Below are 56,379 nucleotides of genomic sequence, written 5' to 3' on the forward strand. Positions count from 1 at the left end.
ACGGGTTGGAGTTCTTCGCCGGGTGGCTGACCGAATACAGCCTGTCGGTGGACAACCTGTTCATCTTCTTGATCATCATGGCCAGCTTCAAGGTGCCTCGGATCTACCAGCAGCAGGCGCTGCTCGTCGGCATCATCCTGGCGTTGATCTTCCGTGGCATCTTCATCGCGCTCGGTGCCGTCGCGATCAACCAGTTCTCTTGGGTCTTCTACATTTTCGGTGCCTTCCTGCTCTACACCGCGGTGGGACTGGTGCGCGACACCGATCATGACGACGACGCCGAGAACCGGGTGGTGCGCTTCGCCCGCAAGCACATGAAGTTCACCGACACGTGGGATGGCCTGCGGTTGTGGGTGCGGGAGAACGGCAAGCGCGTGATGACGCCGATGTTCCTCGTCATCGTCGCGCTGGGCACCACCGACCTCATCTTCGCGCTGGACTCGATCCCGGCCATCTACGGTCTGACCCAGGAGCCCTACCTGGTGTTCACCGCGAATGTGTTCGCGCTGATGGGCTTGCGCCAGCTGTACTTCCTGCTCGGTGATCTGCTCAGACGGCTGGTCTACCTGTCGAAGGGGCTGGCGTTCATCCTCGCCTTCATCGGCGTGAAGCTGGTGCTGCACGCGCTGCACGAAAACGAGGTGCCGTTCATCAACGGCGGTGAGCATGTCCCGGTGCCCGAGATCCCCACCCTGGTCAGCCTGGGCGTGATCGTGGTGACGTTGGTCATCACCACGGTGGCCAGCCTGTACAAGACGCGGGTGCGCGACGTGAAGAAGAACGGCGCCGAGGTCCCGGAGAATTCTGAGGAATCGGAGCCGCACTCGCACAAGGGTTAGCTATATCTAGCTAGGGCAACTAAAAACCCTGTTCGTAGCTCTAATTAATGGGCTGGAGATATAACTGGGAATTTGCTCAGCAAATGGCACTTCCCTGGTGCTGCGGTGCGGATTCTTCGGCGGGGTTGATCGGCGAAATTCCGGCTCGCGAAATTTGCGGGGTTGGTCCTACGATGGCGACGGCTTAGCTGTCTCGGATCACCTTGAAGAAAGCGGGGACCCTTTCGTGTGTGACGCCACTTCTGGCACCGGCCGTCGACCGCGGTGACGGCCGAGACGACGAAAGGCGCCGCACAATCCGGGGTACCCGCACGCGCCGACGTCGGCCGAAACCACAAGCGGGCGCGGATAATCGGCCTAGACGGCATCCGTGGTCTACTGTGCCTGAGCATCGCCATCACCCATGTGACCGGCTACTACACGAAAAACACGGCCGACACGTGGAAAACCAACCTGTTCGGCTTCTCGTTGGTGTATTTCTTCGTGCTCAGCGGGTTTCTGCTGTTTTTGCCATATGTGCGAAACCTCGTTGCCCGGTCGGACATGCCGGATGTGCGTAATTACGCGATACACCGCCTGGCCCGAATTATGCCGGCATACCTCGTCATTTTCTTGATCGTCAATTTTGTGTTGCAGCTTTCCTACGTCGGCAATGCGGCGATGATGCCCGACGACGCCCGCACCGGAATCGGCATGATCACCGATCCGGCGGAGTTGCTGGCCAACCTGGCGTTGGTGCAGACCTACATCCCGGCCTTCATCCAGACCGGTATCGGCCCGTCGTGGTCGCTGACCCTGGAGTACGCGTTCTACCTCACGCTTCCGCTGCTGGGCTGGGTGATTTTTCGGACGGGCACCCGCAGCAGACGCAATCCGTTCCTGGTCGCGCTGCTCGCACCCGCCATCCTGCTGGGCATCGGGTTGCTGGGCCGTGCGCTGACCCCGTTGGTCAATCGGTACGCGGGCACCTCCGACTTCATCCTGCTCAACTGGGGCCCGAACATCGCCGCGGTGTTCACCAGGAGCATCCTGACCAACGCCGACAACTTCGCGATGGGCATGCTCGCCGCGGTCGTGTTCGTCGCGATCGAGCACGGCGTGCTGTCCGAGCGCGCGAGCCGACGCGTCCGGACGCTCAGCGCCGCGGCGATCTTGCCCGTGCTGGTGGTGGGCGCGGCGATGTTCGCCTTCGCGGTGTCGTTCGTCACCGCCGTGGTCGGCGTGGTCGCCGCGCTGATGATCCTGGTCGTCGTGGTTCCGCTGGCCCGGGGCGAGAAGTCCAAACTGGCGCGCACGCTCGATGTCCGGCCGATCCGCTATGTCGGCGAAATCTCGCTGTCGGCCTACCTGTGGCATTTCCCGCTGCTGCTGCTGCTCGGCCAACTCGGCTGGATGGCCGGCGACACGCTACCGGGAATGCTCTACAACATCGTGGTGCTGCTCGCCGTAACGGTTCTCGCCGCGACCGTGACCTACTACCTGGTCGAGAAGCCGGCGATGAACTACGCCAGAAGGCGCCGCACAAGCGTGCGCCGCCAGGCCGAGGCGGCGTAGCTCGGCCTCACACTGCTCACACTTCAATGGGTGGGTACAGCCGCTCGATTGTGTACTGCCGGTTGCGTCGCGCCGACCACGCGGTGGCGGCCAGCGACGCCGCGGTGATGGCGGCCAGCACCGCGATCGCCACCCACAGCCGCGAGTCGATACCACCCACAGTCAGCTGGCGTAACCCGTTGACGGCGTAGGTCATCGGGTCGACGTGGTGAATGATCTGGAACGGCTTCGGCGTGGTCTCCACCGGATAGATACCGCCGGCCGAGACCAGCTGGAACATCAGGAACGCCAGCGTGACCACCCGGCCGACCGCAACGCCGAACAGCGCGTTGAACGCCTGGATGAGCGCCAGGAACGCGCCCGCGACCAGGATCAGGAACGCGACGGTGGCCGCCGGGTAGACCGCCTTCAAGCCCACGCCGAAATGCACCACCGCGTACATCACCAACACCTGGCACACCACGATCAGCAAACCCGGCCAGTAGGACGCCAGCGCGACGCGCAGGGCGCCGAGGCCGTTGACGATCGGGCGAGGTTGCAAGGGCGTCAACAACATCCAGATGATCAGCGCCCCGATGAACAAAGCCAACGACAGGAAGAACGGCGCGAACCCGGTGCCGAACGTCGGCGCGGCGTTGTGGGTCACCTCATCGAGAGCCACCGGCTGGGACAGGGTTTCGGCGACCTGGTTGCGCTGCTGATCGGTCCAGTGCGGAACGCGTTCGGCCCCTTCGCGTAGGCCGTGCGCGAGTTCCACGCTGCCGCTTCGTAGTTGGCTGGTTCCGGCGGCCAGCTTCGCCGCGCCCGCCGACAGCCGCTCACCCCCGTCGGACAGCGCCACCAGCCCGGCGCGAAGTTGGTTCGCCCCGGTGCTCAACTGGTTTGCGCCGTCGCGCAGAGCCACCACGTCGTCGAGAAGACCGCCGTCGAGCGCCTTGGTCAAAAACGTCCGCAGCTCACTGCTCGGGTCGGCAAGCTCGGTTTCCAGTGCAGCGGCCTTGTCCCGCAACGCGATCAGACCTTCGTCGGTGGTCGGATCGATGTCGTTGGCGCGCAGTAGCCGCTGGGTGCCTGCCAACGTGTCACCCAACGCCCGCACCGCCGGGTCGGGATTCGCCCGCAGCGCGCCGACCACCGTGTCGACGACGGCCGCGGCCTGCGCCTGATCGACGTTGAGCGCGGCCACCCGGTCACTGGTCGACTTCACCAGCCGGGACAGCCCGACCGCCAGGTCGCCGACCTCCGCCGGGTCCAGACCAAGCCCGCTCACCCGGTCGAGTACAGACAGCAGCGGATCCGTTGCGGTGCCGATGCCTTCGGACAACTGCGCGGCACCGGCGGCCAGCGCGGCCGAGCCGTCGCGTGCGGTCACCAACCCGTCCGACAGCGCACGCGACCCGCTCGCCAGCTCGTGTGCACCGTCGTCGGCCTGCGCCAGGCCCGCCGACAACCGGTCGGCGCCGTCGGCGGCCGTCACCAGCCCGGCGCCCGCCTCGGTCACACCGGTGAGCACCTGACCGACCGTCTGCTGCCCGACGCGCGCGTTGACCTCGTTGAGCACCTCACGCGCGGCGTTCTGCCCGATGATCGACGCCAGATAGTTGTTGGAGTTGTCGAAGGTGAACCGGATCTTGGCCGGGTGCGGATCAGAACCCGCCGGCGATGCCACCGCGGCGCTGAAGTCCTCCGGGATCGTGATCGCGAAGTAGTAGTGCCCGTGGCGCACCCCGTCGGCCGCCTCTGCGGCCGACATCTCGTGCAGGTCGAGCTGCCCGGAGTCCAGCAGCGAACGGGCCACCTGGTTCCCGGCGTTGACCTGCTGGCCCTGGCTCTGCGCCCCGCGGTCCTCGTTGACCAAGGCCACCGGCAGCTTGTTGACCTCACCGAACGGATTCCAGAACGCCCACAGGTACATCGCGCCGTACAGCAGCGGCATCAGGATGATCGTGGTCAGCGCCAGTCGGGGCAGCACACCGCGGGAATAGCGTTTGAGGTCGGTACCCAGAGACATCCCCGCAAGCATCGTCATCGACCTTTCTGCCGGGCCTTCTGGTCGGCTACCAGCTCTTCGCGCGAGGTGTTGGCCACCTCGATCTGCGCATGAACACCGTCGTGGCTGACCCCGTTGACGGTCGTCGTCACGACCGTCTGCGTCTCACCCAACGAGATCAGCCGGTTCAGCACGGTCTCGCGGTGACGATCGCTGGTGACGTGGTCGAGGTCGCCCACCACCAGCAGCGGCGGCCGTCTGGTGTTGGCCAGCGCGATCCGCAACAACAACCGGTCGCCCTCGCCCAGCTCCTCGACGAACTCGTCCAGCGGCGGTAACGGCAGCTCCCCGAACACCGGGCCGCAAACCGCGTCGACGTCGGCCTGGCCGGCGCGGCGCACCAGGCGGTACCACGCGGCGTCCCAGCGCAGCTGTTCGGTGATCAGGTCGGCCACGGTGACCGATTCGGCGACAGCGTCGAGCTCATCGAACCCGGCCAGCGCCGCGCACCGGAAGATGTCGTCGACGGCGGTGCGGCCGAACACCGAAAGCGAGCCGCTCTGCGGTTTCATCCGGCCGGCCAACGTCATCAGCAGCGCGGTGCGCCCCGAACCGCTCGGGCACACCAGGACGGTCACCCCGCCTGCTTCGATCTCCAGATCGACGGGGCCGTACACCGGCCCCCACGGCCCCGACACGGTGATGCCGCGAGCAATTACCTTGTCCGACACCGCGACCTCCCGCGCCCTGGGCGCGCTTTAGTGACCCTGCGTTTTGAACCGGTCGATCGACGCCTTGACCTCGGCCTCGGCCTTGTCGCGGCCCACCCAGTCGGCGGCCTTGACGTACTTGTTCGGCTCGAGGTCCTTGTAGTGCACGAAAAAGTGCTTGATCTCCTCGAGCAACTGCCCGGGCACGTCGGCCAGATCCTGGATGTGATCCCAGCGCTTGTCGCCCGCGGGCACACACAGCACCTTGTCGTCGCCGCCGGCCTCGTCGGTCATCTGGAACATGGCCACCGGGCGGACGTCGACGAGGCAGCCGGGGAACAGCGGTTCGGGCAGCAGCACGAGGGCGTCGAGCGGGTCACCGTCCTCGCCGAGCGTGTCTTCGATGAATCCGTAGTCGGTCGGATAGCCCATCGAGGTGTAGAGGTAGCGGTCCAACTTCACCCGCCCGCTCTCGTGGTCCACCTCGTACTTGTTGCGCGAACCCTTCGGGATCTCGATGACTACCTCGAACTCCACCGGCGGCTCCTTGCCCTGTGCAAACGGTCTGGGGGACGGGCATCACCCTAATAGAGCGATACGCTGCACTACGGGGCGGTCGACAGATCAGGAGAGTTATGCGGCCCACGAAGTGGGGGCCATCCACACATGTGCTGGTCGGGGTGGCCGTACTGGTGCTGGTCGCCGTCGTGGTGGCGACGGCGGCCGTGCTGACGACGGGACACACCGACGCCGCGGCGGTCAAGCCGACCCCGCCGGCCGTCACCGCCGACCCGGCCGTCGTGCCGGTGTCGGACTCCGCGCCCAAGCCCACACCTGAGCTGCTGGCGGCGCGGCTGGCCCCGGCGCTGGCCGACCCCAACCTCGGGCACTTCACCGGGCGCATCGCCGACGCGATCACCGGCACCCAGCTGTGGGAGCAGGGCGCCGACGTGCCGATGCAGCCCGCATCGACCAACAAGACGTTGACGACGGCCGCCGCGCTACTGGCCCTCGACCGCGACGCGCGGTTGACCACCCGGGTGCTGACCGGCGACCAACCCGGCGTGGTGGTACTCCAGGGCGGCGGCGACCCGACACTGTCGGCGGCGCCGAAAGGCAAGGACACCTGGTACCGCGACGCCGCGCGCATCAGCGACCTGGCCGAGCAGGTCCGTCGCAGCGGCATCGACGCCACCGCCGTGCAGGTCGACGTCAGCACGTACAGCGGCCCGACCATGGCGCACGGCTGGGACCCCGCCGACATCGACGGCGGCGACATCGCGCCGATGCAGCCGGTGATGCTCGACGCCGGGCGCACCCAACCCGTCAGCGTCGACTCGGCCCGGTCGCACACGCCCGCACTGGACGCCGGGCGCGCGCTGGCGGTCGCGCTGGAGGTCGACCCGGCCAAGGTCACCGTGTTACCCGGCCCCGCACGCGGCGGTAAGGAGATCGCGGCGGTGCAGTCGCCGCCGCTGATCAACCGGCTGCGCGAGATGATGAACGCCTCCGACAACGTGATGGCCGAGGCGATCGGGCGTGAGGTCGCCGCCGCGGTCGGCAAACCGCAGAGCTTCGACGGCGCCGCCAGCGCGGTGCTGGGCGAGCTGAAGGCCGCCGGCGTCGACACCACCGGGGCCAGGCTGTTCGACTCCAGCGGGTTGTCGGTCGACGACCGGCTCACCGCGAAGACGCTCGACGAGGTGGTCAGCGTCGCGGTTGGCGACGAGCACCCCCGGCTGCGGCCGCTGGTGGACCTGATGCCGATCGCGGGCGGCAGCGGCACGCTGTCCAACCGCTTCCTCGGCACCGAACCGGGCCGGGAAGCCGCCGGATTCCTGCGGGCCAAGACCGGATCGCTGACCGGAACCAACACGCTGGCCGGCTTTCTCACCGACGCCAGCGGACGGGTGTTGACGTTCGCGTTCATCTCCAACGACGCGGGGCCCATGGGCCTCGTCGCGTTGGACACCCTGGCCGCCACCCTGCGCTCGTGCGGATGCAGCCCATGAGCCCGGCCACCACCAACGAGGTGACGGTCGGACGCGCTGTCGACTGGGAGTTCGCCGCGACCGTCGGCGCCAAACTGGCCAGGCCCGGCCCAGCCACCACCGACTACACCCGCCGCCAGGTCATCGACCAACTCAGCGAAGCGTCGCGGTCGGCCGAACTGCCGGTGCGTGAGGTCACCGGGCTCACCGAGGGCGGCGAGGTTCCCGACGCGCGCATCGTCGACCGCGCCCAGTGGGTGCGCGCGGCCACCCACTCGATGCGCGTGATGACCGGCGGGCAGGACAGCGACGGACAGCGGCCGAACATCCTCACCGGCCGGATCACCGGCGCGCAGACCGGTGCCGTGCTGGCGTTCGTGTCCTCGGGCATCCTCGGCCAGTACGACCCGTTTGGCCGCGACGGCGGTGAGCTGCTGCTGGTGTACCCCAACGTCATTGCGGTGGAACGCCAATTGCAGGTGCAGCCTTTTGATTTCCGGCTCTGGGTATGTCTGCACGAGGTCACCCACCGGGTGCAGTTCCGGGCCAACCCGTGGTTGGCCGATCACATGTCGCGCGCTCTTGGGGTGCTCACCGACGAGACCGAGAACGACGTCACCGAGGTGGTCGGCAGGCTCGCCGAGTTCGTCCGCGGCCGTCGCGGTGACACCGGAAATGGTGCGGTCGAACCGAATTCGGAGGGTGTGCTCGGGCTGCTGCGTGCCGTGCAGTCTGAGCCGCAGCGCAAGGCGCTGGACCAGCTGCTGGTGTTGGGCACGCTGCTGGAGGGCCACGCCGACCATGTGATGGACGCGGTCGGTCCGACGGTGGTGCCGTCGGTGGCCACCATCCGACGCCGGTTCGACGAGCGGCGCCAGCGCAAACAACCGCCGCTACAGCGGCTGCTGCGGGCGCTGCTCGGGTTCGACGCGAAGCTCAGCCAGTACACCCGCGGTAAGGCGTTCGTCGACCACGTCGTATCCAAGGTGGGCATGGAGCGGTTCAACGCGGTGTGGTCCGGACCCGAAACCCTGCCGCTGCCAAGCGATATCGACGAGCCGCAGCGATGGATCGACCGGGTGCTCTAGCCGCGCTGCACGAAGCGGTCAGCGGTTTTGCCCGCGACTTCTGCGCAGCCGACGAGCGTTGGTGTGTGGCACTCTCCGGCGGGCCCGACTCGCTGGCGCTGACGGCAGCGGCGGCGAAGGTCAAGCCGACCACCGCGCTCGTCGTCGATCACCAACTGCAGCCGGGCTCCGCGGCGGTCGCCGCCACCGCCCGCGACCAGGCGATGACGTTGGGATGCGTTGACGCCCAGGTGCTGCGCGTCGACGTCGGCGCTCGGGGCGGGCCGGAAGGCGCGGCCCGCACGGCGCGCTACCGGGCCTTGGACGGGGCCCGCGGCAACGCGCTGGTGCTGCTGGGTCACACCCTCGACGATCAGGCCGAGACCGTGCTGCTGGGGCTCGGCCGCGGCTCGGGGCCGCGGTCTATCGCCGGGATGCGATCCAGCGACCCGCCGTGGGGTCGTCCGCTGCTGGGCGTGCGGCGCAGCGTGACGCACGCGGCGTGCACCGAACTGGGCGTGACACCGTGGCACGACCCACACAACAGCGACCGGCGTTTCACCCGGGTGCGGTTGCGCGCCGAGGTGCTGCCGCTGCTCGAGGAGGTCCTCGGCGGCGGGGTGGCCGAGGCGTTGGCGCGCACCGCGGGTGCGCTGCGCGCTGACACCGACGCGCTCGACGCGTTGGCACGGCAGGCGTTGACGGACGCTCGCGATGGGGTAGGGCTGGACACGTCGCGGCTGGCGGTGCTGCCGGAGGCGATCCGGCGGCGGGTCATCCGCGGCTGGCTGCTGGCGGGCGGGGCGAGCGGGCTGACCGACAAGCACATTCGGGGGGTCGACACCCTGGTGGTGGCATGGCGGGGCCAAGGCGGGGTGGCCGTGGGATCGCCGCTGCGCAATCAGCGGCTGATCGCGTCGCGGCGTGACGGCGTGCTGGGACTGCACACTGAACCGGTCTAGACACCGCGCCTTGGTCGGCGGATCGGCCGCATGGCACGCTGTGGGCGTGGCTGAGCGATCCACCGAGCTGTACAACGGCGACATCAAATCGGTTCTTCTTCCGTCCGACGAGATCCAGGCGAAGGTCGCCGAGCTCGGCTCCCGCATCGCTGACGACTACTGCGAAACCATCGGTCCCGGCGGGCAGGATCTGCTGCTGGTCACCGTGCTCAAGGGCGCGGTGTTCTTCGTGACCGATCTGGCGCGCGCGATCCCGCTGCCCACGCAGCTGGAGTTCATGGCGGTCAGCTCCTACGGCTCGTCGACGTCGTCGTCGGGGGTGGTGCGCATCCTCAAGGACCTCGACCGCGACATCCACGACCGCGACGTGCTGATCGTCGAGGACGTCGTCGACTCCGGGCTGACCCTGTCCTGGCTGCTGCGCAACCTGGCGTCGCGGCGGCCGCGTTCCCTGCGGGTGTGCGCGCTGCTGCGCAAACCCGATGCGGTGCGCGCCGACGTGGAGATCGCCTACGTCGGCTTCGACATTCCCAAGGAGTTCGTCGTCGGTTACGGGCTGGACTATGCCGAGCGCTACCGCGACCTCAACTACATCGGCACGCTCGACCCCAAAATCTACGAACAAGGCTGACCCGCTTTGGTGCCCAACCGGCGCCCGGGGAGCCAACGGGACAAACGGGCGGGAAAGTGCGAGAAGAATCGTGCAAAACGTCGATTTCGGCGGAGGATGGGGTGATGACCCAGACAGCTCTGCGGATCTGCCCGCTGTGTGAGGCCACCTGCGGCCTGACGCTGACGATCGCCGATGGCCGGGTCACCGGCGCCCGCGGTGACCGCGACGACGTGTTCAGCCACGGGTTCATCTGCCCGAAGGGTGCCAGCTTCGCCGAACTCGACAACGACCCCGACCGGCTCGTCCGCCCGCTGGTTCGGCGCGACGGGAAGCTGACCGAAACCAGCTGGCAAGAGGCGTTCGAGGCGGTCGCCGAGCGCCTCGGTGCCGTCGTCGCCGAGCACGGCGGCCCGTCGGTCGGCGTGTACCTGGGTAACCCGAACGCCCACACCGTCGCCGGCGCACTGTACCCGCCGGTGCTCGTACGGGCGCTGGGCACCCGCCAGGTCTACTCCGCCAGCACCCTGGACCAGATGCCCAAACACGTCGCATTGGGCCACATGTTCGGCAGCCCGGTCGCGTTCACCGTCCCCGACCTCGACCGCACCGACTACCTGGTCGTCATCGGTGCGAATCCCCTTGTCTCCAACGGCAGTCTGGCCACCGCCCCCGACTTCCCCGGCAAGCTGCGCGCGCTGCGCAGGCGCGGCGGCCGGCTCGTCGTCATCGACCCGGCCCGCACGCGCACCGCAGAGCTCGCCGACCGCCACCTGGCCCCGCGGCCGGGCACCGACGCCGCGCTGCTGTTCGCCGTCGTGCACACCCTGTTCGACGAGGATCTCGTCGCCCTCGGCGCGTTGGGCTCCGTCAACGGCGTCGACGACGTGCGTGCGCTGGCGGCCGACTTCGCCCCGGACGCCGTCGCCGCCTACTGCGGGGTGGCCGCCGACGACATCCGCGTGCTGGCCCGCGAGATCGCGGCGGCGCCGTCGGCGGCGGTCTACGGCCGAATCGGTACGTCCACAGTGGAATTCGGCACGATCGGCAGCTGGCTCGTCGACGTCGTCAACGTGCTGACCGGCAATCTCGACCGGCCCGGCGGCGCGATGTTCCCGCTGTCGGCGGTCGCGCCAGCGCCCCGACCGCCGAAGGCAGGCCGCGGATTTCGCACCGGACGCTGGCACAGCCGCGTCTCCGGACACCCCGAGGTGCTCGCCGAGATCCCGGCCGCGGCCCTCGCCGAGGAGATCGACACCCCCGGCCACGGGCAGATCAAGGCGCTGATCACCATCGCAGGCAACCCGGTGCTGTCCACCCCCGACGGCGACCGCCTCGACCATGCGCTCGCCGGGCTCGACTTCATGCTTTCCATCGACCCGTACCTCAACGAGACCACCCGCCACGCCGACGTCATCCTGCCGCCACCGCCGCCGTCGCAAAGCGCGCACTTCGACGTCGCGCTCAACAACCTCGCCGTACGCAACAACGTCCGGTACTCGCCGCCGGCACTGCCGCTGGCCGAGCGCCCCGACGAACCCGAGATCCTGTCCCGCATCGCGCTGATCCTGTACGGTGTTGGGCCAGAAGGTGATCCGGCGCTCGTAGACCAGCAGGTGATCGCGACGACGCTGGCCAAGGAGGCCGCCGATCCGCACTCGCCCGTCGCCGGGCGCCCCGTCGAGGAACTCACCGCGATGCTCGACGAGGCCCCGGGTTACGAGCGGCGCCTCGACATGATGCTGCGACTCGGACCGTACGGCGACGCGTTCGGCGCCAACCCCGACGGCCTTACGCTGGCCCGGGTCAAGGCCGCCCCGCACGGCATCGATTTCGGCCCGCTGCAACCGCGACTGCCCCAGGTATTGCGAACCCCAACGGGCCGAATCGAACTCGCCCCCGAGCCGTTGGTCGCCGACGTGCCCCGGCTGCGCGAGGCCCTCGGCGTCCGCCCCGACGGGTTCATGCTCATCGGCCGCCGACATCTGCGCTCGAACAACAGCTGGATGCACAACCTGCCCGCGCTGGCCGGAGGGACGAACCGGTGCACGCTGCGGATCCACCCAGCCGACGCCGCCGAGTTGGGCCTCACCGACACCGGCACCGCGGTCGTCAAGGGACCCGGCGGTGAGCTACTGGCGCCCATCGAGTTGGCGCCCGGCATGCGCCGCGGCGTGGTGTCGCTGCCGCACGGGTGGGGCCATGACCGCGACGGCACCGGGCAGACGGTCGCCTCGAACCGCCCGGGCGTCAACGTCAACCAGATCAACGACGGCAACCGGCTCGATCCGTTGTCGGGTACCGCTGTGCTCAACGGCATTCCGGTGGACATCGCCCCTGCGGGCTAGGTGAGCTCCCACACCACCGTCACCGTAAAGCCGACCGTCTCCTCGCCGGGTTCCAGTGGGACGGTGGCCATTTCCGCGCCGCGCGGAGCTTGCAGCGGCGTCGGTGGCGGCGGCTGCTGACCGGTCGCCTCCGAGATCGATATGACCTGGCCCAGCGCCGAACCCGACAACTCGGCGTACTGTTCGGCGCGGTCTCTGGCGTCGTCGAATGCCCGGCTCCGGGCATCGCGGACCAACTGTGAATCGTCCTCGAGCGAATAGTTCACCGAGTTGATCCGGGTCGCGTCGCCGCCGCTGCTGACGATCAACGCCAACGCCTGCGACGCGGCGTCGAGTTGGCGGATCTTGATGTCGATCGAATTGGTCGCACGGTAGCCGACGATGGCCTGCGGATCGTCGCCGCCGCCGGCGAACTGCGGCTGCAGGCTGACCTCCGCGGTGCTGATGTCCCTGTGCTCCACACCGGCGTCCACCAGCGCGTCGATCACCGCCTGCTGACGTTCGCTGGTCTGGTTCATCGCACCGGTCACATCGGGAGCGACGGATGCGATGGACGCGTTGATGTTGAGGGTGTCCGGCTCGCCCTGCACCTCACCGGAACCCTGCACGGTCACGTGTCGCGCATCGCCTTGCGCGCTGGTCGTCGGCCCCGATGTCGCGTCGCAGCCCGCTACGACGAGGATGAGCCCCGCGGCGAGGGCGAGCAGTCTGGTCGGCGTCTTCGCCCGTACAGCGGTCGGCATGCCTGGCACGATACCGGCACGGTGTCCCCAGTACCTTGGGCCAGGTCGTCGCGCAGTACGGCGGCGCGCATCAGCCCTCCCGGTCCTTGAGTTCGTCGGTGTGCTCGGTGATCGCGTTGACGATCGCTTCGCCCGCCCGGCCCAGCAGTTGGTCGCGCATGTCCTTGGCCCAGTCGTGCGACGCCCGCGGTGCGGTCAGCTGACCCTTGAAGTGCGGAATCACTTGCCGAGCGAACAGTTCGTAGGAGTGATACGTCGCCTGCGGCGATGCCCAGTCGTGGCCCAGCAGCAGCAGCGTGCCGAAACCGCCGGACTGTTCGAGCAGATCGTGGATGTGGGTGATCGCGTCACCCGGTGTGCCGATACAGCAGTTGCCCTTGCTCGCATACTCTTCGACGAACTCGCGCGGGGATTGTTCACCTTCGACGTTGTTGGACAGCGGCACGAACCCGGCCGCACCGAAGTAGTTCGCGAAATCCGGTAACCCGTAGGTGCAGTCGTCGATCGCCTGCTCGCGGGTATCGGCCAGGTGCATGATCGACAGCACCCGCCAGTTGTTGCGGTCCGGTGCCGCGCGTCCCGACTTCTCGGCCTGATCGACGACCACCTGCCAGGTGTTCTCCAGCGCGGCGTATCCGCCCGGCACCGACATCGACAGCGAAAGCAGCGACGTGCCCAGCGCCCCGGCCAGTCGCGGTCCTGACGGCGAAATCATTGCTGCGGTGGATATTTCGGGATACGGCCAGGTGTAGGGCCGGATGTGTAGGGCGGCGTCGCGCAGGGTGAACCAGTCCGACGTCCTGGTGATTCGTTCGTCGGGTGCCGCGCGGAACAGTGCCAGGATCGCGTCCAGCGACTCCTGCATCATGCGGCGCTGGTCGACCGGATCGATGCCCATCATGTAGGCGTCCGACGGCAGCGCGCCCGGCCCGGTGCCGAACATCACCCGGCCGCGGGTGATGTGGTCCAGCAGCACCCAGCGGTCGGCGACCATCAGCGGATGGTGGTAGGGCAGCGACACCACACCGGTGCCGAGCCGGATGTGTTTGGTGCGTTCGGCGGCCGCGGCGATGAACACCTCGGGGCAGGCGATCAGCTCGTAACCACCGGAGTGATGTTCACCGAACCAGACCTCGTCGTAGCCGAGACCGTCCAGGGCGACGGTACGGTCCAGGTCGTATTCCAATGCCAGCGTGGGGGATTGGCCCACCGGATGAAACGGCGTGATGAACACTCCGAAGTTGAGTGGCCGCGTCATCTATAGCTCCAATCGCTTGAGGAATTCGACGAGTTCGGCGTTCACCTCGGTGGGACGCTCCTGCTGAATCCAGTGCCCCGCACCCTCGATCATCACCTCGCGGTACTTCCCGGTCACCAGGTGGTGGACGCGGTGGCGGGGCGTGTAGGCAAGCGTCGGGTCGGCGGTGCCGCCGATGAACAACGCGGGCACGGTGATGGTGGCGGCCGGTGTCGACGCCGTCAGCTCCCAGTTGCGGTCAAAGCAGCGATACCAATTCAGCGGTGCGGTGAACCCGTGGGCGGTGAACTCGGCGACGTAGTGGTCGAACTCCTCCTGGCTCAGCCAGTCGGGCAACCCGCCCGGTTCGGGGATGCGTTCGATGAACCCTTCCGGCCCGTGTTGGACCATGCGTAACGCGGCCGCCTCGTCTGCGGGCGTCGTCAGCGACCCGAACAGCTTGCGCATCGTGGTGGCCGGATCGCGGTTCAGGTCGGCGTCGGCGGGCCCGGGCTCCTGGAAGTAGAGGATGTAGAAAAAGTTGTCGCCGAAGATCTTGCGGAACGCCTGGGTGGTCGGAACCCGCGAGCGCGGCACCGGCGGCACGCTCAACCCGGCCACTCCGGCGAACCGGTCCGGGTGCAGCAGCGGTGCCGACCACGCCACCACCCCGCCGAAGTCGTGGCCCACGATCGCCGCCCGTTCGGCGCCGACGTCGTCGAGCAGACCCACCAGGTCGGCGCTCAGGTCGACGACGGTGTAGGCGTCGATTGCGTCGGGCTTCGACGAGCCGCCGTAGCCGCGCTGGTCGGGGGCGAGCACGTGAAAGCCCGCGTCGGCCAGCGCCGGGATCTGATGCCGCCACGAATAGGCCAGCTCGGGAAAGCCGTGGGCGAGTAAGACGAGCGGGGCGCCGCGCTCGCCCGCCTCGATCACCCGCAGGTGCACGCCGTTGGTTTCGACTAACCGTTGGGTCGAGGTCCGCACGGTCACTACCAAAGCACAGTTCGGCCGCGGCGCGAACGTGGATTACCCGCACGGCCCGAGCGCTCGGCGCGTGCCGGTAACCCACGTTCGGCGCACTACGCCCCGGATAGGGCGGCACCCGTCGGGAACCTTGACTCGTTGGTATAGCGGTAGCCTGGAAGTTCCCAGCTGCACGTATCGGAAGGAGACCGGCCGCGGGCGGCCGAAAGACATGACGCCGACGAAGGCCGAGGCTTGATGAACCGCAAAAATGTGATCCGCACGCTGACCGTGATCGCGGTGCTGTTGTTGCTGGGTTGGTCCTTCTTCTACTTCAGCGACGACACCCGCGAGTTCAAGCCCGTCGACACCTCGGTGGCGATGGCGCAGATCAACAACGACAACGTCGAGAGCGCGCAGATCGACGACCGTGAACAGCAGCTGCGGCTGGACCTGAAGAGCGGCAACCCCGACACCTCCGACAGCGACAAGATCATCAGCAAGTACCCGACCGGCTACGGCGTGACGGTGTTCGAGGCGCTGCAGAGCAAGGGCGCAAAGGTCAACACGGTCGTCAACCAGAGCTCGATGCTGGGCTCGCTGTTGATCTACCTGCTGCCGCTGCTGCTGCTGGTCGCCCTGTTCGTGATGTTCACCCGCATGCAGAGCGGTGGGCGGATGGGCTTCGGGTTCGGCAAATCGCGTGCCAAGCAGCTGACCAAGGACATGCCCAAGACCACGTTCTCCGACGTGGCAGGTGTCGATGAGGCCGTCGAAGAGCTCTACGAGATCAAGGACTTCCTGCAGAACCCGAGTAGGTACCAGGCGCTGGGCGCCAAGATCCCCAAGGGTGTGCTGCTCTTCGGCCCGCCCGGCACCGGTAAGACGCTGCTGGCCCGTGCCGTCGCCGGCGAGGCCGGGGTGCCGTTCTTCACGATCTCGGGTTCGGACTTCGTCGAGATGTTCGTCGGCGTCGGCGCCTCCCGGGTGCGCGACCTGTTCGAGCAGGCCAAGCAGAACAGCCCGTGCATCATCTTCGTCGACGAGATCGACGCAGTCGGCCGCCAGCGCGGCGCCGGTTTGGGCGGCGGCCACGACGAGCGCGAACAGACGCTGAACCAGCTGCTGGTCGAAATGGACGGCTTCGGCGACCGCCAGGGCGTCATCCTGATCGCCGCCACCAACCGCCCCGACATTCTCGATCCGGCGCTGCTGAGGCCTGGCCGCTTCGACCGACAGATCCCGGTCACCAGCCCCGACCTGGCGGGCCGGCGGGCCGTGCTCAAGGTGCATTCGGCGGGCAAGCCGATGGCGCCCGACGCTGATTTGGAGGGCCTGGCCAAGCGCACGGTCGGGATGTCCGGCGCCGACCTGGCCAACGTCATCAACGAAGCGGCGCTGCTGACTGCGCGCGAGAACGGCACCGTCATCACCGGGCCGGCGCTCGAAGAGGCCGTCGACCGCGTCGTGGGCGGGCCGCGCCGCAAGAGCCGCATCATCAGCGAGCACGAGAAGAAGATCACCGCCTACCACGAGGGCGGGCACACCCTGGCCGCGTGGGCGATGCCCGACATCGACCCGATCTACAAGGTCACGATTTTGGCTCGGGGCCGCACCGGCGGGCACGCGATGTCGGTGCCCGAGGACGACAAGGGTTTGATGACCCGCTCGGAGATGATTGCGCGGCTGGTGTTCGCCATGGGCGGACGCGCCGCCGAAGAGTTGGTGTTCCGTGAGCCGACCACCGGGGCGGTGTCCGATATCGAGCAGGCCACCAAGATCGCGCGCGCGATGGTCACCGAGTACGGCATGAGCTCCAAGCTCGGCGCGGTGCGCTACGGCACCGAACACGGTGACCCGTTCTTGGGCCGCACCATGGGGACCCAGGCCGACTACAGCCACGAAGTGGCCCGCGATATCGACGACGAGGTGCGCAAGCTCATCGAGGCCGCCCACACCGAGGCGTGGGAGATCCTCACCGAATACCGCGACGTGCTCGACACCTTGGCCGGCGAATTGCTGGAGAAGGAGACGCTGCACCGCCGCGAGCTCGAGGCGATCTTCGGCGACGTCAAGAAGCGTCCGCGGTTGACCATGTTCGACGACTTCGGTGGCCGGGTGCCGTCGGATAAGCCGCCGATCAAGACGCCCGGCGAGCTGGCGATGGAACGTGGCGAGGAATGGCCCAAACCGATGCCCGAGCCGGCGTTCAAGGCCGCCATCGCGCAGGCCAGCAAGGAAGCCGCTGCCCGGCAGGCCCAGAACGGCGCCAACGGTCACGGCAGCAACGGAGCCCCCGGCCCCGGTGCGACCCAACCGGACTACGGCGCGCCGGCCGGCTGGCACGCCCCCGGGTGGCCGCCGCAGCCGCAGCACCATCAGCCGTCGCATCAGCAACCGCACCCGCAGCAGCAACAGCCGCAGGGCTACTGGTATCCACCGCCGCAACCTCCCGGGTGGCATAACCCCGGTGCCGGCGGGGCCCCGCCCTATCCGCAGTATCAGCAGCCCTATCCGCAGCCGTCGGCGCCGAACCCCAACGACGATTCGCAGGACAACGAACGGTCCGGCGATAGGTCCAACCCGCCGGCGCACGGCTGACTGCCAGCAGGCTCTCACAGGAGGCGTATATGACGCGGTCGCAGCGCAGTTCGGCCACGATCTTCCCCAATGGCTTCACGCCCGCGACGTTCGACCAGACGCGGGCCGAGGCGGCGGTGCGCGAGCTGCTGCTCGCCGTGGGGGAGGACCCCGACCGCAACGGGCTCGAGGACACCCCGGCCCGGGTGGCGAGGGCGTACCGCGAGCTGTTCGCGGGCCTGTACACCGACCCGGACGCCGTGCTGGACACCACCTTTGATGAACAGCATGACGAAATGGTGCTGGTCAAGCAGATCCCGTTGTACTCCACGTGTGAGCACCACCTGGTGTCGTTTCACGGCGCCGCGCACGTCGGCTACATCCCCGGCGCCGACGGCCGGGTGACCGGGCTCTCCAAGATCGCCCGCCTCGTCGATCTGTACGCCAAGCGTCCACAAGTACAAGAACGGCTGACCGCACAGATCGCGGATGCGTTGATGCGCAAGCTCGATCCGCGCGGTGTGATCGTCGTGATCGAAGCCGAACACCTCTGCATGGCGATGCGCGGTGTCCGCAAACCCGGTGCCATCACCACCACCTCGGCGGTCCGCGGCCAGTTCAAACATGATGCGGCGTCGCGGGCCGAGGCGCTGGATCTCATCCTTCGGAAGTGAGACCGGCCAGCCCAATGCCCCCTTCGGGAACGCGCGTGCAGGTGATGGGCGTCGTGAACGTCACCGACGACTCATTCTCCGACGGGGGGCTTTTTCTCGACCGCGACCGCGCGATCGAGCACGGACTGGAGATGGCATCCGACGGCGCCCAGATCATCGACGTCGGCGGTGAGTCGACCCGGCCCGGCGCCACCCGCATCGGTCCCGAGATCGAAACCGCCCGCGTCTTGCCTGTCATCAAAGAACTTGCCGGACAAGGTCTTACGGTCAGCATCGACACCATGCACGCCGAGGTTGCCCGTGCGGCGCTCGAGAACGGCGCCAAGATCGTCAACGACGTGTCCGGCGGCCGCGCCGATCCGGACATGGCGCAGTTGTTGGCCGACGCGAAAGTGCCATGGGTGCTGATGCATTGGCGATCGGTGGGCGCAGAACGCCCCCATGAGGTGCCTGCCTACCGCGATGTGGTCGCCGACGTGCGCGCCGAACTGCTCGCCGGTGTCGACGCGGCGGTGGCCGCGGGCGTCGACCCGGGCAAGCTGATCATCGACCCGGGTCTGGGATTCGCCAAGACCGCCGAACACAATTGGGCGCTGCTGCGCGCGCTGCCGGAACTCGTCGGCACCGGGATTCCGGTCCTGGTCGGCGCCTCGCGAAAGCGCTTCCTCGGATCGTTGCTGGCCGACGCCGACGGCCGACCACGCCCACCCGACGGGCGTGAGACCGCGACCGCGGTGATCTCCGCGCTGGCCGGTATGCAGGGCGCATGGGGTGTGCGGGTGCATGACGTGCGCGCCTCGGTCGACGCGCTCAAGGTGCTGGAGGCGTGGTCAGGGGCGCGGGGGCACCACCCGCGCGAAGCGCAGGGGGACGGAGCGACGGGAAGCAATTCGAGTGGCTGACCGAATCGAGTTGCGCGGCTTGACTGTCCGCGGGCACCACGGTGTTTTCGAACATGAGCGCCGCGACGGTCAGGATTTCGTCGTCGACATCACGGTGTGGGTTGACTTGGCGCCGGCCGCGGCCAGCGACGACCTCGACGACACCGTCGACTACGGCGGCTTGGCAAAGCTGGCCGCCGACATCGTCGCGGGCCCATCGCGCAACCTGATCGAGACGGTGGCCGGCGAGATCGCCGACGCGGTCATGGTTGACGCGCGGGTGCATGCCGTCGAGGTGGTGGTGCACAAACCCGGCGCGCCCATCCCGCTCGAGTTCGCCGACGTCGCGGTGGTGGCGCGACGGTCCCGGCGCGACGGCCGCCGCGCATGACCACAGTGGTGTTGTCGATCGGGTCGAACCTCGGTGACCGTCAGGCCCGGCTGCAGTCGGTGGTCGACGATCTCGCCGAGGCCGTGCGGGCGGTCTCACCGGTCTACCAGACCCAGCCGTGGGGTGGGGTCGAGCAGGAGCCCTTCCTCAACGCCGTGGTCATCGCTGAGGACCCAGGGCTCGACGCGACGGGCTGGTTGCGCCGTGCGCAGGGACTGGAACGCGCCGCCGAACGAGTGCGCGGTCAGCGCTGGGGTCCTCGAACGCTCGACGTAGACCTCATCACCTGCCATGCGGGTCAACGCGAGGTGCGTTGCAGCGACGACGATCTGACGTTGCCGCACCCGCGCGCCCACCAGCGCGCGTTCGTGCTCGTACCGTGGCTTGCCGTCGAACCCGATGCGACGCTCACCGTCGGCGACGTTGGCCGCCCGGTGCGGCAGTGGCTCGCCGAACTCGATGCCGCCGAACGTGACGGGGTACGGCCCGTCGGTGAATTGCACTGCTGATGGGCCCGACCCGCAAACGTGACCTGGCAGCGGCGACGGCGATCGCGGCCGTCGTCGGCTACCTGCTGGTGCTGGTGCTTTACAAATGGTTTCCGCCGATCACCGGGTGGACAGGTTTGTCGCTGCTCGCGGTGGCGATCGCCGAGGCGGGGTGGGCGTTCTACATCCGCGCCAAGATCCGCGACGGGCAGATCGGCGACGGCCCCGGCTGGCTGCACCCGCTGGCGGTCGCCCGCTCGGTGATGATCGCCAAAGCCTCGGCGTGGGTGGGCGCGCCGGTGCTCGGCTGGTGGTTGGCGGTGCTCGCCTACCTGTTACCACGACGTTCGACTTTGCGGGTCGCGGCAGAGGACACCCCCGGCGTCATCGTCGCGGCCGCGTGCGCATTGGCGTTGGTGGTCGCCGCGCTGTGGCTGCAGCATTGCTGTAAGTCGCCGAACGAACCCCAGGACAACGCCGACGGCGCAACCGATTAACGCCGCATCGGCGCCGACGCGCCGAATCGCCGCCGCGGTCGACACGCGCAGTGACCTGTGCCGGGTACAGTCGGCGCATGACCGATCTGCCCCGCAGCGCCCGCCCGCGGCGCAGCGGCCGCAGGCCGGGTTGGGTCCTGCTGAGTGCGTTGCTGGTCCTTGCGATCGCGGCCAGCTCTGCGTTGGTGTTCACCAACCGGGTGGAATTGCTCAAACTCGCTGTGATCCTGGCGTTGTGGGCCGCTGTGGTGGCGGCGTTCGTATCGGTCATTTACCGCAGGCAAAGCGACACGGATCAGGCCAAGGTGCGCGACCTCAAGCTGGTCTACGACTTGCAGCTGGAGCGCGAGATTTCGGCCCGCCGCGAGTACGAGCTGTCGGTGGAGACCCACCTGCGTCGTGAGCTCGCAGCCGAGATGCGCGCCCAGGCCGCCGACGAGGTGGCCGCCCTGCGGGCCGAACTGGCCGCGCTGCGCAGCAATCTGGAGATCCTGTTCGACGCCGAACTGTCGGACCGGCCCGCGCTGGAGACCGAACGCACGACCGTACGGGCCTACAGCGACTGGGCGCGTGACGACGAACGCCCCGGCCGCGTCGACGCCGACTACGGCGACGACCTCACCACCCGCACCGATGAAAGCCCGATCATCGACGTCGCCGCCGAACCCCATCCGCCCGAGTTCGAATGGGTGCCGCCGGCCAGCGCCGGAGGCGCGCACCGCAGAACCTCCGAGCCCGGGGAACGGCCTCAGTACGCCGAAGAACCCAGAACGTGGACACCACCACCCCCGCCGCCGCCGCCACCGCAAGCCGCGCCGCCGCCCCCGCCTGCGCCCGAACCTGAGCCGGCCGCACCCAGCAGCGCCCATTTCGATTGGGCCCCACTGGAAGAGCCCGAACCATCCCCGACCGGGTGGCGGCCCGCACCGGCCGACGGACAATGGCTGCCCCCTGGATCGCCGGGTAGCAACTGGGCGGCTCCGGTCGAGCAGGACCGCCCCACCGAGGAGTACGTCGGCAGGCGTCGCGCACCGGAACCGCCGCAGGCCCCGCCGCCACCGGTCGACGACCTGCCGCGCCGGGGCAGGCACTCGGTGCCGGCCGAGGCCGCCGACCCCGGTCGCCCGGCCGCGCCGCCCCAGGCGCCCGCCGAACCCGAGCAGCCCATGCCGCGTCGGCGCCGACGCAGCGCCGACGACGATACCGGCGGTCAGTCGGTCGCCGAACTGCTCGCCCGGCTGCAAGCCAGCCCGACCGGAGGCGGCCGTCGGCGCCGCCGCGAAGAGTGAGTTGATCAGTCAGTTATTATTTGGTCTGACCGTCTGGTACCCGCATCGCGGGACTGGAACGTAGGTATTTCTTACACTCAGCGAGGTCGCTGCATGCCGACGCCCGACGTCTTCCGCCCCGCGCGGCTCACGATCGGCATCATTTCTGCTGGTCGGGTGGGTTCTGCGCTGGGAGTGGCGCTGGAGCGGGCAGAGCATGTCGTGGTGGCCTGCAACGCCATCTCGCACGTATCCCGCGACCGCGCCAGCCGTCGGCTGCCCGACACCCTGGTGCTGCCGGTCGACGAGGTCGCCGCCCGCGCCGAGCTGTTGTTGCTCACCGTGCCCGACACCGAACTCGCCGGGCTGGTGTCGGGGCTGGCCACCACCGGGGTGGTGCGTCCGGGCACCATCGTCGTGCACACCTCCGGCGCCAACGGGGTGGCTGTGCTGGCCCCGTTGACCAAGCAGGGCTGCATCCCGCTGGCAATCCATCCGGCGATGACGTTCACCGGCGCCGACGAGGACATCGACCGGCTGCCCGAGGCCTGCTTTGGCATCACCGCCGCCGACGAGGTGGGGTACGCGATCGCCCAGTCGCTGGTGCTGGAGATCGGCGGTGAGCCGTTCCGGGTCCGCGAAGACGCCCGCACGCTGTACCACGCAGCGTTGGCGCACGCCAGCAACCACCTGGTCACCGTCGTTCTGGACGCGCTCGAAGCGCTGCGTTCGGCGCTGTGGGGCCAGGAACTGCTCGGCCAGGAACTCGTCGACAACGCCCCGGGTGGTATCGCGGAGCGGGTCGTCGGGCCGCTCGCGCGGGCCTCGCTGGAGAACGCGCTGCAGCGCGGACAGGCCGCGTTGACCGGTCCGGTCGCCCGCGGCGACGCACCCGCGGTCGCCGGCCATCTGCAGGCCCTCGCCGAAGTGGAACCGCAACTGGAACAGGCTTATCGCGCCAATTCGCTGCGTACCGCGCAGCGCGCCCACGCCCCCGACGAGGTGTTCGCGGTATTGCAGGAAGCCGGACGCTCATGACCGGGCGCACACCGCAGTTCACCGCCCGCGAGTTGAACGTCTACTCCGACCCGCGCGACGTCTCCGCCGTCACCAGGGCGTTGCGCGCCACCGGGCGTCGGGTGATGTTGGTGCCGACGATGGGTGCCCTGCACGAGGGCCATCTGACGCTGATCCGCACCGCCAAACGCGTCCCGGGCGCTGTCGTGGTGGTGTCGATCTTCGTCAACCCGCTGCAGTTCGGCGCCAACGAGGACCTCGACGCCTATCCGCGCACGCTCGACGACGACCTCGCCGCGCTTCGCAAGGAAGGCGTGGAGATCGCGTTCACCCCGACCGCCGCCGATATCTACCCCGACGGTGTCCGCACCTGCGTGCAGCCGGGACCGCTCGGCGGGGAGCTTGAAGGCGCTTCGCGGCCTACGCATTTCGCGGGTGTCCTGACGGTGGTCCTCAAGCTGCTCAACATCGTCAAACCGGACCGCGCGTACTTCGGCGAGAAGGATTACCAGCAGCTCGTCCTTATCCGCCAGATGGTCGCCGACTTCAACCTCGACGTTGCGGTGGTGGGTGTCTCGATCGTGCGGGAGGCCGACGGGCTGGCGCTGTCGTCGCGCAACCGCTACCTCGACCCGGTGCAACGTGAGCAGGCGGGCGCGCTTTCGGCAGCGCTGCTGGCAGGCAGGTACGCGGCGGGAGAAGGAACGGCCGCGGCGCTGGACGCCGCCCATGCGGTGCTCGACGAGGTGCCCGCCATCAAGGTCGACTACCTGCAGGTGCGGGATCCGACGCTGGGGCCGGCGCCCACCACGGGTGCGGGCCGCATGCTCATCGCCGGGCGGCTGGGCGACACCCGGCTGCTCGACAACATCGCGATCGACATCGGGGTGCCGTCGGGCCCGGGCCCGCACGTGGAATACGACGAACACGAACTTCCATGGAGAAATTGATGTTAAGGACCATGCTGAAATCGAAAATCCACCGTGCGACGGTCACGCAGGCGGATCTGCACTACGTTGGGTCGGTCACCATCGACGCCGATCTGATGGACGCCGCGGATCTGCTCGAAGGTGAGCAGGTCACCATCGTCGACATCGACAACGGTGCCCGGTTGGTGACGTATGCGATCACCGGTGAACGCGGCAGCGGGGTGATCGGGATCAACGGTGCGGCTGCACATCTGGTCCACCCCGGTGACCTGGTGATCCTGATCGCCTACGGCACGATGGAAGACGCCGAAGCGCGCAGTTACCAGCCCAGGATCGTGTTCGTCGACGCCGACAACAAGCAGGTCGACCTCGGACACGATCCCGCCCATGTGCCGGCCGACGCGGCCGAGCTGATGTCGTCGCGGTGATCGTGTGCTGCTCGCGATCGACGTTCGCAACACCCACACCGTCGTCGGCCTGATATCCGGTTCCGGTGACCATGCAAAGGTGGTGCAGCACTGGCGGATTCGGACCGAACCGGAGGTAACCGCCGATGAGTTCGCGCTGACCATCGACGGCCTGATCGGTGACGACTCCGAACAGCTGACCGGGGCGGCCGCCCTGTCCACCGTGCCGTCGGTGATGCACGAGCTGCGCGAGATGCTCGGCCAGTACTGGCCGTCGGTGCCGCACGTGCTGATCGAACCGGGCGTGCGCACCGGCATCCCGCTGCTGGTCGACAACCCCAAGGAAGTCGGCGCCGACCGCATCGTCAACTGCTTGGCCGCCTTCCACAAGTACGGCACCGCGGCCATCGTCGTCGACTTCGGTTCGTCGATCTGCGTCGACGTGGTCTCGGCCAAGGGCGAGTTCCTCGGCGGGGCCATCGCGCCGGGACTGGAGGTCTCCTCGGACGCCTCGGCCACCAGATCGGCTGCCCTGCGCCGCGTCGAGCTGACCCGGCCCCGGTCGGTGGTGGGTAAGAACACCGTGGAGTGCATGCAGGCCGGTGCCGTGTTCGGGTTCGCCGGCCTGGTCGACGGCCTGGTGCAGCGGGTCCGCGACGACGTGGACGGCTTCGCGGGTTCCGACGTCGCCGTGGTGGCGACGGGTCACACCGCGCCGCTGCTGTTGCCCGATATGCGCACCGTCGAGCATTACGACCAGTATCTGACGCTGGGCGGTCTGCGCCTGGTGTTCGAACGCAACCGCGACAGCCAGCGGGGCCGCCTCAAGCAAGCCCGTTAGGCTGGCACGACGTGACCTCAGCTGATTCCCCCGACGCCGCCGACATTCCTGAGCAGTACCGGATCCGTCAGGCCAAGCGCGAGCGGCTGCTGGCCGACGGTCCAGACCCCTACCCGGTCGAAGTCCCCCGCACCCACACCCTGGCCGAGATCCGGCAGGCCTACCCGGATCTGACCGCCGACGCCGAGACGGGCCAGCTCGTCGGCGTCGCCGGCCGGGTGATGTTCGCGCGCAACTCCGGCAAGCTGTGCTTTGCCGCGCTGCAGGAAGGTGACGGCACCCAGCTGCAGGCGATGCTGAGCCTGAACAAGGTCGGCCAGGAATCGCTGGACGCCTGGAAATCCGACGTCGACCTCGGCGACATCGTGTACGTCCACGGCGAGGTGATCAGCTCCCGGCGCGGTGAGCTTTCTGTGCTTGCCGATTCCTGGCAAATTGTTTCCAAAGCGCTGCGCCCACTTCCCGTCGCACATAAGGAAATGAGCGAAGAAGCGCGGGTGCGGCAGCGTTATGTCGATTTGATCGTGCGCCCGGAAGCACGCACGATCGCTCGTCAGCGAGTCGCGGTGGTACGGGCGGTGCGTTCAGCGCTGGAACGGCGCGGCTTTTTGGAAGTCGAGACGCCGATGCTGCAGACATTGGCCGGTGGCGCGGCCGCGCGACCTTTCGTCACCCACTCAAATGCCCTCGACACGGACTTGTATCTACGGATCGCGCCGGAACTGTTCCTCAAACGGGCCCTGGTCGGCGGTTTCGAGAAGGTCTTCGAGTTGAATCGGGTGTTCCGAAACGAGGGCGCGGATTCGACGCATTCGCCAGAATTCGCGATGCTCGAGACATATGAGGCGTACGGCACCTACGACGATTCCGCCGCCGTCACCCGTGAGCTTATTCAGGAGGTCGCCGACGAGGCTCTCGGCACCAGAAACGTGCCATTGCCGGATGGCAGTACCTACGATCTGGACGGTGAATGGCAGAGCATTCAAATGTATCCATCTCTGTCGGAAGCCCTCGGAGAAGAGATCACCCCCCAAACACCGGCCGAGAAGTTATGGGAGATCGCCGACCGACTCGATGCGGAGATTCCTCGCGACCGCGGGTATGGGCATGGGAAATTGGTCGAGGAACTGTGGGAACACACCGTCGGCAACACGCTTTGGGCGCCCACGTTCGTCCGCGACTTTCCGGTTGAAACGACACCGTTGACCCGTGCGCATCGCGACATCGAGGGGGTCACCGAAAAATGGGATCTCTACATCCGGCGCTTTGAACTTGCCACCGGATACTCTGAACTCATCGATCCGGTAATACAGCGCGAAAGGTTTGAAGCCCAAGCCCGCGCCGCGGCCGCCGGTGATGACGAAGCAATGGCCCTCGATGAGGATTTTCTCACCGCGTTGGAGTACGCGATGCCACCGTCGACGGGTACCGGAATGGGTATTGATAGGTTGTTGATGGCATTGACGGGCCTATCGATTCGGGAGACGGTTTTGTTCCCGATTGTTCGACGCCACGGGTCCTGAACCGGTTCGATTTCCGGTCTTGTTGAATGGTGCCGGCGCATATGGCAGATTGGTTCCAGGGTTTCGAGGACTAAAGTATCATTCTAGTTCTCAACGAGAAGGGCGTAGGTAAATGGCGAAGAAAGTGACTGTCACGCTGGTCGATGATTTCGACGGCGAAGGCACCGCCGACGAGACCGTTGAATTCGGCCTTGATGGTGTGAGTTACGAGATAGACCTTTCTTCGAAGAACGCCGCGAAGTTGCGCAACGACTTGAAGCAATGGGTGGAAGCCGGTCGCCGAGTGGGTGGTCGCCGCCGTGGCCGCTCGGCGGGGTCGGGCCGCGGTCGTGCGGCCATCGATCGTGAGCAGAGCGCCGCGATCAGGGAGTGGGCACGTCGCAACGGCCACAACGTCTCGACCCGCGGACGCATCCCGGCCGACATCATCGACGCCTTTCACGCGGCAACGTAGCCAGCCATCGCCCAAACGCCCAGGGAAGATCGAGCTCCACCAATCGTTCGCTTACCGCGAACCGGTCAGCGCCGATCGCCGGAAACGTTTTGGGCGACGTGGGCGTTGGCATAGGCAGCGCCGGGTACAAGGCCTATGGCGCACAAAGTCGTTACTGCATCGCCCCTCCGTACCGATCGGCAGGCGACGCAGCTGCGGCGGACGCCCTCTAGACTTGGGTGGCAGGTACGGCGTGCATGCGCAGTACCTATGTGATGGAGAGCAGGTATACACCGATGTTTGAGAGATTCACCGACCGTGCCCGCAGGGTCGTCGTCCTGGCTCAAGAAGAGGCCCGGATGCTCAACCACAACTACATCGGCACCGAGCACATCCTCTTGGGACTTATTCACGAGGGCGAGGGCGTAGCGGCCAAGTCGCTGGAATCGCTGGGCATCTCGCTCGAAGGCGTGCGCAGCCAAGTCGAGGAGATCATCGGCCAGGGCCAGCAGGCGCCGTCCGGACACATTCCCTTCACGCCGCGCGCCAAAAAGGTGCTGGAGCTGAGCCTGCGCGAGGCGCTGCAGCTCGGCCACAATTACATCGGCACCGAGCACATCCTGCTCGGGCTGATCCGTGAGGGCGAAGGCGTGGCGGCCCAGGTGTTGGTGAAGCTGGGTGCCGAGCTGACCCGGGTGCGTCAGCAGGTCATCCAGCTGCTGAGCGGATACCAGGGCAAGGAAACCGCGGAGGCCGGTACCGGCGGCCGCGGCGGCGAGGCGGGCAACCCGTCCACCTCGCTGGTGCTCGACCAGTTCGGCCGCAACCTGACCGCGGCCGCGATGGAAGGCAAGCTCGACCCGGTCATCGGCCGGGAGAAGGAAATCGAGCGGGTCATGCAGGTGCTGAGCCGGCGCACCAAGAACAACCCGGTGCTGATCGGTGAGCCCGGCGTCGGCAAGACCGCCGTCGTCGAGGGCCTCGCACAGGCAATCGTGCACGGCGAGGTCCCCGAGACGCTGAAGGACAAGCAGCTCTACACGCTGGACCTCGGCTCGCTGGTGGCCGGCAGCCGCTACCGCGGTGACTTCGAGGAACGCCTGAAGAAGGTGCTCAAGGAGATCAACACCCGCGGCGACATCATCCTGTTCATCGACGAGCTGCACACGCTGGTCGGGGCCGGTGCCGCCGAGGGCGCCATCGACGCGGCCAGCATCCTCAAGCCGAAACTGGCCCGCGGCGAGCTGCAGACCATCGGCGCCACCACGCTCGACGAGTACCGCAAGTACATCGAGAAGGACGCCGCCCTGGAGCGCCGCTTCCAGCCGGTGCAGGTCGGGGAGCCGACGGTGGAGCACACCATCGAGATCCTCAAGGGGCTGCGCGACCGCTACGAAGCCCACCACCGGGTGTCGATCACCGACGGTGCGGTGGTTGCGGCGGCCACGCTGGCCGACCGCTACATCAACGACCGGTTCCTGCCCGATAAGGCGATCGACCTGATCGACGAGGCCGGCGCCCGGATGCGGATCCGCCGGATGACCGCGCCGCCCGACCTGCGCGAGTTCGACGAGAAGATCGCCGACGCCCGCCGGGAGAAGGAGTCCGCGATCGACGCGCAGGACTTCGAGAAGGCAGCGCGGCTGCGCGATCAGGAGAAGCAGCTGGTCGCTCAGCGTGCCGAGCGGGAGAAGCAGTGGCGCTCTGGCGATCTGGACGTGGTCGCCGAGGTCGACGACGAGCAGATCGCCGAGGTGCTGGGCAACTGGACCGGTATCCCCGTGTTCAAGCTGACCGAGGAGGAAACCACTCGGTTGCTGCGCATGGAGGATGAGCTGCACAAGCGGATCATCGGCCAGGAGGACGCCGTCAAGGCCGTCTCCAAGGCGATCCGGCGTACCCGTGCCGGGCTGAAGGATCCCAAGCGGCCGTCGGGCTCGTTCATCTTCGCCGGCCCGTCCGGCGTCGGGAAGACCGAGCTGTCCAAGGCGCTGGCCAACTTCCTGTTCGGCGAGGACGACGCGCTCATCCAGATCGACATGGGCGAGTTCCACGACCGCTTCACCGCGTCGCGGCTGTTCGGTGCCCCGCCGGGGTACGTGGGCTACGAGGAGGGCGGTCAGCTCACCGAGAAGGTGCGGCGTAAACCGTTCAGCGTGGTGCTCTTCGACGAGATCGAGAAGGCCCACCAGGAGATCTACAACAGCCTGTTGCAGGTCTTGGAGGACGGCCGGCTCACCGACGGTCAGGGTCGCACGGTCGACTTCAAGAACACCGTGCTGATCTTCACGTCCAACCTGGGCACCAAGGACATCTCCAAGGCGGTCGGGCTGGGCTTCACCCAGGGCGGCGGTGACAACGACTACGAGCGGATGAAGCAGAAGGTTCACGACGAGCTCAAGAAGCACTTCCGGCCGGAGTTCCTCAACCGTATCGACGACATCATCGTCTTCCACCAGCTCACTGAGGATGAGATTGTTCGGATGGTCGACCTGATGATCAGTCGGGTCGGCGAGCAGCTCAAGACCAAGGACATGGCGATGGAGCTGACCGACAGGGCCAAGCAGCTGCTGGCCAAGCGGGGGTTCGACCCGGTGCTCGGCGCTCGGCCGCTGCGGCGCACCATCCAGCGCGAGATCGAGGACCAGCTGTCGGAGAAGATCCTGTTCGAGGAGATCGGACCCGGCCAGCTCGTCACCGTCGACGTCGAGAACTGGGACGGCGAGGGCGCTGGCGAGGACGCGGTGTTCACCTTCACCGGCACCAAGAAGCCGGCCAAGGTGGAAGAGCCCGACCTCGCGCAAGCCGGTGCGGCAGGCGCCACCAGCGTGGCCGAATAACTCCATTACGCGAAGACCCCCGAGCTGTGGTTCGGGGGTTTTTGCGTTCCCGAGTCTCCATTCGACAGGCGATTGCTTAGGATGTGCGATGTAATCGGCAGGCAGAGGAATCTGGTGAGAATCCAGAACGGTCGCGCCACTGTGTCAAGTCAGACCCCACGCCTGTCGTCCACCTTGAACCGGGACGCGAAAATCCCCGAAAGGACACCGAAATGACCTCACCTGAGGCCCGCAGGTCGATCGCCCCTGCCATCGACTTCTCGGCGGCCAAGGCAGTCGCCTGGCTGACGTTGACCGCGTTCTTCGCCCTGCTGGTCATCTACTTCGTCGGGATGGATCAGGGCGCGACTTCGGTGTTCGGCAACAACACCGTCCTTCACGAGTTCGTACACGACGCCCGCCACCTGCTTGGCTTCCCCTGCCACTGATCGCCTGGTCGAAAAGAATGGAAAAGCAGATAATCGGGCGCGGGCTGCTGGCCGGCGCCGTGGCTGGCGTGTTCGCATTCCTGTTCGCAAGGATCTTCGTCGAACCCGTCATCGAACGGGCGATCGGCTATGAAGAAGGCGTCGGTGCCGCACAGGAGGCGATCGGCGGCCACGGCGGCCATCACCACCACCACGGCGGTGACGCGTTCGAAGGGTTCACCCGCGGCGTGCAGGCCAACATCGGTATGGGCTTCGGGGTGCTGGCGTTCAGCGTCGCGATCGGAGCGCTGTTCGCGGTGGTGTTCGCGGTGACGTACGGCCGTGTCGGCAACATCTCGGCGCGGCTGCTTTCGCTGTACGTGGGAGGCGGAATGGTGTTGAGCCTCTTCGTCGTTCCGGCGCTGAAGTATCCGCCCAGCCCGCCCGCGCTGAGCCTGGACGAGACCCTCCGCCAGCGCACGCTGTTGTACCTGCTGATGGTCGTGGTCTCCGCCGCGTTGTTGGTGGGCGCGGTGTATGCGGGGCGGCGGCTCGCCGAGCGGCTGGGCGCGTGGAACGGCGCGCTGGTGGCCGCCGGTGGTTACGTGGTGGCCGTCGCGGTGGTGATGCTGATCCTGCCGACCATCGACGAGACGCCGGGACCGCTGCTGGATGCGGCCGGAAATATGGTCTACGAAGGCTTCCCGGCCAATGATCTGTACGAGTTTCGGCTCTACTCGCTGGGCACCCAGATCGTGCTGTACCTGACGATCGCGTTGGTGTTCGGCGCCATGGCGGCCCGGCTGCTGGAGCCCAAGCGGCAGGAGAACTCCATCCCGGCATGACCGAAGTCGTCCGGCTGACCCTCGTGTCACACGCCATGACCGACGCGATGGCGGCCGGCCGGTTTCCCACCGACGAGGCGCTGAACTCCGTGGGCCATCGTCAGATCGCCGCGTCGACCGACCTCGGCACGGTCGACGCCGCGGTCTGCGGGCCCGAGAAGCGGACCCGCCAAACCGCGGAGCTGCTCGGCCTGCAGGCCTCGGTCGAACCGCGGCTGTCTGACCTCGACTGCGGCCGTTGGCGAGGCGATGTGCTGGGTCGGCTGCGCCCGGATGACCTGGCGATCTGGTTGACCGACCCGACGCGTGCCCCGCACGGTGGTGAGAGTGTCGTCGAATTGACCGATCGGGTGCGCGACTGGATGGGCTCGCTGCCCGAGCGTCGCGGCGGGCTGGTCGCGGTCACCCACCCCGCCGTGGTGCGAGCGGCCGTGCTGGCAGCGCTCGACGCGCCTCCGAAATCGTTCTGGCGCATCGACATTGCACCGATGAGCCGCACCGTTCTGCACTACCGCGGGCACGCCTGGACGCTGCGCTCCGGTCGGTAGGTCAGCCGATCGGCACCAGGTCGAAGGTCTGGTGTGCGATCGACAGCAGCCAGCCCGCCGCGGTCGGGCTGCGGAATTGCGGCCAGTTCAGCTGGAAGCTGACGACCCAGGGCTGGCCGGTGTGGTCCACGGCGTACCAACTGAACGTCAAGTCCCCTGGCAGGTTTCCGCCCTTGGCGCCGATATACGTCCACTTCGACCGGTCCAGGTCGATGCCGGGGATGGCGGAAAGGATGTCCTTCACCGGTGCGGCCTTGCCGACCGCGCCGGCTTGCAGAGCGGCGTGCACCCGGCAGATGTCTTCGGCGCTGCCGTACCACTCGGCCCCGAACTCGGATGCGGGTGTGTGGGTGCGCTGCGGATCCGGTTCATAAGGACGCGAATTGGTCTGCTGCAGCAGGGCGGCACGGCCCTCCCGGGAGGCGCTCTTCCACTCGTCGCGCAGATCGGGTTTGCCCCATCCGACCGAGAACAACTCGTGCATCGTCGGGAACGGGGTCATGCTCGCCGGGTCATGGTGGCCTGCGGTGATGAGCGCATGTTCGACGGCGCCCGTGCCCACCCGATCGATCAGCAGATCGGTGGCCATGTTGTCGCTTGCCGAGATCATGTGCTGGGCAGCGGTTCTGACCGATATCTGAGCACCAGGCGGAAGGTCCTCGAGGGCGGCCGAGCCGACGGCCTTAGCCCGTTCGGTGATGGTCAGTGAGTCGGTCCAGTCCAGGGTGCCCGCGTTGACCGCTTCGGAAACCGCCAGCAGCACATAGAGTTTGAAGATCGATGCCAGCGGCAACGACAGGTCGGTGTTGGTGCCTTCCACCACGGTGCAGTCGCGGCTGCCGGGCCGCACCTTGGACACCTGATAGGAGTAACGCGCCCCGGACTTCGTCAACTCGGCGTCGATGTCTGACCAGCTGTCGATCGCCGGTGGCTGCAGCGACACGTCCAGCTCGTCGACCATGCCTGCGTCGTCGGTGTGCAACGTGATCTGCTGCTCGACGCCGTAGGACGTCACGACGTCGAGTGTGGCCTGGCCGGCACCGATGTCCACACCGGTCACGGTGAACGGACGATCCCACCAGATCTTGTCGAGCTGCACCCCGATGTCGTCGACCTCGCCTGGTGCGGCCAGGGTACGCACGCTGACCTCACCGATCGGCCAGTCCGAGTTCAGCATGTCCATGGTCTGCTTGGCCCGCAGACCCTGTGGAGTGTTGATCTCGATCGGCACGCCGTATGCCGCATCGGCCGGTGGAGGAGCGCTCTGGGCGCATCCGGCCAACGCGATGACGAGCGCGACCGCAACCGCTAGGCCGGTGGCGCGGCGCGGGTCAGCCTTGCCGTTATTTACTGCCACCCGCAACGTCAAGGACGACCTCGAACTCCAGTAGGGATGCGCCGGTAGCCACCGGGTTAGCCTGTTGACCCTTGTGCGCCTCGATGGCTGGCCCGGTCGCCCACGCCTGGAACGCCTCTTCGGACTCCCATTGGGTCACCACGAAGTAGCGGTCCTCACCCTTGATGGGACGCAGCAGCTGAAAGCCAAGAAAACCGGGTTGGTTGTCGACGGCGTGAGCCCGGTTAGCGAAGCGTTTCTCCAGTTCGGGGCCTGCGTCGGCAGGGACTTCGATTGCGTTGATCTTCACCACGGGGTTTTGGCTTGGCATGCGAATCAGGCTACCGAATGGGTGCGACGCCGTCGGAGGCGTGATGATGTCGGCATGCTGTTGACGTCGCGCGGCGGCCGGGGCCGTCCGCTGGTGCTGGTGCATGGCCTGATGGGACGCGGCAGCACCTGGTCTCGTCAGCTGCCGTGGTTGACCCGGCTCGGCGCGGTGTACACCTACGACGCGCCGTGGCACCGGGGCCGCGACGTCGACGACCCGCACCCGATCAGCACCGAGCGGTTCGTCTCCGACCTCGGCGACGCGGTGGCAGAGATCGGCAGGCCCGCGATTCTGATCGGGCATTCGATGGGCGCGCTGCACTCCTGGTGTCTGGCCGCGACGCACCCCGACCTGGTCGAGGCCCTTGTCATCGAGGACATGGCGCCCGACTTCCGCGGCCGCACCACCGGCCCATGGGAACCGTGGCTGCACGCCCTGCCCGTGGAATTCGAATCGGCCCAACGGGTGTACGACGAGTTCGGACCGGTCGCGGGCCAGTACTTCCTCGAGGCCTTCGATCGCACGGAAACCGGTTGGCGGCTGCACGGGCACCCGAAGGTGTGGATCGAGATCGCCGCCGAATGGGGCAACCGCGACTACTGGCGCGAGTGGGAGGCCGTGCGCGCACCCGCCTTGCTGATCGAGGCGGGTAACTCGGTCACACCGTCGGGGCAGATGCGGCGTATGGCCGTGACCGGTTGCCAGACAACGTATCTGGCTGTTCCTGAGGCGGGCCATCTCGTCCACGACGATGCGCCGGACGTCTACCGGCAGGCGGTGGAGTCGTTTCTGTCGCCCAATCAACGCGACAAATCAGTGGCAGGAAAGGTTCGTTGAGATAAAATGCTGCCATGCCCTTGAAAAGCGTATCCACGCTGGTGCTCGACGGTCTGGCGATGTTTGAGTTCGGCGTCATCTGCGAGGTCTTCGGCATCGACCGGTCCGCAGACGGCGTGCCGAACTTCGATTTCAAGGTCTGCGGGCCCCAACCGGGACGGCCCATCGCCACCTCGATCGGCGCGACGCTGACGCCCGAGCACGGCCTGGACGACCTGGTCGGTGCGGACCTGGTGACCATCCCCGCGATCGGGGGCTCGGAGTACCTGCCCGGCGCGCTGGCCGCCGTCAGGGCGGCCGCCGATGCCGGTTCGATCATCCTCACGGTGTGCTCGGGTGCGTTCGTCGCCGGGGCGGCCGGCCTGCTCGACGGCAGACCGTGCACGACGCACTGGATGCATGCCGACGAACTGGCCCGCGAGTATCCGACCGCCAAGGTCGACCGCAACGTGCTCTACGTCGACGACGGCAACCTCATCACGAGCGCGGGCACCGCCGCGGGGATCGACGCCTGCCTTCATCTGGTGCGCCGCGAACTCGGTAGCGAGGTGACCAACAAGATCGCCCGGCGCATGGTGGTGGCACCGCAGCGGGACGGCGGTCAGCGCCAGTACATCGATCAGCCGATTCCGGTGCGATGTTCGGAACGCTTTGCGCCGCATCTTGATTGGATATTGGCCAACCTCGACCGGCCGCATACTGTCGCGGCCCTGGCGGCGCGTGCGCACATGTCGGCTCGCACGTTCGCCCGCCGGTTCGTCGAGGAGACCGGGCGTACCCCGATGCAGTGGGTGACCGACCAGCGGGTGCTGTACGCGCGCCGGTTGCTCGAGGAAACCGACCTCGACGTCGACAGGATCGCCGAGCGGTCGGGCTTCGGCACCGCGACGCTGCTGCGACATCATTTCCGCAGGATCATCGGGGTGACACCGTCGGACTACCGGCGCCGGTTCGCCTGTGGCGCAGCAGGCGAAGCGGCCAGCGCCTGACGCTCGGCGTCAGGACTCGCTTTCCCCGGCGAGCGCGAAGCGGCCATCGGGGGTTTGCTCCACCAGCCCGTCGACCAGAAGCGAGTCCAGCGCGCGGTCGCGCTGCGCGGTGTCGGTCACCCATGCGACGTCCAGCTGGGCGCGGGTGACCGGAGAGTCGTTGCCGCGCAACACGTCCAGTAGCCGACCGCGGACCTGACGGTCGGTGCCCGCATATCGCTGCGGCCGTCGCGCAGGGGTCGGCAACGCCGGATACCCACGTGAACGCCAGGCGCACGTGGTCAGCGGACACCCGCCGCACCGCGGGGCGCGCGCCGTGCACACCGTCGCACCGAACTCCATCAACGCAACCGAAAACTTCGGCGCCGCGTCGCTTTCCGGCAACAGCGCCGCGACGTCGGCAAGGTCGCGCGCCGAGGCCGCGGCGTCCGCGCGGCCGTGGATCACCCGCGTCACCACCCGGCGGACGTTGGTGTCGACCACAGGCACCCGCTGCTGGTAGGCGAAACAGGCGACGGCGCGGGCGGTGTATGCGCCGATGCCGGGCAGCGTCAACAGGGTTTCGACATCCGAGGGCACCGCGTCGTCGTACTCGGCGGCGATCACCGTCGCGCACTCGTGCAGCCGCTTGGCGCGGCGCGGATAGCCGAGCTTGCCCCACGCGCGCAGCACGTCGGCGGCGCTGGCGGCGGCGGTCGCCGACGGCGTGGGCCAGCGCGCCACCCACGCCTCCCACACCGGCTGTACCCGCGCGACCGGCGTCTGCTGGAGCATGAACTCGCTGACCAGAACCTGCCACGGCGTCACGCCAGGTCGCCGCCACGGCAGATCGCGACACGCGCCGTCATACCAATCGAGCAGGTGGGGCACAATATCAGTCATGCCCCACACCAGCCCGGTAACCGCTTGGAAAGCACTCAAAGAAGGTAACGAGCGGTTCGTGGCGGGCAAACCCGTGCATCCGAGCCAGGGAATCGAGCACCGCACCAGCCTGGCCGAGACGCAGACGCCCACCGCGGTCGTGTTCGGATGCGGGGACAGCCGGGTGGCCGCCGAGCTGATCTTCGACCAGGGCCTCGGCGATATGTTCGTGGTGCGCACGGCCGGACACGTCATCGACGCCGCGGTGCTCGGCTCGATCGAGTATGCGGTGGCGGTGCTCGACGTGCCGTTGATCGTGGTGCTCGGCCACGACAGCTGCGGGGCGGTCAAGGCGACGCTGGCGGCCCTCGACGACGGTGTGGTGCCCGGTGGGTACGTCCGCGACATCGTCGAGCGGGTCATGCCGTCGATCCTGCTCGGCCGTCGCGACGGCCTGACCAGGGTCGATGAGTTCGAAGCCCGGCACGTCATCGAGACCGGCGCACAGCTGATGGCGCGTTCGACGACCATCTCCGACGGGGTGGCGGCGGGCACGCTGGCAATCGTCGGCGCCACCTACCACCTGGCCGACGGGCGGGTCGGGTTGCGGGATCACCTGGGCGACATCGGCGAAGCCTGAGCGCGACACGCCGGGCCGCCTCGGACAACTGGGCGTGACCTGGACTTATCGTGAGCCTGTGCTGGATCTGGAACCGCAAGGCCCGCTACCTTCGCAGATTTACTGGCGGCGCAGGGCGCTGGCGCTTGGCCTGGCGGTCTTGGTGATCGGCGTGATCTCGGCGATCGTGGTGGCGATCGTGGCCAACACCGGCTCGTCGGAAAGCGCCAACGCCGAGCAGGCGGTCCCCAGCGCCGAGGCGCCGCCGCCGCTGCCCGGTGAGGACCCCGAGGTCAAGTCGCCGGTCATGCCGCCGCCGCAAGCGGCTCCGCAGCTGGAACCGACGCCGACCGCCGCGGTGACCCCGCCGCCGGTGCTCAAGGAGGGCGACGACTGCCCGGACTCGACACTCGCGGTCAAGGGGATCACCAACCAGCCGCAGTACATCGTCGGCGATCAGCCGAAGTTCACCATGGTCGTCACCAACATCGGCTTGGTGTCGTGCAAACGTGACGTCGGCGCCGCCGTGCTGGCCGCCTACGTGTACGGCTTGGACAACAACCGGCTGTGGTCGAACCTGGACTGTGCGCCGTCAAACGAGACGCTGGTCAAGACGTTCCAGCCGGGTGAGCAGGTGACCACCGAGGTGACCTGGACCGGGATGAGTTCTGCGCCGTCATGTCCGCTGCCGCGTGAGCCCATCGGGCCCGGCACCTACAACCTGGTTGTGCAGCTGGGCAATCTACGGTCGGCGACGGTGCCGTTCGTCCTCGCCGAGCAGGCCCAGGTGCCGCACGCCGAGGGCGCACCGCTGCCCGGCCCGGCCCCGACCGCCGGCTGACTCCCTTCGCGCCGAAAGGGACAAACGAGCGGGAACGTGCGAGGAAATCGCGCCAAGACGTCCATCTCGACGCAGAAATTACGCCAGCCGGTCGGCGATCGTGGACTCGGCCAGCTGCGACAGGCCCTCGCGGATATGGCGCGCCCACATCGAGCCGATGCCATCCACCGACTGCAGATCGCCCGCGCTGGCCGCCAACAAGCCCTGCAGTGAACCGAATGAGCGCACCAGCAGATCGACGTGTGCGAACTGCAGCCGTGGAATACCGGCCATCGCCCGGTAGCCCCGCGAGCTCATCGCTGAATCCTGCGCCTCGGCCGTCGATGGATATCCGAAAACCCTTGCCAGCGTGGTGAAGTCGAGCAGCTCGTTGTCCGATAGCCCGTCGAGTTCTTCCAGCGTTGCGCTCACCTGCGGGGCGGTCGGCGGATCCGGGTTGGCGTGGTAGTCGCGCACGATCAGCTCGCGCGCGGCATCGTTGTCGCCGACCAGCTCTTCGACCTGAAGCTTGAGCTGACGTCCGTCGGTGCCCAGCTCGACCACGTCGGCGTCGATCTCCAGGCTGATGCGGCGCACCATCTCGAGTCGCTGCACCACCGTCATCACATCGCGCAACGTCACGAAGTCCTCGATCTCGGCCGTCGACAACTGCCTGCTGACCTCGTCGAGGCGGGTCTTGTAGCGCTCCAGCGTGTCGATGGTCTGGTTGGCGCGCGACAGGATGGTCGCCGAATCGGGCACCACATGACGCTCACCGGCGACGTAGACCGTCACGATGCTCATCGAATGGCTCACCGAGATCACCGGATAGCCGGTCTGGATGGCCGTGCGCTCCGCGGAGCGGTGCCGCGTGCCGGACTCTTCGGTGGGGATCGACGGGTCGGGCACCAACTGCACGTTGGCCCGCAGGATGCGGCTGCCGTCGCTGGAGAGCACCACGGCGCCGTCCATCTTCGACAGTTCACGCAGCCGAGTCGGCGCGTAGCGCACATCCAGCGAAAAACCGCCGTCGCAGATGGCCTCCACGCTGTCGTCGTACCCGATAACGATCAGGGCCCCGGTGCGGCCGCGCAGGATGCGTTCCAGGCCGTCGCGCAGGGCGGTACCTGGGGCGAGCCGGGCAAGCGTCTCGCGCATGGTGGGTCTGGCCAACGGCACCACAGTGCGCCCAGACCGGCCGCCCGCTTTCACGGCCATCGTCCCCTCCTAGGATCGGCCGCCGTTAACCGTTATCTTTGCTGATATCCCGCAAAACCCGCAATGCCGCGCCGATGTTGTCGGCCGTGATCGCGCGCAACCCGGCCGGCACCGATGACACCCCCGGCGGCACCACGGCGCGGGTGAATCCCAGCCGCGCGGCCTCCGCCAGCCGACGATCCATCCCGGCGACGCGGCGCAGGTCTCCGGCCAGGCCGACCTCACCGATGGCGACCACGGCCGCGGGCACCGGCAGGTTCATCGAGGACGACGCGATCGCGACCGCCACCGCCAGGTCCGCCGACGGATCGGTCAGCCGCATGCCCCCGACCGTGGACAGGTAGATGTCGTGACCGCTGACGGCCAGCTGGGCGTGTTTGTCGAGCACGGCGGTGATCATCGCGGCGCGTGCGGAGTCGATGCCGCTGACCGCGCGGCGCGCCGTCCCGTTGGCCGCGGGTCCGATCAGCGCCTGTACCTCACCGACCAGCGGCCGCTTACCGTCGAGCGTCACCGTGATCGCGGTGCCCGCCACCGGTTTGGGTCGCTGGTCGCGAAACAGCCCCGACGGATCGGCCACACCTTCGATTCCGTTGTCGTGCAACAGAAAACAGCCGACCTCGTCGGCGGCACCGAACCGGTTCTTGACGCCGCGGACCATACGCAGCGCCGACGCGCGGTCACCCTCGAAGTGCAACACGACGTCGACGAGATGCTCCAGTGAGCGCGGACCGGCGATGGCGCCGTCCTTGGTGACGTGGCCGACCAGAATCAGCGCGACGCCGGATGTCTTGGCGGCGTTGGTCAGCGCGGTGGTCACCGCGCGCACCTGGGTGACGCCGCCGGTGACGCCGTCGGCCTCGGTGGTCGACATGGTCTGCACCGAGTCGACGACCACCAGGCTGGGCTGCACCACCTCGATGTGGCCGAGTGCTGTCGACAGATCCGATTCGGCGGCCAGGTAGACCTCGTCGTGTGTGCAGCCGGTGCGCTCGGCCCGCATCCGGATCTGGCCCGCGGACTCCTCACCGGACAGATACAGCGCGCGTTTGCCCGCCGTCGCCCACTGGTGTGCGACCTCCAGCAGTAGCGTCGACTTGCCGACGCCGGGATCGCCGGCCAGCAGCGTCACCGAGCCGGGCACCAGCCCGCCGCCGAGCACCCGGTCGAGTTCGGCGACGCCGGTGTGGAAGTGCCGGGTGCGGCCCGGGTCGATGGAGCTGATCGGAACGGCCGGTGAGGTGGGGGCGACGGCGCGCCGAACAGGGGCTCCGGCGACCGCGGCCAGCACGGTCGTCTCGTCGACGGTGCCCCACGTGCCGCACTCCGGGCAGCGGCCCACCCACTTCGGTGTCAGATGGTGGCATTCCGAGCAGCGATACTGCGCACGCTGAGCTTTGGCCACGCTGTGACGTTAGCGTCGCGTACCGACAGAACCAGCGCGCTGAACTGCCGTGTCGCCTCTTGACGCGGTCAGTGACCGCCCGAGTGGCCGCCTGCCTCGCCGCTGTCCTGCACGGGATCGCGGCGCGGTGCCTCACCTGCGGACAACGGCACCGCGACGGTGGCTTCGCCGGCCTTCTCGAAGTTGAAGGTGAAGTCGTAGGTCAGCCCGTTGGTGATCGGCTTGGTCAGCGACACCGTGGCCTCAGCTGCCTCGGCGGCCTCCACACCCTCCAGCGGCGTGATCTGCCCGTCCGGTGCACCCACGACCAGCACACCGCCCGCCGGAACGGCGGTGTCACCGGTCAGCGTCACCGAGCCCACCTCGGAGCTCACGGCCAACAGTTTGTCGTCGACCTCCCGCGACTGGTTGGACGCCAGGAAAACCAACTCGACGTCGGTGCCGGGCTGGACGTAGTCCGACGTCTGCGTGATCTGCAGGTGGATGTTGCGCAGCGCGATCTCGCCGACGTTTGCGCTGGTGCCGTTGACCGCCGGCTCCTGCGTCGCGGTCTGCGAAACCTGCCCGGCGCTGCAGCCAGCCAGCGCTCCGCCGACTAAGACGGCGGCGGCCAGCCCGCTAGCGGCCATTTTGAAACGGTCCACACGTGCCTCCTGCTCGACCGTCGAGGCGACCGAACACGGTCGCGGGATTCGACTATGCACAGTAGTAGGTGCTCGAAGCAGGCGGTAGCCGAGGGCGGACCCAACCTCAGGTGGGAGCCCTAAAGGGTCGCGGCCTTGCACGTATTCATCAATGTGTCAACCCCTGACCGCCACCTGCGGTGCCCCTGACCTGCACAGTTGGTGCACGCGTGTCTTGCCCCCGTGCTAACATTGAGATGTGAAAGGGGCTCGAAACTGATGATTTTCAAGGTCGGAGACACCGTTGTTTATCCCCACCACGGTGCTGCGTTGATTGAAGCGATTGAAACCCGAACCATTAAAGGCGAGCAAAAGGAATATCTCGTCTTGAAGGTTGCCCAAGGGGACCTCACGGTTCGAGTGCCCGCCGAGAACGCTGAGTATGTCGGGGTGCGCGATGTGGTCGGCCAGGAGGGACTGGACAAGGTGTTCCAGGTTCTCCGTGCTCCGCACACCGAAGAACCGACCAACTGGTCGCGCCGGTACAAGGCCAACCTGGAGAAGCTGGCTTCCGGGGACGTCAACAAGGTCGCCGAAGTGGTTCGTGACCTGTGGCGCCGGGACCAGGAACGCGGTCTGTCCGCAGGCGAGAAGCGGATGTTGGCCAAGGCCCGCCAAATTCTCGTCGGTGAGCTAGCACTGGCTGAGAACACCGACGACGCCAAGGCGTCGAGCATCCTCGACGAGGTTCTGGCCGCCGCCTCCTGACGGCTGAGATGTCGGCGAAGAGCCTGCCGAGAGTCGGGCTCGGCACCGACGTGCACCCCATCGAAGCCGGGCGGCCGTGCCGGCTGCTGTGTCTGTCCTTCGATGACGCCGACGGATGCGCCGGCCATTCCGATGGTGATGTGGCCGCGCATGCGTTGTGCGACGCGCTGCTTTCTGCCGCCGGGCTGGGCGACGTCGGTGAGGTTTTCGGCACCGGCCGGCCGGAATGGCGCGGTGTGAGCGGTGCCGACATGCTGCGCCATGTGCGCGGACTCCTCGAAAGCGCCGGCTTCCGCGTCGGCAACGCCGCCGTCCAGGTGATCGGCAACCAACCCAAGGTCGGTCCACGACGCGGCGAGGCGCAGAAGGTGCTCTCGGAATTGTTGGGCGCCCCGGTTTCGGTGTCGGCGACGACGACCGACGGCCTCGGGCTCACCGGGCGCGGTGAGGGCCTGGCCGCGATCGCCACCGCCCTCGTGGTCACCGATGCGGGATCTGGACAAATAGGCCGGTAAGCTGGCGCGTCGTGACCAATCGCGCCGGAGCCCCTGCCATGCGGCTCCACGACACCATGAGCGGTGCCGTCCGCGATTTCGTGCCGGTCAAAGCCGGTCACGTGTCGATCTACCTGTGTGGCGCGACCGTGCAGGGCCTGCCGCACATCGGGCACGTCCGCAGCGGCGTGGCGTTCGACGTGCTGCGACGCTGGCTGATGGCCAAGGGTTACGACGTCGCGTTCATCCGCAACGTCACCGATATCGACGACAAGATCCTCACCAAAGCCGCCGACGCGGGCCGGCCGTGGTGGGAATGGGCCGCCACCTACGAACGCGCGTTCACCGCCGCCTACGACGCGCTGGGTGTGCTTCCGCCGTCGGCTGAGCCGCGCGCCACCGGCCACATCACCCAGATGGTCGAGTTGATCGAGCGGCTGATCGATCGCGGCCACGCCTACGCCGCCGGCGGCGACGTGTACTTCAACGTGCTCAGCCTTTCCGAGTACGGCAAGCTGTCCGGTCACAGGATCGACGACGTGCACCAGGGCGAGGGTGTGGCCAGCGGTAAACGCGACCAACGTGACTTCACGCTGTGGAAGGGCGCCAAACCCGGTGAGCCGTCCTGGCCCACGCCGTGGGGGCGGGGCCGACCGGGTTGGCACACCGAGTGCGTGGCGATGTGCGAGGCCTACCTCGGCGCCGAGTTCGACATCCACGCCGGCGGGATGGATTTGGTGTTCCCGCACCACGAGAACGAGATCGCGCAGGCCGAGGCCGCAGGCGATGGGTTCGCGCGGTTCTGGCTGCACAACGGCTGGGTCACCATGGGCGGCGAGAAAATGAGCAAGTCGCTGGGTAACGTGCTCGCGATTCCCGCTGTGCTGCAACGGGTCCGGGCCGCCGAACTGCGGTACTACCTGGGCAGCGCGCACTACCGCTCGATGCTCGAGTTCTCCGAGACCGCGTTGGCCGACGCCGCCCGCGCCTACACCGGCGTCGAGGACTTCCTGCACCGGGTGCGAAACCGCGTCGGCGCCGTCACGCCCGGTGAATGGACACCCGCGTTCGCTGCCGCGCTCGACGACGACCTCGCGGTCCCCGCAGCGCTGGCCGAAGTACACGCTGCGCGCGCGGATGGAAACCGGGCGCTGGACGCCGGTGACCACGAAACCGCGCTCACCCAGGCGATGTCGATCCGGGCGATGTTGAGCATCCTCGGCGCCGACCCCCTCGACGAGCGCTGGGAGTCCAAGGACGAGACGTCGGCCGCGCTGCGGGCCGTCGAGGTGCTGGTCGCCGGTGAGATCCAGCGCCGCCAAGACGCCCGGGAACGACGGGACTGGGCGGAGGCCGACGCGATCCGCGACCGGCTCAAGGAAGCCGGCATCGAGGTCACCGATACCGCCGACGGACCGCAGTGGACGCTGCTGGACGGGTACACGAAGTAGATGGCTGGAAATTCACGGCGCCGCGGAGCGGTGCGCAAGCCCGGGACCAAGAAGGGGCCGACGGTCGGGTCCGGTGGTGTACGCCGACGCGGGCTGGAGGGCCGCGGTGCCACCCCGCCCGCGCACCAGCGGCCGAATCACCCCGCGGCCAAACGAGCCGCCAAGGCTGCGCGGCGCCCGGCCCGCAAAACCGACGACACCGAGGTCGTGTTGGGCCGCAACCCGGTGCTGGAGTGCCTGCGCGCTGGCGTACCCGCCACCGCGCTATACGTTGCGCTCGGGGCGGAGGCCGACGAGCGGTTGACCGAATCCGTTCGCATCGCTGCCGATTCGAACATCTCGATCCTCGAGGTGCCCCGTCACGACCTCGACCGCATCGCAGCCAACGGGTTGCATCAGGGTCTGGCGCTGCAGGTGCCGCCATACGTCTACGCCCATCCCGACGATCTGCTGGCCGCCGCGACCGCTGATGGCGGCCCGGCGCTGCTGGTGGCATTGGACAACATCTCCGACCCCCGCAACCTCGGAGCGATCGTGCGATCGGTCGCCGCGTTCGGCGGCCACGGCGTGCTGATCCCGCAGCGGCGGTCGGCATCGGTCACGGCGGTGGCGTGGCGCACCAGCGCAGGCGCGGCGGCGCGGCTCCCGGTGGCACGGGCTACGAATCTCAATAGGACGCTGAAGAATTGGGCCGACGCGGGCCTGCAGGTGGTGGGCCTGGACGCCGGGGGCGACACCACGGTCGACGGACTCGACGGCTCCGGGCCGATGGTCGTGGTGGTCGGTTCGGAGGGCAAGGGATTGTCACGCCTGGTCCGCGAGAACTGCGACACCGTGGTATCAATTCCGATGGCGGGACCGACGGAGTCGCTGAACGCGTCGGTGGCCGCCGGTGTGGTGCTCGCCGAGATCGCCCGCCAGCGCCGCAGCTGAACTCCTGCGGCAAAGGGGGAGTCACACGCCGAACAGCTTGATGCTCAGCCACAGCGCCAGCACCGAGACCACGAGGGTCAGCGGAACGGTGCACAGCCCGACGCGGCTGAATTCTCCTGCGCGCAACGGGATCTCGCGACGGACCACACCGCGCCACAGCAGATTGGCCAGCGACCCGATGTAGGTGAGGTTAGGTCCGATGTTCACCCCGATCAAGACGGCCAGCACGGCCGCAGGCGAGGACACCAGCGGCAGCAGCACCAGCACGGCAGGCAGGTTGTTGACCACGTTGGAAAGCACCGCGGCCACCGCCGCGAGCCCCAACAGCGCGGCCAGGCCGTGACCGCTCGGCAGCACGTCGCGCAACGCGCCACCGAGACCGTTGGTGATCACCGCGGCGACCACCACACCCAAACACAGCACAAACACCAGGAACGGCACATCCGCGGCCGCTGCCATGCCGCGCACGCTGCTGGTGCCCCGTCGAAGCCCGCGCCCGCCGAGCACCACCACCCCGGCCAGCGCCGCCCATGCCGGCGAGAACCCCAACATCGAGACGACACCGAAACCGAGCAGCGTCAACCCCAGGATCACTAGCGGAACTACGGGCACGTGCACCGGTTCGCCGGTGCTCAGTTGTGGCGCGGCGACCGAAAGCTCGTCGGCGAAAACCCAACGCAGCACCACGAACTCCACGGCTATCGCCGCGAGCCAGGGCAGTGCCATCACGGCGGAAAAATGCAGAAAGGAGATCCCGGCCGCGGTGAACGCCAACAGGTTCGTCAGGTTCGATACCGGAAGCAGCAGGGAGGCGCTGTTGGCCAGGTGCGCCGTGGCGTAGGCGTGGGCTTTGGGCGGCACGGAGAGCATGCGCGCTGTCGCCAGCACCACCGGGGTGAGAAGGACCACCGTGGCGTCCAGGCTCAACACCGCGGTCGTCATCGCCGCGGCAACGAATACCCTTGAGAAAAACCGACTCTGGTTACCGGCGCTGGTGCGTGCCAGGGCTGCCCCGACGGCGCGGAACACTCCTTCGTCGTCGCACAACCGGGCCAGCACCAGCACCGCCGCCAGAAAGCCGACGACCGGCAGCAGCCGGTTGACCTCCTCGCGTGCGTCGGATTCGGAGATCACCCCGAACCCGATCAGTATCGCGGCCGCGGGTACCGCGACGATCGCCTCGGGCCACCGATGCGGGCGAACAGCCGCGAAGAACACCACGACCACCAGCGCGAGCAGCGCCAGCGTCAGATCCACGGATCGGTGCGCTGCCAGAGCGTGGGCAGATGCAGCTTGACGCCGTCCTCGGCGGCCAGTCGCGACAACACCCGCACCGAGACATCCAGATCGTCGACCGCATACGGAAGCGTCCGCAGCGGCTTGTGCAGAGGCCGGAAGAAGTCGTCCCAATGGATGAGCAGCACCCGGCGGGCGCCAACAGTGCGAACGGTCTCGGTCCAGTAGTCGACGAGGTAGCGCTCCGGCTGCAGACCCAGTTGGCCGACGCCCAGGCAGACCACCTCGGCCCGCTGACCCGCCAGCGCGCCTCGGACGAAGCCCGCGCTGCCCTGGATCAGCAGGCGCCGCCCCGATGCGCGGTGGTGCAGCAGCGTGGACCACGCTTCGCCGCACCGGTATGCCGACACCTTCACCGGCGGCACGACCGGTTCGGTGATGACGCCGGGGTAGCGGTCGGGCGGGCTGTGCCGGCTTTCGACCAGCGTCACGTCGTAGCCGCCGAGGCTGACCTGTCGGCCGGGGTCGACGACCAACAGACGGTCTTCCGGCAGCCGCCCACCACGACCGACATGGGCCGCCGAGGTGCCGCCCACCAGCTTGGCTCCGGTGCGCTCGGCGACGACCGCGCAGTCCATCGCGTGGTCGTAGTGGGTGTGTACGGGCAGCACGGCGTCGAGCCGGTCGACACCCATGCGGGCCAGGTAACCGTCGATGCGCGGCGCCGACGGTGACAGCTTGCGCAGGCCCAGTTGCAGCAGCCCGGGGCGAGAGAAGAAGCCGTCGGTCATCACCGCGGAGCGGCCGTCGTCCACGAGCAGCGTGGCGACCCCGGCCCAGGTCACGGTCAGCGCCGAGTCGGCGCTCGCCGCGGGCGCGTCGAAGTACCGCGCGTAGTGCTCCAACTTCGGGCGTCCGGGCTTCAAACGCATGACGCAACTCTAAGCGCAGCTTGGGCATCCGACCCCGGGTTCTTACTGAAAATGATTATCGTTTACCGTACGGGTGGGAAAGGAGGGCGAATGTCGGACCATCGTCCGGCCGACTGGCAGCGTCATGCACGCTGCCGCGGCATGCCCACCGAGGTCTTCTTCGTCGCCGACGGCGTACGCGGCAGGCGCAAGACCGAGTGCGAGGAGCACGCGAAGCGCATCTGCCGGGCGTGCCTGGTCCGTCGCGAATGTCTGCGTTATGCGGTCACATCCGGGGAACCGCACGGTATCTGGGGTGCGACGACCCCGATGGAGCGTGCGGCGGAATCGACGCGTCCAAGCGACGGCGAAGCCGGGGAAGCCGGTGGAAGTCCGGCGCGGTCCCGCCCATCCGGCGGTGCCATGTCACGACTGCGGGCTCAAGAAAACGGCTTGAGCTCGACACCCTCTTTGAGCAATCGCGCGCGAACCGCGTTGGCGATCTCCACCGCGCCCGGCGAATCACCATGAATACACACCGATTCCACGCTGACCGGGATCTTCGACCCGTCGACCGCGTCTACCCGCCCGGTCGCGACCATCGACGCCACCCGCTCGGCGATCTCGTCTATGTCGTGCAGCACCGCGTTGCGTTCGCGCCGCGAAACAAGTTGTCCGTCAGGGCGGTACGCGCGGTCGGCGAACACCTCCGACACCGTGCGCAGACCCAGCTCGTGCGCCTCGGCGAAGAACGCCGAACCGGCCAGCCCGAGCACGGGCAGCTCGCGGTCGACGGTGTGCACCGCCTCGGCGACCGCGCGGGCCTGCTCCCGGTTGGTGACGATCGCGTTGTACAGCGCGCCGTGAGGCTTGACGTAGCGAACCGTTGATCCGGCCGCCTGCGCGAGCGCCTGCAGTGCCCCGATCTGGTAGATGACGTCGGCGGTCAGTTCCTCCGGCGCGACGTCGATGAAGCGGCGACCGAAACCCGCAAGGTCCTGGTAGCCGACCTGCGCGCCGATCCGCACCCCGCGCTCGACGGCCGCCCGGCAGGTGCGCGCCAGCGTCGCCGCATCGCCGGCGTGAAAACCGCACGCCACGTTGGCGCTGGTCACCATGTCGAGCATCGCGGTGTCGTCACCGAACTGCCACACGCCGAAACTCTCCCCGAGGTCGGCGTTCAGGTCGATGTGCAGGGCATTGGCGTCAGCCATGTCTCCAGCCTAATGCGGCCGACCGCCACCGGTTCTCGGAGACAAAATCGGCCAGCGGCCGCGCTTGTGCCCAGTCATCTATCTCGAGCGCGGGCCGGTCGGGAAACTCCGGGACCGGGCCCAGGCACAGGATCGCGACCGGATCGGCGCCCTCGGGGATGTCGAGCAGTTCGGCGAGCCGCGCCGGTTCGAAGATCGACACCCACCCCATGCCGAGCCCTTCGGCGCGGGCCGCCAGCCACAGGTTCTGGATCGCGCACGACACCGACGCCAGATCCATCTGCGGCAGCGTGCGCCTACCGAAAACGTGCGCATCGCGGCCGTCACCCAGCGCCACCACGAAAAGCTCGGCGCATTCCAGGATGCCCTCGACCTTGAGCGCCAGGAACTCTTCACCGCGCGGCCCCAACGCGCGTGCGGTACGCAACCGCTCCTCGTCGACGAGGGCGTGGATCTGCCTGCGCAACCGGCGGTCGGTGATCCGGATGAACCGCCACGGCTGCATCAGCCCGACGCTGGGCGCGGCGTGCGCGGCGTGCAACAACCGGGCCAGCGCGTCCTCGTCGACCGTGCTGTCCGGCACGAAGCGCCGCATGTCACGGCGCTCGGCGATCGCCCGGTAGACCGCGCGTCGCTCGGCGGGACTGAACGCGTGGCTGCTCACCCCGGCCAGCTTAGGTGGCACGATCATCGGGTGACCCGTGAGCATGTCCTGATCGACGCCACCGCGCTCGCGCAGCGCCTCGAGGCGGGTGAGCGGCCGACGATCCTCGATGTCCGTTGGGAGCTGGCAGAACCCGATGGCCGCGCCGCATACGTGCGCGGCCACATCCCCGGTGCGGTGTACGTATCGCTGGAGGACGAACTGTCCGATCACACCGTGACCGGACGGGGGCGCCATCCGTTGCCGTCGGGTCGCGACGTCGAGGCCGCGGCGCGACGCTGGGGTGTGCGGGCGGGGGTGCCGGTGGTGGTGTACGACGACTGGAACCGAGCGGGTTCCGCGCGGGCGTGGTGGGTGCTGACCACGGCAGGCATCGCCGACGTGCGCATCCTCGACGGCGGGCTGGCGGCGTGGACGGCGGCAGACGGCGCGCTGGAAACCGGCGTCGTCACACCGGAACCGGGTGATGTCACCGTCGCGCACGACGATCTGTATGCCGGTGCGCGCCGCACATTGACCGCGGCGCAGGCCGCGGGTGTGCCGCTGCTCGACGCGCGTGCCCCCGAACGGTTCCGCGGGGACATCGAGCCCATCGACCCTGTGGCCGGGCACATTCCGGGTGCGCGCAACGTGCCGAGCACCAGCCTACTGGCCGAGGACGGCACGTTTCTGCCCGACGCGGAGCTCATCTCGCTGACCGGCGACGACGCGGTCGGCGCGTACTGCGGGTCAGGCGTCACCGCGGCGGTCGTCGTCGCGGCACTAACCGCAGCAGGCCGAGACATCGCGTTGTACCCGGGATCGTGGTCGCAATGGTGTTGTGATCCAACGCGTCCGGTCGAGCGCGGCTAGCCGGGCGAGGACGCGCGGGTACGACGGCCCAGCGCCCAGCACACCAGGAAGATCGCGAACGAGATAATCGTGACGAAAACCGACACCGGCACACCGGGCGCCAACGACAGCACGATGCCGCCGACCGCGGAGATCTCGGCGAAGACCACCGACGCCGCGATGGTGGCGCCGGGGGAGACGAACACCCGCGCCGCCGCGGCCGCCGGGGTGATCAGCAGCGACATCACCAGCAGCGCGCCGACGATCTGCACACCCTGTGCAGCGGTGACACCCACCAGCGCAGCGAACACAATGCCCAACGCCCGCACCGGAACACCGCGCCCAGCTGCCACCTCGGGGTCGACGGTCGCGAACAGCAGCGGCCGGTAGGACACCACCAGCACCGCGACCACCGCCACCGATACCACCGCCAACAACGCCAGCCCCGAGTAACCCACACCGACGATCTGGCCGGTCAACAACGCGAAACTCGTGCCCGTGCGTCCCGGGTACAAGTGGATGAACAGCACCGCAAGTCCGAGGCCGAAGGCCAGCACCACGCCGATCGCCGAGTCCCGTTCGCGCGCACGCTGACCCAGAAAGCCGAACAGCACAGCGGCCAACGCGCAGCCGACCAGTGCGCCGATCCCGACGTTGAAGCCCGCCAGCAACGCGAAAGCCGCTCCGGTGAGCGATAATTCGCTGGACCCGTGTACCGCGAACGACATCTGCCGCATCACGATGAACGGACCGATCAGCCCCGACACCAGCGCCAGCAGTGCGGCGGCCAGCAGGGCCTGCTGAACGAAGTCGCGGTGCAACAGGTCCGCGGTGATTTCGAACGACAGCAGGTTGTGCAGCAGATCGGTCAGCCGGTCAGTCATGCACGTGTCCGCTCGCATGGGCGGAGTGGTCGATGTGCTCGCCGACGACGACGTAGCGGCTGCCGACCTTCACCACTTCGATGTCGGCGCGGTACAACTCCGACAGCGTGGCCGAGGTCATCACCTCTTCGACGGTGCCGATCCGGAACCTGCCGTCGACCAGGTAGAGCACCTTGTCCACATACGGCACAACGGGGTTGACCTCGTGGGTGACGAACAGCACCGCGGTGCCGGCCTCGCGTCGTCTGGCGTCGATCAGCCTCGACACCAGCCGGGCGTTGGCGGGGTCGAGGTTGAGTAACGGCTCATCGCACAGCAGCAGGGCCGGGTCGGTGGTCAGCGCCTGGGCAATTCGCAGCCGCTGCAACTCGCCGCCCGACATCACCCCGACCGGCACCGGCGCCAGCGCCTGCCCGTTGACCTGTGCGAGAGCCCGCTCGACTGCGCCGCGTTTGCTGGCCCGGCTCCGCAACGTGGTGATGCCCCACCGGTGCCCGTCGTATCCGAGCCCGACGAGATCTTGCCCGCGCAGTGCCAAACCCTGGTCGACGGATCGGTGCTGAGGCACGTAACCGATTCTCCGGCTGCCCTTTTCGACCGCACTGCCGCAGACCGTCACGGTGCCCGCGGTCAGCGGCAGCTGGCCGAGCAACACCTTGAGCAGCGACGTCTTCCCCGTGCCGTTGGGGCCGAGGATCGCGAGGAATTCACCGGCGCGCACCACCAGGTCGAGCTGATCCCACAGCACGCGGTCGCCGAACGCCAGGCGCGCGTCGGTCAGCTCGGCGACGACGTCCACGGCCACAGATTATCGGCCCGACAGGGCCGACTTATCCAACTGGCTGGCCAACTGCTCGACGGTCTCCCGCTGCCAGGTCAGGTAGTCGGTGTCCTCGGGAAGGGTTTCGGTGACCGTGACGACCGGTACCGAGGCGCGGGTGGCGGCCTGGTGCAGCTGTTTGGTGACCGGGGTTTCGGTCTGCGGGTTGAACAGCAGCGCAGCCACTTCGCGGTTGGTGATCAGGTCGAGCATGGTGGCCAGGTCGGCCGGCGCGGGGTCGGCGTCTTCTTCGATCGCGTTGGTAAATCCCTCGGGGGTCTTGTCGGTGATGCCCGCATTGGCGAGCAGGTAGTGCGCGACGGGTTCGGTCGCCACCACTGACGCATCGGGATGGGCCTGTCCGATGGCCCGCTCACTTGCCAGGATCGCGTCGGCACCTGCGCCGAATGCGGCGGCGTTGGCGCGGTAGGCGTCGGCGTTGTCAGGGTCGCTCTCGGCGAGCCGGTCGGCGATGCGGGCGGCGACGACCCGCGCCGTGGCGGGGTCGTAGAAGACGTGTTCGTTGGCCGACGGCCGCGGGTCGGCGCGTAGCGAGTACGCGTCGACGGTCGCCACGTCGGGGTTGTCGGCCAGCACCTCGTCCACCCAGTGGTCGTAATGGCCGCCGTTGTAGACCACCAGCGACGCGTCGGTGATCGCGGCGGCGTCGGCGGGGGTGGTCTGGAACGAGTGCGGGTCGGCGACGGTGCCGGTGACGATGGAGGTGACGGTCGCGTGTTCGCCGGCGACGGCGTCGGCGACGCTGCCCCACACGTCGGTGGAGGCGACGACGGTGACGTTGCCGTCGTCTTCTGCAGGCGGTTGGGTGCACCCGGCCAGCCAGACCGTCATCGCCACGGCCGCGACGGCGGCCACCGCTGCACGCATGCGCAACTCCTAAGACATCCAGATAACAATGAAAACCGTTTCCAAAAACCTTAACCCACGGTAGCCGGGAACGCGCAAGTCGATCGGCTAACGTGGCAGAGCATGTCAAGGAGTCCCGCGCCCAGGCGGCGTGCGACCCTGGCCTCGCTGGCCGCCGAGCTCAAGGTCTCGCGCACCACGGTCTCCAACGCCTACAACCGCCCCGACCAGCTGTCGGCTGACCTGCGGGAACGCGTGCTCGCGACCGCGAAGCGGTTGGGCTACCCGGGCCCTGACCCGGTGGCGCGCTCGCTGCGCACCCGCAGGGCCGGCGCCGTCGGTCTGATGATCACCGAACCGCTCAACTACTCGTTTAGCGATCCGGCGGCCCTGGACTTCGTCGCCGGGCTCGCGGAATCGTGTGAAGAGGCCGGTCAGGGGTTGCTGCTGGTGGCGATCGGGCCGAACCGCACCGTCAGCGAGGGGTCGGCCGCGGTGCTGGCGGCGGGCGTCGACGGCTTCGTGGTGTATTCGGCCTCCGATGACGATCCGTACCTGCCCGTCGTGCAGCAACGGCACCTGCCGGTGGTGGTCGTGGATCAGCCCAAGGATGTGCCGGGTCTGTCGCGGATCGGCATCGACGACCGCGGCGCCATGCGCCATCTCGCCGAGTATGTTGTGGGCCTTGGCCATACCGAGATTGCTTTGTTGACCATGCGGTTGGACCGCGACTGGCCGCACCGACCGTCGCAGCCGACGGTGGCCGATCCGCAGCGGTTGGGCATGCCGCACTTTCACGTGCAGCGCGAGCGAATCCAGGGTGTCTACGACGCGATGACGGCCGCCGGGCTGGACCCCGCGACGCTGACGGTGGTCGAAAGCTATGAGCACCTGCCGACGTCGGGCGGCGCGGCCGCCGAGGTTGCGCTGGCGACCAACCCGCGGGTGACCGCGCTGATGTGCACCGCCGATGTGCTGGCGCTATCGGCGATGGACTACCTGCGGGCCAAGGGCATCTACGTGCCGGGCCAGATGACGGTGACCGGCTTCGACGGGGTGCCCGAGGCCCTGCGGCGCGGCCTGACCACCATCGTGCAGCCCAGCATCGAAAAGGGCCGTCGCGCCGGTCGGCTACTGCACCATCCGCCGCGATCCGGGCTGCCGGTCGTCGACGTGCTCGACACCGAGGTGGTGCGGGGCCGCACCAGCGGTCCGCCCGCCTAGAGCGCGCGCAACTCGGGGGTGTCGCGCCACACGTCGATCATCGGTGCGACGGCTTCGACGAGCATCGGCAGTTCGGGCGCCATCGCGAGCGCGGCGACGATGCCCAGCCGGGCCGCCGCCTCGGTGACCCGCAGCACCCCCTGGTCGAGCGGACGCAACCCGAGCGCGACGGCTGCCGCGTCGTACGTCGCGACGCCGTCCGGCCCGACCAGCGCCAGATCGGATTCGACCGCGCCCACCGTGACCAGTTCGAAGTCCGACCACAATTCACCGTCGGCCGTGGTGATCATGTTGTGGTAGGGCGCATCCCCGTGAATCGCCTGCAGGTTGACGCCCGGGAACGCCGCGGCGAACATGGCGCGGGAGGTGAGCATCGGGCCGATCAGCGCCCACTCCCGTTGTGCGCGAACAAGATCCGATTCAGGGAGCAGATCGTCGCGGTGTTGCAGGGCGGCCAGCCCGTCGGGAATGTACTTGCCGAAGGGTGTCCAGAACCCGAGATCACCGTCGTAGTCGCGCAGCGCGGCGTGCAGCCTAGCGGTTTCTTTGATGCGCGTAGCCATTTCGGGTTCGACGTCCGGCAGCTGTTCGACGAACTGCCAGAACGTCATCGAAAACCCGTCGCGACGAACGGGTTTGGTCGGAACCAGCGGGCTCGGCGGTACCACCGGATGGCCGCGTTCGGCTAGCCAGCCGGCCACCGCGAGTTCGGCGCGCTGCTGGGCGGTCTGCGCTTGCGGAAATTTCGCGTACGACGGCGGCAGCACGGTCGGTACCCGCACCACCACAGGCGACGGCGCCAGGTGCACGACGACCGAGAACGCCTGGTAGAGGATCCGGGCATCGTCGACCTGCAGTCCCAAGTCGGCGCCCGCCGCCGCCGCGGCCGACACCGCCCGCGCGGTACGGGCGGCGATCTGATCGGGGGTGAGCACGACGCCTAGCGCGCCGACTTTGGCGCCGAGGTCGACGCAATGGTGAGTTTTACTCGCACTTTTCCGCCCGTTTGTCCCTTTCGGCAAGGAGAAACTGCAGCGCGGCGGCGACGTCGTCGGGTGAGTCGACGCGGTAGTTCGCCAGCGACTCGCCCGGGCCCACCTTCACCCCGACGTCGGAGTCACCCAACCGGCGAAACGCCTTCTCGTCGGTCACGTCGTCGCCGAAAAACACCACGGCCGAGGCGTTTTCCTGCTCACGCAGGATGTCGAGCGCCAGCCCCTTATCGGTCTGGATCACCGCAAACTCGAGCACCGCCTTACCCTCGGTGGCCTGTGCATTCCACGACCCGGACGCCGCGCGCGCCGCATGCAGCGCCGCCTCCCCGTCAGCGGTCGACGCGTTGCGCACGTGCAGCGCGACGCTGGCTGGCTTGGATTCGACTGTCACACCGGGTTTGTCGGCCGCGATCGCGTTCAGTTCCGCGGTGATGCGATTCAGCAACGCGTGGTCGATGTCATGGGTGAACCCGGAGGTGAACTCGGCGCCGTGGCTGCCGACCAGGTGCACCGACGACGCCTGCGCATACCCCGACAGGCCGCGCAGCACCTCCAATGCGCGCCCGGAGATCATCGCCGCCGCGGTGTCGGGCAGTGCCGCGAGGCGGTCAAGGGCATCGGCGGCGTCGGCCAGCGGGCGGGCATCCGCCGGGTGATCGACGATGGGGGCCATGGTGCCGTCGAAGTCGGACGCGACCAGCAGTCGCGGCACGGCTGCGGCCGCGGTCAGCGCACGCTGCAAATCGGCCGAAAGCACGCCTAGATCTTAGGGTGCTCGCCGTCGCCGATGAGCAGTCGCACCGCAAGGTCGAGGCGCTTGGCCACGTCGGTCGCCGACGCGCGCCGCGTCAGCCACGCCAGCAGGTTCGACAGCCACACATCCGAGATGACCCGCGCGATGTGGTACTGATCTTCGGTCGGTTCACCGTCGCTCATGGCGCGGGCGAACATCGAATCCATCAGCTTCCCGACGTGATCAACCTCACCGGCCGCCGATGCGTCTGCGAACACGAACGCGCGCGTCATCGCCTCGGTAAGCAGCGGGTTGCGCTGCATCGCGCGGTTGAGCTTGCCCACCATGATGTTCAGCCGCTGATACGGCGTTCCGCCGGTCAGCGTCGAACGGTCGGTTTTGGCGTCGATGCGTTCGAACTCGCGGCCCAGCGCCGAGACCAGCAGATGCACCTTCGACGGGAAGTAGCGGTAGAGCGTGCCGACCGCGACGTCGGCGCGTTCGGCGACCGCGCGCATCTGAACCGCCTCGTAGCCGCCTTTGGAGGCGATCGCCAGCGTGGCGTCGAGGATGCGCTTGCGGCGCTCCCGCTGGGCTTCTGAGCCGAGTTCGGACTCGGCGAGCACTGCCACGTTCAGCACCTGCCGCGGCCGCGAACCCGACCCTGGCTCAGGGTTGGGACGTGCGGGCGACGGCGGGCCGGACATGCGGCAGTTGACTCCTTCATCTTGCGTGCTCGCGGAAAACGATACGCATGCAGATCCCCATTTTCTCACCTCAGCGCACCGACGGCACCGACGTGTGCTGCTGTAATGGCGGTCGACTTGACGGTCGAACGCTGGCACTATTAGAACACGTTCTAGTGAGGAGCACCGCCTTCTCGCCCAAACGCTAGGAGTCTCGGTGTCGGTGTCGTCCAATCAGACCGTTGCTGACGAGCAGCTTGCCGCGCGTGAACTGGTTCAGAGCTGGGCCGCGAGCTCGGGAGCGATCGAGGCCGCACGCGACGTCGAGCACGGTAACGCCGACGCCTGGCGGCCGGTGTACGACAAGTTGGCCCAGCTAGGCATATTCGGCGTGGCGTTGCCGGAGGAACACGGCGGCGCCGACGGAACGGCCGAGGACTTGTGCGCGATGATCGACGAGGCGGCCGCCGCGCTGGCGCCCGGGCCGGTTGCCACCACGGCGTTGGCCACCCTGGTCATCGAGCGCTCGGATCTGCTGCAGGCGCTGGCGTCCGGTGAGCGGGTGGCCGGGGTCGCGTTGTCGGCTGACCTGCACCTCGACGACGGCCGGGTGTCGGGGACCGCGGAGTACGTGCTCGGCGCCGACGCGTCCGCGGTGCTGGTGCTGCCGGCCGGGGACGCGTTCGTCGTGGTCGACGCCACCGCGCAGGGGGTGTCGATCGAGGCCCTGAAGGCCACCGATTTCTCCCGGCCGCTGGCACGGGTGGTGCTGGATTCGGCGCCGGCCGAGACGCTGGGCGCGTCGCGCCAGCGCGTCGCCGACCTGGCCGCGACGGTGCTGGCCGCCGAGGCCGCCGGGTTGGCCCGCTGGGCGCTGCGGACCGCGACCGAGTACGCCAAGGTGCGTGAGCAGTTCGGCAAGCCGATCGGCAGCTTCCAGGCCGTCAAGCACATGTGCGCCGAGATGCTGCTGCGTTCCGAGCAGGCGTCGGTGGCGGCCAGGGACGCCGCGCGAGCCGCCGCATCCGAAGCCGACGAACAGC

Annotated in this window: 56 protein-coding genes and 2 pseudogenes (2 of these 58 only partly in view); 36 read left to right on the top strand and 22 right to left on the bottom strand. The window is 68.1% G+C overall.

From position 1 onward, the window contains the following. Both ABQF13_RS06780 and ABQF13_RS06785 read left to right on the top strand, forming a co-directional pair. Positions 1-839 carry the 3' portion of a TerC family protein gene (locus ABQF13_RS06780; RefSeq protein ID WP_448391927.1) on the top strand. It extends 190 nt beyond the left edge of the window, so only the last 839 of its 1,029 coding nucleotides appear in the window; its start codon lies off the left edge, out of view; its stop codon occupies positions 837-839. A 264-nt stretch (positions 840-1,103) separates the two neighbouring features. Further along, positions 1,104-2,393: an acyltransferase family protein gene (locus ABQF13_RS06785; RefSeq protein ID WP_448391928.1), complete on the top strand. Its 1,290-nt coding sequence runs from the start codon at positions 1,104-1,106 to the stop codon at positions 2,391-2,393. Between the two features lie 16 nt (positions 2,394-2,409). Here the strand turns inward: ABQF13_RS06785 and ABQF13_RS06790 are convergent, their stop codons facing one another. The 3 genes and pseudogenes from ABQF13_RS06790 to ABQF13_RS06800 form a co-directional block, all read right to left on the bottom strand. Continuing rightward, entirely contained in the window at positions 2,410-4,404 is a 1,995-nt protein-coding gene (locus ABQF13_RS06790) for a YhgE/Pip family protein (RefSeq protein ID WP_448391929.1), read from the bottom strand. 14 nt (positions 4,405-4,418) lie between these two features. Beyond that, positions 4,419-5,114, bottom strand: coding sequence for an ATP-binding cassette domain-containing protein (locus ABQF13_RS06795; protein ID WP_448391930.1), 696 nt, complete (start codon positions 5,112-5,114; stop codon positions 4,419-4,421). Between the two features lie 27 nt (positions 5,115-5,141). Continuing rightward, positions 5,142-5,639: pseudogene (locus ABQF13_RS06800) on the bottom strand (inorganic diphosphatase); the annotation flags it as partial. 89 nt (positions 5,640-5,728) lie between these two features. Here ABQF13_RS06800 and dacB point away from each other — a divergent pair. The 5 genes from dacB to ABQF13_RS06825 all read left to right on the top strand — a co-directional run bounded on the left by dacB (position 5,729) and on the right by ABQF13_RS06825 (position 12,071). Beyond that, positions 5,729-7,105 carry a D-alanyl-D-alanine carboxypeptidase/D-alanyl-D-alanine endopeptidase gene (gene dacB / locus ABQF13_RS06805; RefSeq protein WP_448391931.1) on the top strand — a complete coding sequence of 459 codons (1,377 nt, stop codon included), beginning with the start codon at positions 5,729-5,731 and terminating at the stop codon, positions 7,103-7,105. Beyond that, complete coding sequence (locus ABQF13_RS06810) at positions 7,093-8,172, top strand: Rv3626c family coenzyme F420 biosynthesis-associated protein (protein WP_448392048.1); 1,080 nt, start codon at positions 7,093-7,095, stop codon at positions 8,170-8,172. The genes dacB and ABQF13_RS06810 overlap by 13 nt, the downstream gene beginning before the upstream one ends. Then, positions 8,151-9,113 carry a tRNA lysidine(34) synthetase TilS gene (gene tilS / locus ABQF13_RS06815; protein WP_448391932.1) on the top strand — a complete coding sequence of 321 codons (963 nt, stop codon included), beginning with the start codon at positions 8,151-8,153 and terminating at the stop codon, positions 9,111-9,113. The genes ABQF13_RS06810 and tilS overlap by 22 nt, the downstream gene beginning before the upstream one ends. Beyond that, positions 9,100-9,744, top strand: a complete 645-nt coding sequence (gene hpt / locus ABQF13_RS06820) for a hypoxanthine phosphoribosyltransferase (RefSeq protein WP_448392049.1) — start codon at positions 9,100-9,102, stop codon at positions 9,742-9,744. The genes tilS and hpt overlap by 14 nt, the downstream gene beginning before the upstream one ends. A 104-nt stretch (positions 9,745-9,848) precedes the next feature. Then, complete coding sequence (locus ABQF13_RS06825) at positions 9,849-12,071, top strand: molybdopterin-dependent oxidoreductase (RefSeq protein ID WP_448391933.1); 2,223 nt, start codon at positions 9,849-9,851, stop codon at positions 12,069-12,071. Here ABQF13_RS06825 and ABQF13_RS06830 read toward each other — a convergent pair. The 3 genes from ABQF13_RS06830 to ABQF13_RS06840 all read right to left on the bottom strand — a co-directional run bounded on the left by ABQF13_RS06830 (position 12,068) and on the right by ABQF13_RS06840 (position 15,038). Then, complete coding sequence (locus ABQF13_RS06830; protein ID WP_448391934.1) at positions 12,068-12,814, bottom strand: SIMPL domain-containing protein; 747 nt, start codon at positions 12,812-12,814, stop codon at positions 12,068-12,070. The genes ABQF13_RS06825 and ABQF13_RS06830 overlap by 4 nt on opposite strands. A gap of 70 nt (positions 12,815-12,884) precedes the next feature. Continuing rightward, positions 12,885-14,072, bottom strand: a complete 1,188-nt coding sequence (locus ABQF13_RS06835) for an LLM class flavin-dependent oxidoreductase (RefSeq protein ID WP_448391935.1) — start codon at positions 14,070-14,072, stop codon at positions 12,885-12,887. After that, a complete protein-coding gene (locus ABQF13_RS06840; protein WP_448392050.1) occupies positions 14,073-15,038 on the bottom strand; it encodes an alpha/beta fold hydrolase in 966 nt (321 codons plus the stop codon). It abuts the gene before it with no gap. Positions 15,039-15,275: 237 nt separating this feature from the next. Between ABQF13_RS06840 and ftsH the strand changes: the two genes are divergently transcribed. The 17 genes from ftsH to ABQF13_RS06925 all read left to right on the top strand — a co-directional run bounded on the left by ftsH (position 15,276) and on the right by ABQF13_RS06925 (position 31,586). Continuing rightward, the gene (gene ftsH / locus ABQF13_RS06845; RefSeq protein ID WP_448391936.1) at positions 15,276-17,618 is read left to right on the top strand and encodes an ATP-dependent zinc metalloprotease FtsH; all 2,343 of its coding nucleotides are present in this window, start codon (positions 15,276-15,278) and stop codon (positions 17,616-17,618) included. 29 nt (positions 17,619-17,647) lie between these two features. Further along, positions 17,648-18,271, top strand: a complete 624-nt coding sequence (gene folE, locus ABQF13_RS06850; RefSeq protein ID WP_448391937.1) for a GTP cyclohydrolase I FolE — start codon at positions 17,648-17,650, stop codon at positions 18,269-18,271. Between the two features lie 14 nt (positions 18,272-18,285). Beyond that, on the top strand, positions 18,286-19,173 hold the full coding sequence (gene folP / locus ABQF13_RS06855; RefSeq protein WP_448392051.1) for a dihydropteroate synthase: 888 nt from the start codon (positions 18,286-18,288) through the stop codon (positions 19,171-19,173). After that, complete coding sequence (gene folB / locus ABQF13_RS06860) at positions 19,166-19,543, top strand: dihydroneopterin aldolase (RefSeq protein WP_448391938.1); 378 nt, start codon at positions 19,166-19,168, stop codon at positions 19,541-19,543. The genes folP and folB overlap by 8 nt, the downstream gene beginning before the upstream one ends. Continuing rightward, positions 19,540-20,052, top strand: a complete 513-nt coding sequence (gene folK / locus ABQF13_RS06865; protein WP_448391939.1) for a 2-amino-4-hydroxy-6-hydroxymethyldihydropteridine diphosphokinase — start codon at positions 19,540-19,542, stop codon at positions 20,050-20,052. Before folB ends, folK begins: the two co-directional genes overlap by 4 nt. Beyond that, complete coding sequence (locus ABQF13_RS06870; RefSeq protein ID WP_448391940.1) at positions 20,052-20,528, top strand: DUF3180 domain-containing protein; 477 nt, start codon at positions 20,052-20,054, stop codon at positions 20,526-20,528. Before folK ends, ABQF13_RS06870 begins: the two co-directional genes overlap by 1 nt. 77 nt (positions 20,529-20,605) lie before the next feature. After that, positions 20,606-21,817 (top strand): DUF6779 domain-containing protein, encoded by a 1,212-nt coding sequence (locus ABQF13_RS06875; RefSeq protein ID WP_448391941.1) that lies wholly within the window; start codon positions 20,606-20,608, stop codon positions 21,815-21,817. Positions 21,818-21,910: 93 nt separating this feature from the next. Next, positions 21,911-22,834 (top strand): Rossmann-like and DUF2520 domain-containing protein, encoded by a 924-nt coding sequence (locus tag ABQF13_RS06880; protein WP_448391942.1) that lies wholly within the window; start codon positions 21,911-21,913, stop codon positions 22,832-22,834. Continuing rightward, positions 22,831-23,763, top strand: a complete 933-nt coding sequence (gene panC / locus ABQF13_RS06885) for a pantoate--beta-alanine ligase (protein ID WP_448391943.1) — start codon at positions 22,831-22,833, stop codon at positions 23,761-23,763. The genes ABQF13_RS06880 and panC overlap by 4 nt, the downstream gene beginning before the upstream one ends. Beyond that, positions 23,763-24,170, top strand: a complete 408-nt coding sequence (panD, locus tag ABQF13_RS06890; RefSeq protein ID WP_448391944.1) for an aspartate 1-decarboxylase — start codon at positions 23,763-23,765, stop codon at positions 24,168-24,170. Before panC ends, panD begins: the two co-directional genes overlap by 1 nt. A gap of 4 nt (positions 24,171-24,174) precedes the next feature. Continuing rightward, positions 24,175-24,990: a type III pantothenate kinase gene (locus ABQF13_RS06895; protein ID WP_448391945.1), complete on the top strand. Its 816-nt coding sequence runs from the start codon at positions 24,175-24,177 to the stop codon at positions 24,988-24,990. An 11-nt stretch (positions 24,991-25,001) separates the two neighbouring features. Further along, complete coding sequence (gene lysS / locus ABQF13_RS06900; RefSeq protein ID WP_448391946.1) at positions 25,002-26,513, top strand: lysine--tRNA ligase; 1,512 nt, start codon at positions 25,002-25,004, stop codon at positions 26,511-26,513. A gap of 112 nt (positions 26,514-26,625) precedes the next feature. Then, on the top strand, positions 26,626-26,967 hold the full coding sequence (gene lsr2, locus ABQF13_RS06905; RefSeq protein ID WP_427059480.1) for a histone-like nucleoid-structuring protein Lsr2: 342 nt from the start codon (positions 26,626-26,628) through the stop codon (positions 26,965-26,967). 275 nt (positions 26,968-27,242) lie between these two features. Continuing rightward, positions 27,243-29,786, top strand: a complete 2,544-nt coding sequence (clpC1, locus tag ABQF13_RS06910; protein ID WP_448391947.1) for an ATP-dependent protease ATP-binding subunit ClpC — start codon at positions 27,243-27,245, stop codon at positions 29,784-29,786. A gap of 212 nt (positions 29,787-29,998) precedes the next feature. Further along, positions 29,999-30,214, top strand: a complete 216-nt coding sequence (locus ABQF13_RS06915; RefSeq protein ID WP_448391948.1) for a CbtB domain-containing protein — start codon at positions 29,999-30,001, stop codon at positions 30,212-30,214. Positions 30,215-30,231: 17 nt separating this feature from the next. Then, positions 30,232-31,038: a CbtA family protein gene (locus tag ABQF13_RS06920; RefSeq protein ID WP_448391949.1), complete on the top strand. Its 807-nt coding sequence runs from the start codon at positions 30,232-30,234 to the stop codon at positions 31,036-31,038. Continuing rightward, positions 31,035-31,586, top strand: a complete 552-nt coding sequence (locus ABQF13_RS06925; protein ID WP_448391950.1) for a histidine phosphatase family protein — start codon at positions 31,035-31,037, stop codon at positions 31,584-31,586. The genes ABQF13_RS06920 and ABQF13_RS06925 overlap by 4 nt, the downstream gene beginning before the upstream one ends. A gap of 1 nt (position 31,587) precedes the next feature. On the opposite strand, the gene ABQF13_RS06930 is transcribed toward ABQF13_RS06925, so the two are convergent. Together ABQF13_RS06930 and mhuD are read right to left on the bottom strand one after the other, a co-directional pair. Next, positions 31,588-32,943, bottom strand: coding sequence for a serine hydrolase (locus ABQF13_RS06930; RefSeq protein WP_448391951.1), 1,356 nt, complete (start codon positions 32,941-32,943; stop codon positions 31,588-31,590). Continuing rightward, the gene (gene mhuD, locus ABQF13_RS06935; RefSeq protein WP_448391952.1) at positions 32,930-33,253 is read right to left on the bottom strand and encodes a mycobilin-forming heme oxygenase MhuD; all 324 of its coding nucleotides are present in this window, start codon (positions 33,251-33,253) and stop codon (positions 32,930-32,932) included. Before mhuD ends, ABQF13_RS06930 begins: the two co-directional genes overlap by 14 nt. Before the next feature lie 54 nt (positions 33,254-33,307). Between mhuD and ABQF13_RS06940 the strand changes: the two genes are divergently transcribed. Together ABQF13_RS06940 and ABQF13_RS06945 are read left to right on the top strand one after the other, a co-directional pair. Continuing rightward, positions 33,308-34,090: an alpha/beta fold hydrolase gene (locus tag ABQF13_RS06940; RefSeq protein WP_448391953.1), complete on the top strand. Its 783-nt coding sequence runs from the start codon at positions 33,308-33,310 to the stop codon at positions 34,088-34,090. Positions 34,091-34,104: 14 nt separating this feature from the next. Then, the gene (locus ABQF13_RS06945) at positions 34,105-35,079 is read left to right on the top strand and encodes a GlxA family transcriptional regulator (RefSeq protein WP_448391954.1); all 975 of its coding nucleotides are present in this window, start codon (positions 34,105-34,107) and stop codon (positions 35,077-35,079) included. Between the two features lie 9 nt (positions 35,080-35,088). On the opposite strand, the gene ABQF13_RS06950 is transcribed toward ABQF13_RS06945, so the two are convergent. Further along, a complete protein-coding gene (locus ABQF13_RS06950) occupies positions 35,089-35,961 on the bottom strand; it encodes an HhH-GPD family protein (RefSeq protein ID WP_448391955.1) in 873 nt (290 codons plus the stop codon). On the opposite strand from ABQF13_RS06950, the gene ABQF13_RS06955 reads away from it, so the two are divergent. Both ABQF13_RS06955 and ABQF13_RS06960 read left to right on the top strand, forming a co-directional pair. Further along, entirely contained in the window at positions 35,960-36,580 is a 621-nt protein-coding gene (locus ABQF13_RS06955; RefSeq protein ID WP_448391956.1) for a carbonic anhydrase, read from the top strand. The two genes, ABQF13_RS06950 and ABQF13_RS06955, sit on opposite strands and share 2 nt — an antisense overlap. 58 nt (positions 36,581-36,638) lie before the next feature. Next, a complete protein-coding gene (locus tag ABQF13_RS06960) occupies positions 36,639-37,400 on the top strand; it encodes a hypothetical protein (RefSeq protein ID WP_448391957.1) in 762 nt (253 codons plus the stop codon). A gap of 78 nt (positions 37,401-37,478) precedes the next feature. Here ABQF13_RS06960 and disA read toward each other — a convergent pair whose 3' ends face one another. From disA to ABQF13_RS06975, 3 genes are all read right to left on the bottom strand, one after another. Next, positions 37,479-38,597, bottom strand: a complete 1,119-nt coding sequence (gene disA / locus ABQF13_RS06965) for a DNA integrity scanning diadenylate cyclase DisA (RefSeq protein WP_448391958.1) — start codon at positions 38,595-38,597, stop codon at positions 37,479-37,481. A gap of 25 nt (positions 38,598-38,622) precedes the next feature. Continuing rightward, positions 38,623-40,002, bottom strand: a complete 1,380-nt coding sequence (gene radA / locus ABQF13_RS06970) for a DNA repair protein RadA (RefSeq protein WP_448391959.1) — start codon at positions 40,000-40,002, stop codon at positions 38,623-38,625. Between the two features lie 68 nt (positions 40,003-40,070). Then, complete coding sequence (locus ABQF13_RS06975; protein ID WP_448391960.1) at positions 40,071-40,646, bottom strand: copper chaperone PCu(A)C domain-containing protein; 576 nt, start codon at positions 40,644-40,646, stop codon at positions 40,071-40,073. Between the two features lie 258 nt (positions 40,647-40,904). Between ABQF13_RS06975 and carD the strand changes: the two genes are divergently transcribed. From carD to rlmB, 4 genes are read left to right on the top strand one after another with little or no spacing between them, the layout of a single operon-like run. Beyond that, entirely contained in the window at positions 40,905-41,393 is a 489-nt protein-coding gene (carD, locus tag ABQF13_RS06980) for an RNA polymerase-binding transcription factor CarD (RefSeq protein WP_046752935.1), read from the top strand. An 8-nt stretch (positions 41,394-41,401) separates the two neighbouring features. Beyond that, a complete protein-coding gene (ispF, locus tag ABQF13_RS06985; protein WP_448391961.1) occupies positions 41,402-41,908 on the top strand; it encodes a 2-C-methyl-D-erythritol 2,4-cyclodiphosphate synthase in 507 nt (168 codons plus the stop codon). 38 nt (positions 41,909-41,946) lie between these two features. Beyond that, positions 41,947-43,338 carry a cysteine--tRNA ligase gene (cysS, locus tag ABQF13_RS06990; protein WP_448392052.1) on the top strand — a complete coding sequence of 464 codons (1,392 nt, stop codon included), beginning with the start codon at positions 41,947-41,949 and terminating at the stop codon, positions 43,336-43,338. After that, positions 43,339-44,271, top strand: a complete 933-nt coding sequence (gene rlmB / locus ABQF13_RS06995; RefSeq protein ID WP_448391962.1) for a 23S rRNA (guanosine(2251)-2'-O)-methyltransferase RlmB — start codon at positions 43,339-43,341, stop codon at positions 44,269-44,271. A gap of 21 nt (positions 44,272-44,292) precedes the next feature. Here the strand turns inward: rlmB and ABQF13_RS07000 are convergent, their stop codons facing one another. Continuing rightward, a complete protein-coding gene (locus ABQF13_RS07000; protein ID WP_448391963.1) occupies positions 44,293-45,528 on the bottom strand; it encodes an SLC13 family permease in 1,236 nt (411 codons plus the stop codon). Beyond that, entirely contained in the window at positions 45,519-46,439 is a 921-nt protein-coding gene (locus ABQF13_RS07005) for an MBL fold metallo-hydrolase (protein ID WP_448391964.1), read from the bottom strand. The genes ABQF13_RS07000 and ABQF13_RS07005 overlap by 10 nt, the downstream gene beginning before the upstream one ends. Before the next feature lie 111 nt (positions 46,440-46,550). On the opposite strand from ABQF13_RS07005, the pseudogene ABQF13_RS07010 reads away from it, so the two are divergent. Further along, a pseudogene (locus ABQF13_RS07010) lies at positions 46,551-46,760 on the top strand (WhiB family transcriptional regulator); the annotation flags it as partial. Positions 46,761-46,858: 98 nt separating this feature from the next. Here ABQF13_RS07010 and ABQF13_RS07015 read toward each other — a convergent pair. Next, the gene (locus ABQF13_RS07015) at positions 46,859-47,632 is read right to left on the bottom strand and encodes a LamB/YcsF family protein (protein WP_448391965.1); all 774 of its coding nucleotides are present in this window, start codon (positions 47,630-47,632) and stop codon (positions 46,859-46,861) included. Continuing rightward, the gene (gene bluB / locus ABQF13_RS07020) at positions 47,625-48,296 is read right to left on the bottom strand and encodes a 5,6-dimethylbenzimidazole synthase (RefSeq protein WP_448392053.1); all 672 of its coding nucleotides are present in this window, start codon (positions 48,294-48,296) and stop codon (positions 47,625-47,627) included. Before bluB ends, ABQF13_RS07015 begins: the two co-directional genes overlap by 8 nt. 30 nt (positions 48,297-48,326) lie before the next feature. On the opposite strand from bluB, the gene ABQF13_RS07025 reads away from it, so the two are divergent. Further along, positions 48,327-49,148 (top strand): sulfurtransferase, encoded by an 822-nt coding sequence (locus tag ABQF13_RS07025; RefSeq protein ID WP_448391966.1) that lies wholly within the window; start codon positions 48,327-48,329, stop codon positions 49,146-49,148. Here ABQF13_RS07025 and ABQF13_RS07030 read toward each other — a convergent pair. The 3 genes from ABQF13_RS07030 to ABQF13_RS07040 are packed head-to-tail and all read right to left on the bottom strand — an operon-like array spanning position 49,145 to position 51,719. Continuing rightward, a complete protein-coding gene (locus ABQF13_RS07030) occupies positions 49,145-50,011 on the bottom strand; it encodes a metal ABC transporter permease (RefSeq protein ID WP_448391967.1) in 867 nt (288 codons plus the stop codon). The genes ABQF13_RS07025 and ABQF13_RS07030 overlap by 4 nt on opposite strands. Beyond that, on the bottom strand, positions 50,004-50,816 hold the full coding sequence (locus ABQF13_RS07035) for a metal ABC transporter ATP-binding protein (protein WP_448391968.1): 813 nt from the start codon (positions 50,814-50,816) through the stop codon (positions 50,004-50,006). Before ABQF13_RS07035 ends, ABQF13_RS07030 begins: the two co-directional genes overlap by 8 nt. A 3-nt stretch (positions 50,817-50,819) precedes the next feature. Beyond that, a complete protein-coding gene (locus ABQF13_RS07040; RefSeq protein WP_448391969.1) occupies positions 50,820-51,719 on the bottom strand; it encodes a metal ABC transporter solute-binding protein, Zn/Mn family in 900 nt (299 codons plus the stop codon). Between the two features lie 102 nt (positions 51,720-51,821). Here ABQF13_RS07040 and ABQF13_RS07045 point away from each other — a divergent pair, with 102 nt between their 5' ends. After that, positions 51,822-52,922 (top strand): Rv3575c family transcriptional regulator, encoded by a 1,101-nt coding sequence (locus tag ABQF13_RS07045; RefSeq protein ID WP_448391970.1) that lies wholly within the window; start codon positions 51,822-51,824, stop codon positions 52,920-52,922. Here ABQF13_RS07045 and ABQF13_RS07050 read toward each other — a convergent pair. From ABQF13_RS07050 to kstR, 3 genes are read right to left on the bottom strand one after another with little or no spacing between them, the layout of a single operon-like run. Continuing rightward, the gene (locus ABQF13_RS07050) at positions 52,919-53,857 is read right to left on the bottom strand and encodes an aminoglycoside phosphotransferase family protein (RefSeq protein WP_448391971.1); all 939 of its coding nucleotides are present in this window, start codon (positions 53,855-53,857) and stop codon (positions 52,919-52,921) included. The two genes, ABQF13_RS07045 and ABQF13_RS07050, sit on opposite strands and share 4 nt — an antisense overlap. Before the next feature lie 49 nt (positions 53,858-53,906). Continuing rightward, complete coding sequence (gene otsB, locus ABQF13_RS07055) at positions 53,907-54,674, bottom strand: trehalose-phosphatase (RefSeq protein WP_448391972.1); 768 nt, start codon at positions 54,672-54,674, stop codon at positions 53,907-53,909. Positions 54,675-54,676: 2 nt separating this feature from the next. After that, a complete protein-coding gene (kstR, locus tag ABQF13_RS07060) occupies positions 54,677-55,357 on the bottom strand; it encodes a cholesterol catabolism transcriptional regulator KstR (protein ID WP_448391973.1) in 681 nt (226 codons plus the stop codon). 202 nt (positions 55,358-55,559) lie between these two features. Between kstR and ABQF13_RS07065 the strand changes: the two genes are divergently transcribed. Continuing rightward, on the top strand, positions 55,560-56,379 hold the start of the coding sequence (locus tag ABQF13_RS07065; protein WP_448391974.1) for an acyl-CoA dehydrogenase family protein. It continues 1,295 nt past the right edge of the window; the window shows 820 of its 2,115 coding nt (coding positions 1-820); the start codon lies at positions 55,560-55,562; the stop codon falls past the right edge of the window.

This window comes from Mycolicibacterium sp. XJ879 (genome assembly GCF_053483935.1).

What these genes read in the sequence shown, in the direction of transcription:
- ABQF13_RS06790 (WP_448391929.1), bottom strand. Translation starts at nt 4,404, where the DNA reads ATGTCTCTGGGTACCGACCTCAAACGCTATTCCCGCGGTGTGCTGCCC.
- dacB (WP_448391931.1), top strand. Translation starts at nt 5,729, where the DNA reads ATGCGGCCCACGAAGTGGGGGCCATCCACACATGTGCTGGTCGGGGTG.
- ABQF13_RS06810 (WP_448392048.1), top strand. Translation starts at nt 7,093, where the DNA reads ATGCAGCCCATGAGCCCGGCCACCACCAACGAGGTGACGGTCGGACGC.
- tilS (WP_448391932.1), top strand. Translation starts at nt 8,151, where the DNA reads ATGGATCGACCGGGTGCTCTAGCCGCGCTGCACGAAGCGGTCAGCGGT.
- ABQF13_RS06825 (WP_448391933.1), top strand. Translation starts at nt 9,849, where the DNA reads ATGACCCAGACAGCTCTGCGGATCTGCCCGCTGTGTGAGGCCACCTGC.
- ABQF13_RS06830 (WP_448391934.1), bottom strand. Translation starts at nt 12,814, where the DNA reads ATGCCGACCGCTGTACGGGCGAAGACGCCGACCAGACTGCTCGCCCTC.
- ABQF13_RS06835 (WP_448391935.1), bottom strand. Translation starts at nt 14,072, where the DNA reads ATGACGCGGCCACTCAACTTCGGAGTGTTCATCACGCCGTTTCATCCG.
- ftsH (WP_448391936.1), top strand. Translation starts at nt 15,276, where the DNA reads ATGAACCGCAAAAATGTGATCCGCACGCTGACCGTGATCGCGGTGCTG.
- folE (WP_448391937.1), top strand. Translation starts at nt 17,648, where the DNA reads ATGACGCGGTCGCAGCGCAGTTCGGCCACGATCTTCCCCAATGGCTTC.
- folP (WP_448392051.1), top strand. Translation starts at nt 18,286, where the DNA reads ATGCCCCCTTCGGGAACGCGCGTGCAGGTGATGGGCGTCGTGAACGTC.
- folK (WP_448391939.1), top strand. Translation starts at nt 19,540, where the DNA reads ATGACCACAGTGGTGTTGTCGATCGGGTCGAACCTCGGTGACCGTCAG.
- ABQF13_RS06870 (WP_448391940.1), top strand. Translation starts at nt 20,052, where the DNA reads ATGGGCCCGACCCGCAAACGTGACCTGGCAGCGGCGACGGCGATCGCG.
- ABQF13_RS06875 (WP_448391941.1), top strand. Translation starts at nt 20,606, where the DNA reads ATGACCGATCTGCCCCGCAGCGCCCGCCCGCGGCGCAGCGGCCGCAGG.
- ABQF13_RS06880 (WP_448391942.1), top strand. Translation starts at nt 21,911, where the DNA reads ATGCCGACGCCCGACGTCTTCCGCCCCGCGCGGCTCACGATCGGCATC.
- panC (WP_448391943.1), top strand. Translation starts at nt 22,831, where the DNA reads ATGACCGGGCGCACACCGCAGTTCACCGCCCGCGAGTTGAACGTCTAC.
- panD (WP_448391944.1), top strand. Translation starts at nt 23,763, where the DNA reads ATGTTAAGGACCATGCTGAAATCGAAAATCCACCGTGCGACGGTCACG.
- lsr2 (WP_427059480.1), top strand. Translation starts at nt 26,626, where the DNA reads ATGGCGAAGAAAGTGACTGTCACGCTGGTCGATGATTTCGACGGCGAA.
- clpC1 (WP_448391947.1), top strand. Translation starts at nt 27,243, where the DNA reads ATGTTTGAGAGATTCACCGACCGTGCCCGCAGGGTCGTCGTCCTGGCT.
- ABQF13_RS06915 (WP_448391948.1), top strand. Translation starts at nt 29,999, where the DNA reads ATGACCTCACCTGAGGCCCGCAGGTCGATCGCCCCTGCCATCGACTTC.
- ABQF13_RS06920 (WP_448391949.1), top strand. Translation starts at nt 30,232, where the DNA reads ATGGAAAAGCAGATAATCGGGCGCGGGCTGCTGGCCGGCGCCGTGGCT.
- ABQF13_RS06925 (WP_448391950.1), top strand. Translation starts at nt 31,035, where the DNA reads ATGACCGAAGTCGTCCGGCTGACCCTCGTGTCACACGCCATGACCGAC.
- mhuD (WP_448391952.1), bottom strand. Translation starts at nt 33,253, where the DNA reads ATGCCAAGCCAAAACCCCGTGGTGAAGATCAACGCAATCGAAGTCCCT.
- ABQF13_RS06940 (WP_448391953.1), top strand. Translation starts at nt 33,308, where the DNA reads ATGCTGTTGACGTCGCGCGGCGGCCGGGGCCGTCCGCTGGTGCTGGTG.
- ABQF13_RS06945 (WP_448391954.1), top strand. Translation starts at nt 34,105, where the DNA reads ATGCCCTTGAAAAGCGTATCCACGCTGGTGCTCGACGGTCTGGCGATG.
- ABQF13_RS06955 (WP_448391956.1), top strand. Translation starts at nt 35,960, where the DNA reads ATGCCCCACACCAGCCCGGTAACCGCTTGGAAAGCACTCAAAGAAGGT.
- ABQF13_RS06950 (WP_448391955.1), bottom strand. Translation starts at nt 35,961, where the DNA reads ATGACTGATATTGTGCCCCACCTGCTCGATTGGTATGACGGCGCGTGT.
- disA (WP_448391958.1), bottom strand. Translation starts at nt 38,597, where the DNA reads ATGGCCGTGAAAGCGGGCGGCCGGTCTGGGCGCACTGTGGTGCCGTTG.
- carD (WP_046752935.1), top strand. Translation starts at nt 40,905, where the DNA reads ATGATTTTCAAGGTCGGAGACACCGTTGTTTATCCCCACCACGGTGCT.
- ispF (WP_448391961.1), top strand. Translation starts at nt 41,402, where the DNA reads ATGTCGGCGAAGAGCCTGCCGAGAGTCGGGCTCGGCACCGACGTGCAC.
- cysS (WP_448392052.1), top strand. Translation starts at nt 41,947, where the DNA reads ATGCGGCTCCACGACACCATGAGCGGTGCCGTCCGCGATTTCGTGCCG.
- rlmB (WP_448391962.1), top strand. Translation starts at nt 43,339, where the DNA reads ATGGCTGGAAATTCACGGCGCCGCGGAGCGGTGCGCAAGCCCGGGACC.
- ABQF13_RS07005 (WP_448391964.1), bottom strand. Translation starts at nt 46,439, where the DNA reads ATGCGTTTGAAGCCCGGACGCCCGAAGTTGGAGCACTACGCGCGGTAC.
- ABQF13_RS07015 (WP_448391965.1), bottom strand. Translation starts at nt 47,632, where the DNA reads ATGGCTGACGCCAATGCCCTGCACATCGACCTGAACGCCGACCTCGGG.
- ABQF13_RS07030 (WP_448391967.1), bottom strand. Translation starts at nt 50,011, where the DNA reads ATGACTGACCGGCTGACCGATCTGCTGCACAACCTGCTGTCGTTCGAA.
- ABQF13_RS07040 (WP_448391969.1), bottom strand. Translation starts at nt 51,719, where the DNA reads ATGCGTGCAGCGGTGGCCGCCGTCGCGGCCGTGGCGATGACGGTCTGG.
- ABQF13_RS07045 (WP_448391970.1), top strand. Translation starts at nt 51,822, where the DNA reads ATGTCAAGGAGTCCCGCGCCCAGGCGGCGTGCGACCCTGGCCTCGCTG.
- kstR (WP_448391973.1), bottom strand. Translation starts at nt 55,357, where the DNA reads ATGTCCGGCCCGCCGTCGCCCGCACGTCCCAACCCTGAGCCAGGGTCG.